Origin of the sequence: Pseudomonas sp. LH21 (genome assembly GCF_036549575.1) — a bacterium.
Taxonomy (GTDB): Bacteria; Pseudomonadota; Gammaproteobacteria; order Pseudomonadales; family Pseudomonadaceae; genus Aquipseudomonas; species Aquipseudomonas peradeniyensis.
The window spans coordinates 4921782-4979452 of sequence record NZ_CP144367.1; the positions used below are offsets into that span (position 1 = coordinate 4921782).

General features: G+C 65.2%; 42 protein-coding genes (2 of these 42 cut by a window edge). 9 read left to right on the top strand and 33 right to left on the bottom strand.

Translation table 11 applies throughout. The annotated features are described in order from the left end of the window. Positions 1-1134, bottom strand: the 5' portion of a protein-coding gene (locus VUG52_RS22450; protein ID WP_050703827.1) for a methionine gamma-lyase. It extends 63 nt beyond the left edge of the window; only the first 1134 of its 1197 coding nucleotides appear in the window; the start codon lies at positions 1132-1134; the stop codon falls past the left edge of the window. 127 nt (positions 1135-1261) lie between these two features. Here VUG52_RS22450 and VUG52_RS22455 point away from each other — a divergent pair, with 127 nt between their 5' ends. Then, positions 1262-1741: an Lrp/AsnC family transcriptional regulator gene (locus VUG52_RS22455; RefSeq protein WP_028689769.1), complete on the top strand. Its 480-nt coding sequence runs from the start codon at positions 1262-1264 to the stop codon at positions 1739-1741. Between the two features lie 171 nt (positions 1742-1912). Here VUG52_RS22455 and cysN read toward each other — a convergent pair whose 3' ends face one another. From cysN to VUG52_RS22470, 3 genes are all read right to left on the bottom strand, one after another. Next, positions 1913-3814 (bottom strand): sulfate adenylyltransferase subunit CysN, encoded by a 1902-nt coding sequence (cysN, locus tag VUG52_RS22460; RefSeq protein ID WP_198745889.1) that lies wholly within the window; start codon positions 3812-3814, stop codon positions 1913-1915. 16 nt (positions 3815-3830) lie between these two features. Next, a complete protein-coding gene (gene cysD / locus VUG52_RS22465) occupies positions 3831-4748 on the bottom strand; it encodes a sulfate adenylyltransferase subunit CysD (RefSeq protein ID WP_011535568.1) in 918 nt (305 codons plus the stop codon). A 281-nt stretch (positions 4749-5029) separates the two neighbouring features. Next, positions 5030-5788, bottom strand: coding sequence for a Nif3-like dinuclear metal center hexameric protein (locus VUG52_RS22470; protein WP_028689771.1), 759 nt, complete (start codon positions 5786-5788; stop codon positions 5030-5032). Between the two features lie 268 nt (positions 5789-6056). Between VUG52_RS22470 and algW the strand changes: the two genes are divergently transcribed. Beyond that, positions 6057-7217 carry a Do family serine endopeptidase AlgW gene (gene algW / locus VUG52_RS22475; RefSeq protein ID WP_050703825.1) on the top strand — a complete coding sequence of 387 codons (1161 nt, stop codon included), beginning with the start codon at positions 6057-6059 and terminating at the stop codon, positions 7215-7217. A gap of 123 nt (positions 7218-7340) precedes the next feature. Here the strand turns inward: algW and VUG52_RS22480 are convergent, their stop codons facing one another. From VUG52_RS22480 to VUG52_RS22495, 4 genes are all read right to left on the bottom strand, one after another. Further along, positions 7341-8105: an amino acid ABC transporter ATP-binding protein gene (locus VUG52_RS22480; protein ID WP_050703824.1), complete on the bottom strand. Its 765-nt coding sequence runs from the start codon at positions 8103-8105 to the stop codon at positions 7341-7343. A gap of 10 nt (positions 8106-8115) precedes the next feature. Continuing rightward, a complete protein-coding gene (locus VUG52_RS22485) occupies positions 8116-9213 on the bottom strand; it encodes an amino acid ABC transporter permease (RefSeq protein WP_050703823.1) in 1098 nt (365 codons plus the stop codon). A 10-nt stretch (positions 9214-9223) separates the two neighbouring features. Further along, positions 9224-10402 carry an amino acid ABC transporter permease gene (locus tag VUG52_RS22490; protein ID WP_050703822.1) on the bottom strand — a complete coding sequence of 393 codons (1179 nt, stop codon included), beginning with the start codon at positions 10400-10402 and terminating at the stop codon, positions 9224-9226. Positions 10403-10469: 67 nt separating this feature from the next. Next, positions 10470-11498, bottom strand: a complete 1029-nt coding sequence (locus tag VUG52_RS22495) for an amino acid ABC transporter substrate-binding protein (protein WP_023629381.1) — start codon at positions 11496-11498, stop codon at positions 10470-10472. Between the two features lie 335 nt (positions 11499-11833). Between VUG52_RS22495 and VUG52_RS22500 the strand changes: the two genes are divergently transcribed. Then, on the top strand, positions 11834-12490 hold the full coding sequence (locus tag VUG52_RS22500) for an alpha/beta hydrolase (protein WP_331832099.1): 657 nt from the start codon (positions 11834-11836) through the stop codon (positions 12488-12490). Positions 12491-12582: 92 nt separating this feature from the next. Then, entirely contained in the window at positions 12583-14061 is a 1479-nt protein-coding gene (gene rhlB, locus VUG52_RS22505) for an ATP-dependent RNA helicase RhlB (protein WP_331832100.1), read from the top strand. 154 nt (positions 14062-14215) lie between these two features. Here the strand turns inward: rhlB and moaE are convergent, their stop codons facing one another. The 8 genes from moaE to VUG52_RS22545 form a co-directional block, all read right to left on the bottom strand. Further along, positions 14216-14668: a molybdopterin synthase catalytic subunit MoaE gene (gene moaE, locus VUG52_RS22510; RefSeq protein ID WP_050703819.1), complete on the bottom strand. Its 453-nt coding sequence runs from the start codon at positions 14666-14668 to the stop codon at positions 14216-14218. A gap of 2 nt (positions 14669-14670) precedes the next feature. After that, on the bottom strand, positions 14671-14916 hold the full coding sequence (gene moaD, locus VUG52_RS22515) for a molybdopterin converting factor subunit 1 (RefSeq protein ID WP_050703818.1): 246 nt from the start codon (positions 14914-14916) through the stop codon (positions 14671-14673). Then, complete coding sequence (gene moaC, locus VUG52_RS22520) at positions 14916-15386, bottom strand: cyclic pyranopterin monophosphate synthase MoaC (RefSeq protein ID WP_046857035.1); 471 nt, start codon at positions 15384-15386, stop codon at positions 14916-14918. Before moaC ends, moaD begins: the two co-directional genes overlap by 1 nt. Positions 15387-15507: 121 nt before the next feature. After that, on the bottom strand, positions 15508-16902 hold the full coding sequence (locus tag VUG52_RS22525) for a PhoH family protein (protein WP_011535580.1): 1395 nt from the start codon (positions 16900-16902) through the stop codon (positions 15508-15510). Positions 16903-17196: 294 nt separating this feature from the next. Beyond that, a complete protein-coding gene (gene phnE, locus VUG52_RS22530) occupies positions 17197-17964 on the bottom strand; it encodes a phosphonate ABC transporter, permease protein PhnE (protein WP_220689939.1) in 768 nt (255 codons plus the stop codon). Continuing rightward, positions 17961-18788 (bottom strand): PhnE/PtxC family ABC transporter permease, encoded by an 828-nt coding sequence (locus tag VUG52_RS22535; RefSeq protein ID WP_050703816.1) that lies wholly within the window; start codon positions 18786-18788, stop codon positions 17961-17963. Before VUG52_RS22535 ends, phnE begins: the two co-directional genes overlap by 4 nt. Further along, entirely contained in the window at positions 18782-19576 is a 795-nt protein-coding gene (locus VUG52_RS22540; RefSeq protein ID WP_331832102.1) for a phosphonate ABC transporter ATP-binding protein, read from the bottom strand. Before VUG52_RS22540 ends, VUG52_RS22535 begins: the two co-directional genes overlap by 7 nt. After that, positions 19573-20427, bottom strand: coding sequence for a putative selenate ABC transporter substrate-binding protein (locus VUG52_RS22545; protein ID WP_050703810.1), 855 nt, complete (start codon positions 20425-20427; stop codon positions 19573-19575). Before VUG52_RS22545 ends, VUG52_RS22540 begins: the two co-directional genes overlap by 4 nt. 163 nt (positions 20428-20590) lie before the next feature. Between VUG52_RS22545 and selD the strand changes: the two genes are divergently transcribed. Then, on the top strand, positions 20591-21625 hold the full coding sequence (gene selD, locus VUG52_RS22550) for a selenide, water dikinase SelD (protein ID WP_050703809.1): 1035 nt from the start codon (positions 20591-20593) through the stop codon (positions 21623-21625). Next, positions 21625-22737 carry a tRNA 2-selenouridine(34) synthase MnmH gene (gene mnmH, locus VUG52_RS22555; protein ID WP_050703808.1) on the top strand — a complete coding sequence of 371 codons (1113 nt, stop codon included), beginning with the start codon at positions 21625-21627 and terminating at the stop codon, positions 22735-22737. The genes selD and mnmH overlap by 1 nt, the downstream gene beginning before the upstream one ends. A gap of 202 nt (positions 22738-22939) precedes the next feature. Here mnmH and VUG52_RS22560 read toward each other — a convergent pair whose 3' ends face one another. Together VUG52_RS22560 and VUG52_RS22565 are read right to left on the bottom strand one after the other, a co-directional pair. Next, positions 22940-23326, bottom strand: a complete 387-nt coding sequence (locus tag VUG52_RS22560) for a lysozyme inhibitor LprI family protein (protein WP_062575096.1) — start codon at positions 23324-23326, stop codon at positions 22940-22942. Between the two features lie 34 nt (positions 23327-23360). Then, entirely contained in the window at positions 23361-24281 is a 921-nt protein-coding gene (locus VUG52_RS22565) for a LysR family transcriptional regulator (protein WP_331832103.1), read from the bottom strand. Between the two features lie 91 nt (positions 24282-24372). Between VUG52_RS22565 and VUG52_RS22570 the strand changes: the two genes are divergently transcribed. Beyond that, positions 24373-24840: a DMT family transporter gene (locus VUG52_RS22570; protein ID WP_262951568.1), complete on the top strand. Its 468-nt coding sequence runs from the start codon at positions 24373-24375 to the stop codon at positions 24838-24840. A 79-nt stretch (positions 24841-24919) separates the two neighbouring features. Here VUG52_RS22570 and VUG52_RS22575 read toward each other — a convergent pair whose 3' ends face one another. From VUG52_RS22575 to hmpA, 14 genes are all read right to left on the bottom strand, one after another. Continuing rightward, positions 24920-25459 carry a hypothetical protein gene (locus tag VUG52_RS22575; RefSeq protein WP_050703804.1) on the bottom strand — a complete coding sequence of 180 codons (540 nt, stop codon included), beginning with the start codon at positions 25457-25459 and terminating at the stop codon, positions 24920-24922. A 51-nt stretch (positions 25460-25510) separates the two neighbouring features. Further along, positions 25511-26074 (bottom strand): GNAT family N-acetyltransferase, encoded by a 564-nt coding sequence (locus tag VUG52_RS22580; RefSeq protein WP_050703803.1) that lies wholly within the window; start codon positions 26072-26074, stop codon positions 25511-25513. Between the two features lie 174 nt (positions 26075-26248). Beyond that, a complete protein-coding gene (locus VUG52_RS22585; RefSeq protein WP_050703802.1) occupies positions 26249-26500 on the bottom strand; it encodes a DUF3077 domain-containing protein in 252 nt (83 codons plus the stop codon). Further along, positions 26497-26742 carry a hypothetical protein gene (locus tag VUG52_RS22590; RefSeq protein WP_050703801.1) on the bottom strand — a complete coding sequence of 82 codons (246 nt, stop codon included), beginning with the start codon at positions 26740-26742 and terminating at the stop codon, positions 26497-26499. The genes VUG52_RS22585 and VUG52_RS22590 overlap by 4 nt, the downstream gene beginning before the upstream one ends. Positions 26743-27644: 902 nt before the next feature. After that, entirely contained in the window at positions 27645-42929 is a 15285-nt protein-coding gene (locus VUG52_RS22595) for an autotransporter-associated beta strand repeat-containing protein (protein WP_331832104.1), read from the bottom strand. Positions 42930-43306: 377 nt separating this feature from the next. Then, positions 43307-43690 (bottom strand): YkgJ family cysteine cluster protein, encoded by a 384-nt coding sequence (locus VUG52_RS22600; protein ID WP_050703800.1) that lies wholly within the window; start codon positions 43688-43690, stop codon positions 43307-43309. Between the two features lie 284 nt (positions 43691-43974). Next, a complete protein-coding gene (alaC, locus tag VUG52_RS22605; RefSeq protein ID WP_050703799.1) occupies positions 43975-45183 on the bottom strand; it encodes an alanine transaminase in 1209 nt (402 codons plus the stop codon). Between the two features lie 317 nt (positions 45184-45500). Then, on the bottom strand, positions 45501-46388 hold the full coding sequence (gene cyoE, locus VUG52_RS22610) for a heme o synthase (protein WP_028689798.1): 888 nt from the start codon (positions 46386-46388) through the stop codon (positions 45501-45503). 11 nt (positions 46389-46399) lie between these two features. Continuing rightward, a complete protein-coding gene (gene cyoD / locus VUG52_RS22615; protein ID WP_023629876.1) occupies positions 46400-46732 on the bottom strand; it encodes a cytochrome o ubiquinol oxidase subunit IV in 333 nt (110 codons plus the stop codon). After that, entirely contained in the window at positions 46732-47355 is a 624-nt protein-coding gene (locus tag VUG52_RS22620; RefSeq protein ID WP_023629875.1) for a cytochrome o ubiquinol oxidase subunit III, read from the bottom strand. Before VUG52_RS22620 ends, cyoD begins: the two co-directional genes overlap by 1 nt. A 3-nt stretch (positions 47356-47358) precedes the next feature. Then, positions 47359-49377, bottom strand: coding sequence for a cytochrome o ubiquinol oxidase subunit I (cyoB, locus tag VUG52_RS22625; protein ID WP_050703798.1), 2019 nt, complete (start codon positions 49375-49377; stop codon positions 47359-47361). Positions 49378-49380: 3 nt separating this feature from the next. Further along, a complete protein-coding gene (cyoA, locus tag VUG52_RS22630; RefSeq protein WP_028689802.1) occupies positions 49381-50325 on the bottom strand; it encodes a ubiquinol oxidase subunit II in 945 nt (314 codons plus the stop codon). A gap of 559 nt (positions 50326-50884) precedes the next feature. After that, positions 50885-51391 (bottom strand): disulfide bond formation protein B, encoded by a 507-nt coding sequence (locus VUG52_RS22635; RefSeq protein WP_050703797.1) that lies wholly within the window; start codon positions 51389-51391, stop codon positions 50885-50887. A 516-nt stretch (positions 51392-51907) separates the two neighbouring features. Next, positions 51908-53086: an NO-inducible flavohemoprotein gene (hmpA, locus tag VUG52_RS22640; protein ID WP_050703796.1), complete on the bottom strand. Its 1179-nt coding sequence runs from the start codon at positions 53084-53086 to the stop codon at positions 51908-51910. A gap of 154 nt (positions 53087-53240) precedes the next feature. Between hmpA and norR the strand changes: the two genes are divergently transcribed. Continuing rightward, positions 53241-54791 carry a nitric oxide reductase transcriptional regulator NorR gene (gene norR / locus VUG52_RS22645; protein ID WP_050703795.1) on the top strand — a complete coding sequence of 517 codons (1551 nt, stop codon included), beginning with the start codon at positions 53241-53243 and terminating at the stop codon, positions 54789-54791. A 240-nt stretch (positions 54792-55031) separates the two neighbouring features. Then, positions 55032-55931: a chemotaxis protein gene (locus tag VUG52_RS22650; protein WP_050703794.1), complete on the top strand. Its 900-nt coding sequence runs from the start codon at positions 55032-55034 to the stop codon at positions 55929-55931. A 381-nt stretch (positions 55932-56312) separates the two neighbouring features. Here VUG52_RS22650 and VUG52_RS22655 read toward each other — a convergent pair whose 3' ends face one another. Beyond that, on the bottom strand, positions 56313-57671 hold the 3' portion of the coding sequence (locus tag VUG52_RS22655; RefSeq protein WP_082337631.1) for an anti-phage dCTP deaminase. It continues 369 nt past the right edge of the window; the window shows 1359 of its 1728 coding nt (coding positions 370-1728); its start codon lies beyond the right edge, outside the window — the gene reads right to left on this strand; its stop codon occupies positions 56313-56315.

Here is a 57671-nt window from a genome sequence, read left to right on the forward strand (position 1 = left end):
CACCGACAGGCGCACCAGCCCTTCCGAGATGCCATGCTCGGCACGCTCCTGCTGGGTATAGCTGGAGTGGGTCATGCTCGCCGGGTGCTGGGCCAGCGACTCGGCATCGCCCAGGCTCACCGCGCGGCTGAACAGCTGCAGGGCGTTCATGAAGCGACGGCCGGCCTCGATCCCGCCCTTGAGTTCGAAGGCGATCATGCCGCCCGGCAGGCGCATCTGCCGCTGGGCCAACGCGTACTGCGGGAAGGACGGCAGGCCCGGGTAGTGCAGCAGCTCGACCTGTGATTGTTCGGCGAGGAACTCGGCCACCTGCTGGGCATTGGCGCAGTGACGGTCCATGCGCAGGGCCAGGGTCTTGATGCCGCGCATCAGCAGCGCCGCGTCATGGGGCGACAGCACCGCGCCGGTCATGTCCTTGAGCCCTTCCAGGCGGATGCGGTCAATCAGCGCCTTGCGCCCGACCACCAGACCGGCGGTGATGTCGCCATGCCCGGACAGGTACTTGGTGGCCGAATGCACCACCAGGTCCACGCCCAACTCCAGCGGGCGTTGCAGGTAGGGCGTGCAGTAGGTGTTGTCGACCACGATGCTCAAATCATGGCCACGGGCGGCATCGACCACCGCGGCGATATCCACCAGCTGCATGTTGGGGTTGGCGGGGGTTTCGAAATAGATCATCCGCGTCTTCGGCGTGATCGCGGCCTGCAGTGCCGGGATGTCGTTGAGGTCGACATGGCGGATCTTCACGCCGAACTCGCCGATGCCGTGGTGCAGGTAGGCGAAGGTGCAGCCGTACAGGGTGCTGCCGACGATCAGCTCGTCACCGGGGCGTAGCAGGGTCCATAGCGTGGCGGTGATGGCACCCATGCCGGAGGCCAGCGCCAACCCGGCCTCGCCCCCTTCCAGGGACGCCATGCGCTGCTCGAGCAGGGCCAGGGTCGGATTGGAAATGCGGCTATAGAAATGCCCCGGTTCCTCGCCCGCGAAGCAAGCGGCGCCGTACTCGACGGTGGGGAAGGCATAAGTGGCGGTCTGGTAAACCGGCGGCACCAGGGCGCCGCCGTGGGACAGCGGGTCATAGCCATGGTGGATGGCCCGCGTGGAGAAACCGGTGTTCTTGTTGGAGTCGCGCATGGCAACAGCCTCTTGTGGTTTGTTATAAGCTTATGCCACCAAGCTGCCGCGCTTTTTCCAAATTTGCCCACGCAATTGCGCAAGTTTTGAAAGAAAAACAACAAAAACAGAACCAGGAGGGCAAGACATGCCTTCAGCTCTCGACCGTACCGACCGCGCCCTGCTCGCCGCCCTGCAGGACAACGCCCGCCTGACCGTCTCCGAACTCGCCGACCAGGTCGCCTTGACCACCTCGCCCTGCTGGCGGCGGGTCAAGCTGCTGGAGGACAACGGCTACATCACCGGCTACCAGGCCATTCTTTCACCCAAGTCGCTGGGCTTCGGGGTGACCGCGTTCGTCAGCATCATGATGGACTCGCACACCAAGGAGATGGCCCTGGCGTTCGAGCAGCGGCTGATGGAGATTCCCGAGATCGTCGCCTGCCACAACATCTCCGGGCGCTATGACTTTTTGCTGGAGATCCTGGCGCGGGACCTGGAGTCGTTCGGCGAGTTCACCCGGGAGGTGCTGCAACGGTTGCCGGGGGTGAAGGAGATCTATTCGAGCTTTTCGTACAAGGCGGTGAAGGAGCGGCGGGTGATTCCGGTTTCGGAGAAACATATCTAGCAAGCCGGGGGCGCGCTGCGCCCCATTCGCGGCACAAGGCCGCTCCTACAGGGGACCGCGCAGTTCTGTAGGAGCGGCCTTGTGCCGCGAAAGGGCTGCACAGCAGCCCCAGCTCTCCCGATCCAAACAAAAAACCCCGCCGAAGCGGGGTTTCTCAGATCACGCGGTTACTCAGATCGCGCCGCGCTGACGCAGCACATCCAGCACCAACTTGACACCCTCATCGACGCTGACCGACTGGGTGTCGATCACCAGGTCCGCATCCAACGGCACATCGAACGGGAAGCTCTCGCCCGGAATGTTGTCGCCACCGGCCGCGTACAGCCCCTGTGGATCACGCTCACGGCACACCAGCGGCGACGCCTGCACATAGACGGTGACCAGACGCTCCTTGCCGATCAGCGCCTTGGCCTGCTCGCGGCCTTCGGCATCCGGGGCAACGAACGCTGCCAGGGTCAGCAGGCCGGCCTCGTTGAACTGGCGCGCCACATGGGCGGCGCGGCGCCAGTTCTCGGTGCGGCCGGCGCGGTCCTGCGGCAGGCCCTTGTTCAGGTCGTGGCGCAGGTTCTGGCCATCGAGCACATAGACCGCACGCCCCATGTCGAACAGCTTGCGCTCCACGGCGTAGGCCAGGGTGCTCTTGCCAGCGCCGGACAGGCCGCTGAACAGCACGGTGGCCGGCTGCTGGCCGAAGCGCAGGGCACGCTCCTCGGTGGACACATGGGCCAGCTTGCCGTGCTGACCGGTGCTGCCGTGCGGCAGTACCGGCGGGGCGATGATCATGCCGGCGCCGACGGTGCCGTTGGTCAGGCGGTCGATGACGATGAACGCGCCGGTGGTGCGGTTGCTCTCATAGCCGTCCAGGGCGATGGCGCTGTCCAGCGCGACCTTGACCCGGCCGATCTCGTTGAGCTGCAGTGCGCTGGCGGCGCCTTGCTCCAGGGTGTTCACATCGACCTTGTGGGTGATGCTGGCAATCGAGCCCGGCACGTAGCTGGTGGCGCGCTTGATGTCGTATTTCTTGCCCGGGAGCATCGGCTCCTCGGCCATCCACACCAGCATGGCGTCGAACTGGTCGGTGACCGACGGTACGTTGTCGGCATGCACCAGCAAGTCGCCACGGGAGATGTCGATCTCGTCTTCCATGGTCAGGGTCACGGCCTGGCCGGGGCCGGCGTTCTCCAACTCGCCTTCATAGGTGACGATGGACTTGACCCGGCTGCTCTTGCCCGACGGCAGCACGACGATCTCGTCACCCTTGTGCACCACGCCACCGGCGATGGTGCCGGCGAAGCCGCGGAAGTTCAGGTTCGGACGGTTGACGTACTGTACCGGGAAGCGCAGGTCGGTGACGTTGCGGTCGGCGGCGATCTCGACGGTTTCGAGGATCTCCATCAGCGCAGGGCCCGTGTACCACGGCGAACGCTCGCTGCGGTTGACCACGTTGTCGCCCTTGAGCGCCGACATGGGCACGAAGTGCAGGCTCGATGGCTTGAGGTTGATGCCCTCGGCGAACTTCAGGTAGTCGGCCTTGATCGACTCGAAGACCTGCTCGTCGAAGCCTTTGAGGTCCATCTTGTTGACCGCGACGACGATGTGCTTGATGCCCAGCAACGAGGCGATATAGCTGTGCCGGCGGGTCTGGGTCTGCACGCCGTAGCGGGCATCGACCAGGATGATCGCCAGGTCGCACGTGGACGCGCCGGTGGCCATGTTGCGGGTGTACTGCTCGTGGCCCGGGGTGTCGGCGATGATGAACTTGCGCTTGGCGGTGGAGAAGTAGCGGTAGGCGACATCGATGGTGATGCCCTGCTCGCGCTCGGCCTGCAGGCCATCCACCAGCAGCGCCAGGTCGACGTCCTCGCCGGTGGTGCCGGACTTTTTCGAGTCGCGGGTGATGGCCTCGAGGTGGTCCTCGTAGATCATCTTCGAGTCGTGCAGCAGGCGCCCGATCAGGGTGCTCTTGCCGTCGTCCACGTTGCCGCAGGTGAGGAAGCGCAGCAGCTCTTTACGCTCGTGCTGGGCCAGGTAGGCGAGGATGTCCTCGCTGATCAAATCGGATTGGTGCGACATGGAGGAAACCCTGAAATTAGAAGTAGCCTTGGCGTTTTTTGTCTTCCATGGAACCGGCGCCATCGTGGTCGATGACGCGGCCCTGGCGCTCGGACGTTCGGGTCAGGAGCATTTCCTGGATGATGTCCGTCAGGGTCTCGGCTTCAGACTCGACCGCGCCCGTCAGCGGGTAGCAGCCCAGGGTACGGAAACGCACTTTCTTCTTGACGATGCGCGCCTTTTCCTCGTCGCTCAGGTGCTCGAGGATGCGCTCGTCGTCGATCATGATCAGGGTGCCGTTCTTCTCGATCACTTCGCGCTCGGCGGCGAAGTACAGCGGCACGATCGGAATGCCTTCGAGGTAGATGTACTGCCAGATGTCCAGCTCGGTCCAGTTCGACAGCGGGAACACGCGGATCGACTCGCCCTTGTTGACCTTGCCGTTGTAGATGTTCCACAGCTCCGGGCGCTGGTTCTTCGGGTCCCAGCGGTGCTTGCTGTCACGGAACGAGTAGACGCGCTCCTTGGCCCGCGACTTCTCTTCGTCGCGGCGCGCGCCACCGAAGGCGGCGTCGAAGCCATGCTTGTCCAGCGCCTGCTTCAGGCCCTGGGTCTTCATGATGTCGGTGTGCTTGGAGCTGCCATGGGTGAACGGGTTGATGCCCTGCGCCACACCCTCGGGGTTGACGTGGGTGATCAGCTCCAGGCCCATCTCTTCGACCATCTTGTCGCGGAAGCGGTACATCTCCTGGAACTTCCACTGGGTGTCGACGTGCATCACCGGGAACGGCAGCTTGCCCGGGAAGAACGCCTTGCGCGCCAGGTGCAGCATGACCGCGGAATCCTTGCCGATCGAGTACAGCATCACCGGGTTGTCGAACTCGGCGGCCACCTCGCGGATGATGTGGATGCTCTCCGCCTCCAGCTGTTTCAAGTGCGTCAGATTGTCGACCATGGCTACTCACGAAAAACGATCTTATGGACGGCCTGCGGGCCGTGTTCGAGCGAGCCACTTTATCACAGCACCTGATTCTATTTAGGAGGCTGCCTAGATCGAAACAATCTAACGATATGACTGGGGGTTTGGGCCCTGCAGGAGCGGCCTTGTGCCGCGAAAGGGCTGCAAAGCAGCCCCGGCGATTTATGCATAAACGCTGAAATCCTGGGGCTGCTTCGCAGCCCTTTCGCGGCGCAAGGCCGCTCCTACAGGAAGCCGTATCCGCCGTCCGCGGTGGATCAGATCGGATTCGGACAATCGATGAACAGGTGCTCGACCGCGAACCGCCGCGCCAGGTAGTCCCCCAGCGCCTGCACGCCATAGCGCTCGGTGGCGTGGTGCCCGGCGGCGATGAAGCTCACGCCGTTCTCGCGGGCACTGTGGAAGGTCTGCTCGGAGGCCTCGCCACTGATGAACAGGTCGACCCCGGCGGCGATGGCGGTGTCGATGTAACCCTGCCCGCCCCCGGTGCACCAGCCGACCCGGCGGATCATCTGCTCACCCTCGACGACCAACGGCTCGCGCCCCAGCGCCTCGCGTACCCGACGGGCGAAGTCCCGCGCCGACACCGGTTCCGCCAGCGAACCGACCAGGCCGACCACCTTGGGATTGTTCGGGTCCAGCGGGCCTTCGACCGTGATATCCAACTGGCGCGCCAGCTGCACGTTGTTGCCCACTTCCGGGTGCACGTCCAGCGGCAGGTGGAAGGCCAGCAGGCTGATGTCGTGCTTGAGCAGGGTCTTCAGGCGCCGCTGCTTGATCCCGGTGATGCACGGGTTTTCGCCCTTCCAGAAGTAGCCATGGTGCACCAGCACCAGGTCGGCCTCGGCCTCGACCGCCGCGTCCAGCAGCGCCTGGCTGGCGGTCACGCCGCTGACGATACGGCTGACCTGGGGGCGGCCCTCGACCTGCAGGCCGTTGGGGCAGTAGTCCTGGATCTTCGCGCTGCCCAGGTAGCGCTCGGCTTCCTCGACCAGGGTATTGAGGGCGACGGCCATGAAAAATCTCCTCGAATTCGGCGTTGCGACAGGGCGCGAGGCCCTATAATGGCCGCCATTATGGGCCGTCGCCGGTTTCGGGGGAACCGCTGTCAGGTACTCCCCTTCGCGGGGCAAGCCCGCTCCCACGCCGTGCGCGAAAGGCGTGGGAGCGGGCTTGCCCCGCGATACACCAACCGTCGCCGTCCGGATTTTTCACGTGTATGATCGCGCGCGCTCGCCCCGGGCCGAACTGACATGGCCCCCGCCCTACTCCCAGGATTCATTCATGTTCAAGGCTCTGCGTTACTTCGGCTGGCCCCTGCTCACCGGCGTGCTGATCGCCATCCTGATCATCCAGCGCTTCCCGCAATGGGTCGGCCTGCCCAGCCAGGACGTCAACCTGCAGCAGGCCCCGCAAACCACGAAGATCATGCAGGGCCCGGTGTCCTACGCCGATGCAGTGACCCTGGCCGCGCCCGCGGTGGTCAACCTGTACACTACCAAGGTGGTGAACAAGAGCGCCCACCCGCTGTTCGAAGACCCGCAGTTCCGCCGCTTCTTCGGCGACAACCTGCCCAAGCAGCGGCGCTGGGAGTCGAGCCTGGGCTCGGCGGTGATCATGAGCCCGGAAGGCTATCTGCTGACCAACAACCACGTCACCAGCGGCGCCGATCAGATCGTCGTGGCCCTCAAGGACGGCCGCGAGACCCTCGCCCGGGTGATCGGCAGCGACCCGGAAACCGACCTGGCGGTGCTCAAGATCGACCTGAAGAACCTGCCGGCGATCACCATCGGTCGCTCCGACAGCATTCATATCGGCGACGTCACCCTGGCCATCGGCAACCCGTTCGGCGTCGGCCAGACCGTGACCATGGGCATCATCAGCGCCACCGGCCGCAACCAGCTGGGCCTGAACAACTACGAAGACTTCATCCAGACTGACGCGGCAATCAACCCGGGCAACTCCGGCGGCGCGCTGGTGGATGCCAACGGCAACCTGGTGGGCATCAACACGGCTATCTTCTCCAAGTCCGGCGGCTCCCAGGGCATCGGCTTCGCCATCCCGGTCAAGCTGGCGCTGGAGGTGATGAAGTCGATCGTCGAGCACGGCCAGGTGATCCGTGGCTGGCTGGGCATCGAGGTACAGCCGCTGAGCCAGGAACTGGCCGAATCGTTCGGCATGCAAGGCCGCCCGGGGATCGTCGTGGCGGGCATCTTCCGCGATGGCCCGGCGGCGCGCGCGGGGCTGCAGCTGGGTGACGTGATCCTGAGCATCAACGGCGAGCCAGCCGGTGACGGGCGCAAATCGATGAATCAGGTGGCGCGGATCAAGCCCAACGAGAAGATCACCATCGAGGTGGTGCGCAATGGGCAGCAGCTGAAGCTGGTGGCCGAGGTGGGGCTGCGACCGCCGCCGGCGCCGGTGGCCACCAAAGAAGAGAAGTGATATTGCTTGATTGGGGCTGCTTTGCAGCCCTTTCGCGGCACAAGGCCGCTCCTACAAGGATCGCGTTGTTCCTGTAGGAGCGGCCTTGTGCCGCGAAAGGGCCGCAAAGCGGCCCCGACTGCATCAATGCAGGATCTGGCTCAGGAACAGCTTGGTCCGATCACTGCGCGGCCGGTCGAAGAAATCATCCGGCGCGGCCTGCTCGACGATCTCCCCCTTGTCCATGAAGATCACCCGGTTCGCCACGGTGCGGGCAAAGCCCATCTCGTGGGTCACGCAGAGCATGGTCATGCCGTCCTCGGCCAGGCTGACCATGGTGTCGAGCACCTCCTTGACCATCTCCGGGTCCAGCGCCGAAGTCGGCTCGTCGAACAGCATGATCTTCGGCTTCATGCACAGCGCCCGGGCAATCGCCACCCGCTGCTGCTGACCACCGGACAACTGCCCCGGGTACTTGTGCGCCTGCTCCGGAATGCGCACGCGCTCGAGGAAGTGCATGGCGATTTCCTCGGCCTTGCGCCGCGGCAGCTTGCGCACCCACATCGGCGCCAGGGTGCAGTTCTCCAGGATGGTCAGGTGCGGGAACAGGTTGAAGTGCTGGAACACCATGCCCACCTCGCGGCGGATCGCCTCGATCTGCTTGAGGTCGTTGGTCAGCTCCACGCCGTCGACGACGATGCGACCCTGCTGGTGTTCCTCCAGCCGGTTGAGGCAGCGGATGGTGGTCGACTTGCCCGAGCCGGACGGCCCGCACAGGACGATGCGCTCGCCCTGGCGCACGTTCAGGTTGATGTCCTTGAGCACATGGAACTGGCCGTACCACTTGTTCACGCCCTGCATCTGGATGATGCCTTCGGGGCCGGCAGGCTGCTTGATCGCTTCACTCATTTCGAAACTCCTAACGCTTGTGGCCAGTGTCCAGCTTGCGCTCCAGGTGCATGGAGTAGCGGGACATACCGAAACAGAAAATCCAGAACACCAGGGCGGCGAACACGTAGCCCTCGGTGGCCATGCCCAGCCAGGCCGGGTCGGCCGCTGCCTGCTTGACGCTGTTGAGCAGGTCGAACAGGCCGATGATGATCACCAGGCTGGTGTCCTTGAACAGGGCGATGAAGGTGTTGACGATGCCGGGGATCACCAGCTTGAGCGCCTGGGGCAGGATCACCAGGCCCATCGCCCGCCAGTAGCCCAGGCCCATGGCCGCGGCGGCTTCGTACTGGCCCTTGGGGATGGCCTGCAGGCCGCCACGCACCACCTCGGCGATGTACGCCGACTGGAACAGGATCACGCCGATCATCGCCCGCAGCAGCTTGTCGAAGCTCATGCCCTCGGGCAGGAACAGCGGCAGCATCACCGACGACATGAACAGCACGGTGATCAGCGGCACGCCGCGCCAGAACTCGATAAAGGTCACGCAGACCACCTTCACCGCCGGCATGTTCGAGCGACGTCCCAGCGCCAGCAGGATGCCCAGCGGCAAGGCGCCGACGATACCGACCGTGGCGATCACCAGGGTCAGCATCAGGCCGCCCCACTGGCTGGTGGGCACCGTGTCCAGGCCCAGCGCGCCGCCATGCAGCAGGATGTAGGCGAGGATCGGGTACAGCACCAGGAAGCCCAGGCCGTACACGGCCTTGCGCGGGAAGCGCTTGATGAACAAGGGCGCTGCGCCGAGCACGGCGAGCCACACGGTCAGGTCGACACGCCAGCGCAGTTCCGCCGGGTAGTAGCCGTACATGAACTGGCCGAAGCGCTGCTGGATGAACACCCAGCAGGCGCCCTCCTTGGTGCAGTCGGCGCGGGTGGTGCCGACCCAGTTGGCGTCGATGAACGCCCACTGCACCAGCGGCGGTACGATCAGCCAGACCAGGTACAGGGCGAACAATGTCAGCAGGGTGTTGAGCCAGCTGGAGAACAGGTTGGCCCGCATCCAGGCGAGCACGCCAACGGTCTTCACCGGTGGCGGCATGTCGGGTTTGAAAACATGGGCTGTCACGGATGTACCCTCACCGTTCGATCAGCGCAATGCGCTTGTTGTACCAGTTCATCAGCAGCGAAATGCTGATGCTGATGGCGAGATAGACGCTCATGGTGATGGCGATCACCTCGATGGCCTGGCCGGTCTGGTTGAGCACGGTACCGGCGAACAGCGAGACCATCTCCGGGTAGCCGATACCGGCGGCCAGCGACGAGTTCTTCGCCAGGTTCAGGTACTGGCTGGTCAGCGGCGGAATGATCACCCGCAACGCCTGGGGAATGATCACCTTGCGCAGCGTCGGGCCTTCGCGCAGGCCCAGCGAACGGGCCGCCTCGGTCTGGCCATGGCTGACCGAACGGATGCCGGAGCGCACGATCTCGGCGATGAACGCCGCGGTGTAGATGGTCAGCGCCAGGGTCAGCGCCAGCAGCTCGGGGATCAGCACCCAGCCACCGACGAAGTTGAAGCCCTTGAGCTGCGGCACTTCCCAGTGCACCGGGCTGCCGAACAGCAGCGCGCAGACGCCGGGGATGCCGATGAACAGCAGCAGGCCGACCCAGAACTTGTGGAACGGCTCGCCGGTTTCGTCGAAACGCTTGTTGGCGAAACGCACCATCACCGCGATGGAGACGATCGCCAGCGCCAGCGCGATGACGAACGGCCAGAAGCCCTCGGCCATCGAGGCGCCGGGCATGTTCAGGCCGCGGTTGCTGATGAAGAAGGTATCGTCGATGTTGATGCTGCCCCGTGGCCCCGGCAGGGTCAGGAACACGGCGAAGTACCAGAACAGGATCTGCAGCAGCGGCGGAATGTTGCGGAAGGTCTCCACGTACACCGTTGCCAGCTTGTTGATCATCCAGTTCGGCGACAGCCGCGCCACGCCGATGATGAAGCCCAGCAGCGTCGCCAGGATGATGCCGATGAAGGTCACCAGCAGGGTGTTGAGCAGGCCGATGACGAACACCCGGGCGTAGCTGTCCGATTCCACGTAGGGGATCAGGTGCTGGGCGATGCCGAAGCCGGCGCTGCGCTCGAGGAAATCGAAGCCCGAGGTGATGCCCCGGTGCTGCAAGTTGGTCTGCGTATTGTGGAACAGGTACCAGCCCAGGCCCACCACGAAGACCACCGTGAGGATCTGGAACAGCCACGCGCGCACACGTGGATCACTAAGGGAAAACCCTTTCCGTGCGCCGATTTGATTTTGCATGAAGTGCCCCGAAAAGAAGGGATTCGAACGACCCGCGGCGGCAGGATGCCGCCGCGGGGTGCAACCATCAGCGCACCGGTGGCGCGTACTGGATGCCGCCGTTGTTCCACAGGGCGTTCATGCCACGGTCGATCTTCAGGTCGGTGCTCTGGCCCAGGTTCTTCTCGAACACTTCGCCATAGTTGCCGACTTGCTTGACGATCTGCACTACCCAGTCCTTGGGCAGCTTGAGGTCCTTGCCATACTCGCCATCGGCGCCCAGCAGGCGGGCGACGTCAGGGTTCTTGGTGGACTTGGCCTCGGCCTCGACGTTCTTCGAGGTGACGCCGGCCTCTTCGGCATTGAGCATGGCGAACAGGGTCCACTTGACGATGCTGAACCACTCCTCGTCGCCCTTGCGCACTACCGGGCCCAGTGGTTCCTTGGAGATGGTCTCCGGCAGCACGACGTACTCGGTCGGCGCGGCCAGCTTGGAACGCTGGGCGAACAGCTGCGACTTGTCCGAGGTCAGCACGTCGCAACGGCCGGACTCCAGCGACTTGGCGCTTTCGTCGGAAGTGTCGAAGGTGATCGGGGTGTACTTCAGGCCATTGGCGCGGAAGTAGTCGGAAACGTTCAGCTCGGTGGTGGTACCAGCCTGGATGCAGATGGTCGCGCCGTCGAGTTCCTTGGCGCTGGAGACGCCGAGTTTCTTGTTGGCGAGGAAGCCGACGCCGTCGTAGTAGGTGACGCCGGCGAACACCAGGCCCATCCCGGCATCGCGCGAGCTGGTCCAGGTGGTGTTGCGCGACAGCACGTCGACTTCGCCGGACTGCAGCGCGGTGAAGCGCTCCTTGGCGTTGAGCTGGCTGAACTTGACCTTGGTCGCGTCGCCGAAGACCGCGGCGGCCACGGCGCGGCACACATCGGCGTCGATGCCGACGATCTTGCCTTGCGCGTCCGGCACGGAGAAGCCTGGAAGACCATCGCTCACGCCACACTGGACGAAGCCCTTCTTCTTCACCGCGTCGAGGGTGGCGCCGGCCTGGGCGAAGCTGGTGGCGCCCAGCGCGGCGGCGGCGGTCAGGACTGCCAGGGTGGTTTTCAACATCTTCATCAACAACCTCCAAATCGCTCTTGTTGTATGAGCCGGAATTGCACCGCACCCTTATGAGGCGCATCCGACCCCTTGTTGGCTTGTTTTTGGGTCAATTGGCGCAATGGGCTGTTCTGTGACAGCCTTCTATCCACACGAGGGGTGTTACCGTCAGCGGCTCACCCCTACGCATAACCGATACATAGCAAAGGCCGTACCACAGTCGAAGGCTTAAGCGATTAAGCGGGCGTCAAGTACGAAAAGTTGTAGAGTTGCGACATTCTTTTCTGGCATTAACCGTCATCGCCTTCTTTTTACGCACTCAATCCGTACGCACGCACTCTTTCGGAGCAGTCATGACCCAGCCGTTGATCCTCGAACCCCAGAAACCCGCCGACGCCTGTGTGATCTGGTTGCACGGCCTGGGGGCCGACCGTTACGACTTCCTACCGGTGGCCGAATTCCTCCAGGAACGCCTGCTGAGCACCCGCTTCATCATGCCCCAGGCCCCCACCCGCCCGGTGACCATCAACGGTGGCTACCAGATGCCCAGCTGGTACGACATCAAGGCCATGACCCCGGCGCGGGCCATCGACGAAGCACAGTTGGAAGAGTCCGCCGAACAGGTCATCGCGCTGATCAAGGACGAGCAGGCCAAGGGCATCAGCCTGTCGCGCATCTTCCTGGCCGGTTTCTCCCAGGGCGGCGCGGTGGTGCTGCACACCGCCTATATAAAGTGGCAGGAAGCCCTGGGCGGGGTGATCGCCCTGTCCACCTACGCACCGACCTTCACCGACGGCCAGCAGCTGAGCGCCTGTCAGCAGCGCACCCCGGCGCTGTGCCTGCACGGCGTGCACGACCCGGTGGTGATCCCGTCGATGGGCCGCACCGCGTTCGAGTACCTCAACACCTGGGGCGTCGCCGCCCGCTGGTACGAGTACCCGATGGAGCACGAAGTGGTGGTCGAGGAACTCAACGACATCCATGAATGGCTGGGCCGCCAGCTGCAGTAACCCTGTAGCCCGTCATGCATTGCACTACGCCGCGCCCGATTCTTGCATTACACTGCCCGGCGTACATTCCTTAACCAGTTGACGAGACGACCGTGCTCAAGGCACTCAAGAAAATATTCGCCAAGGGAGACGCCGCGCCGCAGGCCGCCGAGCCCGTCGCCGTGACCCCGCCCGCACCGGCCGCGCAACCGGCTGTCGAGAAGGCGCCAGCGCACCAGCACGCCAAGCCCAGGCCCGCTGCGAAATCACAGGCCGAACCCCAACCCGCCGAGCAGCCGCGCGCCGAGCAGCCCGCCCGGGACAAGCCGCGCCGCGAACGCAAGCCCAAGCCCAAGCCCAAGCCCCAGGCCAGCCTGTGGAAGCCCGAGGACTTCGTGGTCGAGCCGCAGGAAGGCAAGACCCGCTTCCACGACTTCAAGCTCTCCAACGAGCTGATGCACGCCATCCACGACCTCGGCTTCCCCTACTGCACGCCGATCCAGGCCCAGGTCCTGGGCCACACCCTGCGTGGCCAGGACGCCATCGGCCGGGCCCAGACCGGCACCGGCAAGACCGCCGCGTTCCTGATCTCGATCATCTCGCAGCTGCAGCAGGTGCCGCCGCCCAAGGAACGCTACATGGGCGAGCCGCGGGCACTGATCATCGCCCCGACCCGCGAGCTGGTGGTGCAGATCGCCAAGGATGCCCAGGCCCTGACCAAGTACAGCGGCCTGAACGTGATGAGCTTCGTCGGCGGCATGGACTTCGACAAGCAGCTGAAATCGCTGGAAGCCCGCCACTGCGACATCCTGGTGGCCACCCCCGGCCGCCTGCTGGACTTCAACCAGCGCGGCGAGGTGCACCTGGACATGGTCGAGGTGCTGGTGCTGGACGAGGCCGACCGCATGCTCGACATGGGCTTCATCCCCCAGGTCCGCCAGATCATCCGCCAGACCCCGCCCAAGAGCGAGCGCCAGACCCTGCTGTTCTCGGCCACCTTCACCGATGACGTGATGAACCTGGCCAAGCAGTGGACCACCGACCCGGCCATCGTCGAGATCGAGCCGGAGAACGTGGCCAGCGAAACCGTCGAGCAGCACGTCTACGCCGTGGCCGGCAGCGACAAGTACAAGCTGCTGTACAACCTGGTCACGCAGAACAAGTGGGAACGGGTGATGGTGTTCGCCAACCGCAAGGACGAGGTGCGGCGCATCGAGGAGAAACTGGTGCGCGACGGCATCAACGCCGCCCAGCTGTCGGGCGACGTGCCGCAGCACAAGCGCATCCGCACCCTGGAGAATTTCCGCGAGGGGCGCATCAGCGTGCTGGTGGCCACCGACGTGGCCGGGCGCGGCATCCATATCGACGGCATCAGCCACGTGATCAACTTCACCCTGCCGGAAGATCCGGACGACTACGTGCACCGCATCGGCCGTACCGGTCGCGCGGGCAGCAGTGGTGTGTCGATCAGCTTTGCCGGCGAGGACGATTCGTACCAGCTGCCGGCGATCGAGGAGCTGCTGGGGCGCAAGATCAAGTGCGAAATGCCGCCGGACGAGCTGCTGAAGCCGGTGCCGCGCAAGCATCATTGATCTTCAAGGCCGCTTACCTCCCTGTAGGAGCGGCCTTGTGCCGCGAAAGGGCCGCGCAGCGGCCCCAGCAATATCTGCATCAATGCTGAAACCCTGGGGCCGCTTTGCGACCCTTTCGCGGCACAAGGCCGCTCCTACAGAAAGCGGCCTTTCCCTAGGACTCCCAGCGCCCCGCCGCATCCTGATCGCTCTGCTTCCCTTCCACCCAGCGCGGCCCATCCTGAGTGCTTTCCTTCTTCCAGAACGGCGCCCGGGTCTTCAGGTAATCCATGATGAAGTTGCAGGCATCGAACGCCGCCTGGCGGTGCGCGCTGGCCACGCCGACGAAGACGATCGGCTCGCCCGGCTCCAGGGCGCCGATGCGGTGCAGCACCTCGACCTTGAGCAACGGCCAGCGCTGCTCGGCCTCGACCACGATCTTGGCCAGGGCCTTCTCGGTCATCCCCGGGTAGTGCTCGAGGAACATCCCGGCCACGTCCAGGCCATCGTTGAAGTCGCGCACGTAGCCGACGAAACCGACCACCGCGCCCACGCCGACATTGGCGGCGTGCATGGCGTTGACCTCGACGCCCGGGTCGAAGGCCGCCTGCTGAACACGTACGGCCACGATCAACCTCCAGTCACGGGTGGGAAGAACGCGATCTCGTCACCCTCTTCCACTGGCTCATCGAGCCGGCACAGCTCTTCGTTGCGGGCGCACATCAGGTTCTGCTCGGCCAGCACCGCGTAGTGCCCGCCCTTGCCCACCAGGGCCTGGCGCACGTCGGCCAGCACCTTGAAGTCGCCTTCCAGACGCTCGGTATCGACGCCCAGCAACTCACGGTAGCGGGCGAAATACATGACCTTGACCTTCATCACCCCTCCACCTTGTAGTGGCCACTCTTGCCGCCGGTCTTCTCCAGCAGGCGCACCTGCTCGATGACCATGCCCTTGTCCACCGCCTTGCACATGTCGTAGATGGTCAGCGCGGCGACGCTGGCGGCGGTCAGGGCTTCCATCTCGACGCCGGTCTGCCCGGCCAGCTTGCAGCGGGCGACGATATGCACCACGTCCTCGCCTTCGGCGGCCAGCTCGACCTTGACGCCGGTGAGCATCAGCGGATGGCACAGCGGGATCAGGTCGCTGGTCTTCTTCGCCGCCTGGATGCCGGCGATGCGCGCCACGGCGAACACGTCGCCCTTGGGGTGTTGGCCATCGACGATCATGCGCAGGGTGTCCGGCAACATGCGCACCCGTGCCTCGGCAATCGCCTCGCGCGCGGTCACGGCCTTTTCAGTGACGTCGACCATGTTGGCGCGCCCCTGGGAATCAAGATGAGTCAGCACTGCTCTGCTCCTGGGTAGGGAGTACAGAGTGTAAACCTGCAGGTCAGCTTTGAGCAGAGGGCAGATCAGCGCATCGCGGGGCAAGCCCGCTCCCACGACGAATCGTGGGAGCGGGCTTGGATTACAGGTGCGACTCGGCGTACTCGGCCAGCACCGAGCGCGGCACGCCCTGCAGGGTGATGTGAACGCCGTGGGGGAAGTCCTTGAAGCGTTCGGTCAGGTAGGTCAGCCCAGAGCTGGTGGCCGACAGGTACGGCGTGTCGATCTGCGCCAGGTTGCCCAGGCAGACCACCTTGGACCCGTTCCCCGCGCGGGTGATGATGGTCTTGATCTGGTGCGGCGTGAGGTTCTGGCACTCGTCGATGAGGATCAGGCTCTGCTGGAAGCTGCGGCCACGGATGTAGTTCAGCGACTTGAACTGCAACGGCACCCGCTCGAGGATGTACTCGACGCTGCCGTGGGTGCTCTCGTCGTCCATGTGCAGTGCTTCGAGGTTGTCGGTGATGGCGCCCAGCCAGGGCTCCATCTTCTCCGCCTCGGTGCCCGGCAGGAAGCCGATCTCCTGGTCCAGCCCCTGCACGCTGCGGGTGGCGATGATGCGCCGGTAGCGCTTGCTGACCATGGTCTGCTCGATGGCCGCGGCCAGCGCCAGGATGGTCTTGCCGGAGCCGGCGGCGCCGGTCAGGTTGACCAGGTGGATATCCGGGTCGAGCAGGGCGAACAGCGCCAGGCTCTGGTGGATGTCCCGTGGCTTGAGGCCCCAGGCTTCCTGGTGCAGCAGCGGCTCCTGGTGCAGGTCGAGCAGTAGCAGCTCGTCGTTGCGAATGCCCTTGATCCAGCCGACGAATCCTTGTTCGTCGATGATGAACTCGTTGATGTGCACCGCCGGCAGGTTGTCGATCAACTGCACCCGGTGCCAGGTACGGCCGCGCTCCTGGCGGGTGTCGACCTTGCTCACGCGGTCCCAGAACGACCCTGTGACCGAGTGGTAGCCCTTGGACAGCAAGGACACGTCGTCGACCAGCTGGTCGGTGCTGTAGTCCTCGGCGGCGATCCCGCAAGCACGCGCCTTCAGGCGCATGTTGATGTCCTTGGTCACCAGCACCACGTCGAGGTCCTTGCGCTTGGCGCGCAGGTCCAGCAACTGGTTGATGATGATGTTGTCGGCGAGGTTCTCGGGGAGCAGGCGGTTCGGCTCGTTGCGCGTGCTCATGAGGATGGACAGGAAACCCTTGGGCCCACTCTTGCCACGCTGGATCGGCACGCCCTGCTCGACATCGCTGGGCGAGGCGTCGCCCAAGGTCTGGTCGATCAGGCGGATGGCCTGGCGACATTCGGCGGCGATGGTGTGTTTGCCAGTCTTGAGCTTGTCGAGTTCCTCCAGCACCGTCATCGGTATGGCGACGTGGTGCTCCTCGAAGTTGAGCAGGGCGTTGGGGTCGTGAATCAGGACGTTGGTATCGAGCACATACAGGATTGGCTGGTTGGAGGAAGGGTTGCGTCCTTGGTCATCCATACTCGTTCACCTTATGTGAAAGCCACACGGCGCGAACGGCTGCGCCGCAGAGTGACTGCCGTTCTTCCCGTATCCGCGTCGTTACGGGCGGGAAGCTCACCTGGCAAGGAGGGCGTGGATGACGCCACCTGTGCTGCAGGGTTCGGCTGTCTGGTTCCTTGATACCGCAAAAACCATGACCGAAAAAAGTCTTTTTACGCTCTAGTGAAGTTTATTTTTCGGATTGACGAACAGGGCTTGGCGCGAGGCCTGAGCGGGACTACAGTCAGAGATCAGGTAGCGCATCAAGCCCGTTCAGGCGCGAACGAAACGCTGGCGCAGCACATCGCTCAGGGCGTCCACCAGCAACACCAGCAGCAGCATGGCAATGATCACCGTGCTGGCCTGGGCCTCCTGGAACAGGCTCAGGGTCGCATAGAGCATCTGTCCCAGCCCACCCGCCCCCACGAAGCCCAGCACGCTGGCCATGCGGATATTGTTCTCCCAGCGATACAGGCTGTACGCCAGCAGTTGTGGCCACAGGTTGGGCAGCGTGCCGAAACAGAACGCCGCCACCTGGCTGCCGCCCTGCAGGCGGATCGCCGCCGCAGGCTCCGGCGGTGCATTCTCCAGCGCCTCGGCGAACAGCCGCCCCAGTACCCCGGCAGTGTGCAGCGCCAGCGCCAGGGTGCCGGCATTCGGCCCAAGGCCCGCCGCCAGCACGGTCAGCGCCGCCCAGACCAGCTCCGGAATCGCCCGCAGCGCATTGAGCAGCAGGCGCGCAGCGCCCTGCAGCGGCCAACCGAAGCGCCCGGCGGCCGGCAGCGCCAGCAACAGGCCGAGCAACATCGCCAGGAGCGTACCCATCCCGGACATCGCCAGCGTTTCCAGGGCGCCCTGCCCCACCGCCAGCAGGTGCGCCACGGACAGGTCCGGGTGCAGGAAACGCGCCGCGTATTCGCCCATCTGCGCCGGCCCGCCGCTGCCGACAACCGCTGCCAGGTCCAGCTCCAGGTAGGCGAACGACGCCAGCACCGCCGCCAGGATCGCGACGATCACCAGCCCATTGATCACCCGCCTCATGCGAGCCTCCCACGCAGGAAGCGGCTGAGCAGGTCGGCCAGCACCACCAGCAACAGGAAGGTCAGCAGCATGCTCGCCACCTCGGCACCGGCGAACATGCGCATCGACAAGTCGATCTGCTGGCCCAGGCCGCCGGCGCCGACGAAGCCCATCACCACCGAGGCGCGCACCGCGCATTCCCAGCGGTACACCGTGTAGGACACCACTTCGCTCGCGGCCTCGGGCAGGGTGCCGTAGAGAAACGCCGACAACCGGCTGCTGCCGGCCTGGAGCAAGGCATGGGCCGGGCGCTGGTCCACCGACTCGAAGATCTCCGCGTAGACCTTGCCGAGCATGCCGCTGTAGGTGATGGCAATGGCCAGCACCCCGGCGGTCGGGCCCAGGCCCACGGCGCGGACGAACAGCAGGGCCCAGACGATCTCGGGCACGCTGCGCAGGAAGATCAGCACGCTGCGCACCGGCAGGCGCGCAGCGCGTGACCACGGTTCCAAACGTCCACCATTGGAAGCCGCCCGCAACGACAGCGCCCGGCTGGCCAGCAGGCTGGCCGGTACCGCCAGCAGCAGCGCCAGGGTCATGCCCGCCGTGGCCACGGCCAGGGTCTGCACGGTGGCGGTGAACAGCAGGTCGAGAAACCCGGCGTCATGGGCCGGGGGCCAGAACGCGCTGACGAAACTGGCCATCTGCTGACGGTTCTCGGCCTGCAACAGCACGCCGGGGTCGAGCTCGCTCAAGCGCAGGCCCGGCCACAGCAACGCCAGGCACAGCAGGGTCAGCAGCAAGCGAGGGATGGCAGCGGGATCGCGTTGGTCAGTGCTCAGCATCGCGGGATCTGCACCTGCAGGCTCGCCGTCGCAGCGACAGGCGAGGCCAGTTGCTCGTTGGCGTACAAGGCATCGAGCATCGCTTCGCTGACCGCTGCTGCCGGACAATCGAACGCCACCTGCCCGGCACGAATACCGATGATGCGCGGAAAATGCGCCAGGGCGAGCTCCACCGCGTGCAGGCTGGAGACCAGGGTCACGCCATGGGCCTGGGCATGGCGGTTGAGCAGCGCCAGGCTGTGGTCGGCCAGCACCGGGTCCATGGCCGAGACCGGTTCGTCGGTCAGCAGCACTTCAGGTCGCTGGTACAAGGCGCGGGCGATGCCGACCCGCTGCAACTGGCCACCGGACAGCTGCCCGCACTGGGCGAACAGCTTGTCGGCCATGCCCAGCTCGGCCAGCGCCGCGCGGGCACCGGGCACATCGCCGGGGTGGATCAGGTTGAGCAGCCCGCGCAATGTGCCCCACTGCCCCAGGCGCCCCGCCAGCACGGCGGTGACCACCCGCTGGCGCGGCGGCAGGGGCGGCGCCTGGTGCACCAGGCCAACCCGTGCGCGCAAGCGCTGGCGGGCCCGGGCAGACAATGCCCAGGGCTGCTCGCCCAACAACTCCAGGCACCCGCCACTGGGCGGCACGGCGGTGCCCATCAGGTGCAGCAGGCTGGACTTGCCGGCCCCGGACGGGCCGATGATCGCCACCCGCTCGCCCTGGCCAATCTGCAGGTCCACCGCGCTCAATGCCTGGACCTGACCATGACGCACACTGGCGCCCTGAACACGGATACTCACTTGAGCAGACCGGCCTCACGCGCGGCTTGCTCGGTGCCCGCGTAGTTCTCGGGCTTGGTCTCGATGAAGCGGCTGGCGGCCTGCAGGTCGAGGATCGCCTTGTCCGCAGGCTTGGCCGGGTCCAGGGCGAGGAAGGCCTGCTTGATCTTTTCTTTCAGTGCCGGGTCCATGTTGCCGCGCACGGTCCAGTTGTAGTCGAAGTACTCCGGCGTGGTGGCGAACACCTTCACCTTGCTGGTATCGACCTTGCCCGCCGCGACCAGCTTGTCCCAGACGCTGGCGTTGAGCACGCCGGCATCGGCCTTGCCGGCCTGGACCCAGGCGGCGGTGGCATCGTGGGCGCCGGAATAGGCGACGCGGCTGAAGTACTCCTCGGGCTTGATGTTGTCGTTCTTGAGCATGAAGTAACGCGGCATCAGGCTGCCCGAGGTGGACGAAATCGAACCGAAGGCGAAGGTCTTGCCCTTCAGGTCTTTGAGGCTCTTCACGTCCGGGTTGGCGGTGATGAACTTGCTGGTGAACTTGGCATCCTGCTCACGCTGCACCAGCGGCGTGGCCTTGGGGTCCTTCAGGTGCACCTGGACGAAGGTGAAGCCCCCCAGCCAGGCCAGGTCCAGGCGATCGCTGGCCAGCGACTCGACCACCGCCGGGTAGTCGGCCACCGGCACGAACTGCACCTTCATGCCCAGTTGCTGCTCGAGGTACTCGCCCAGCGGCTTGAACTTGCGCAGCAGTTCGGTCGGCGCCTCGTCGGGGATGGCGCTGACGCGCAGCACATCGGCGGCCTGGGCGACCACCGCGCAGCAGGACAGCGCGAGGCCGGCAAACAGTGCCAGGGGGCGTTTGAGCATGGGGATTCTCCGGTTCGATAGCGAGGCATGAGTCGATGGCGCATCGCAGGTCTGCGTGGCAGCGAGCTTGCCCCGCGATGCTGATAAACGGGGGAAGTATAAGAGGCGCAGGCACAAAGGCCAGCTTTGCTACAATCGCGCATCACGAAAAGTCGAGGTGCACATGAGCGAGCCGATTCGTCTGACACAGTACAGCCACGGCGCTGGCTGTGGCTGCAAGATTTCTCCCAAGGTCCTGGATGTGATCCTCGCCGAAAGCGGCACCCAGGCCCTCGACCCGAAACTCTGGGTCGGCAACGCCTCGCGCGACGACGCCGCCGTCTACGCCCTGGATGACGAGCGCGGCGTGGTCTCGACTACCGACTTCTTCATGCCCATCGTCGACGACCCGTACGACTTCGGCCGCATCGCCGCCACCAACGCCATCAGCGACATCTACGCCATGGGCGGCGACCCGCTGATGGCCATCGCCATCCTCGGCTGGCCGGTCAACGTGCTGCCGCCGGAGGTCGCCCGCGAGGTGATCCGCGGTGGCCGCGCCGTGTGCGCCGAAGCCGGCATCCCGCTGGCCGGCGGCCACTCCATCGACGCCCCCGAGCCGATCTTCGGCCTGGCCGTGACCGGCGTGGTGAGCAAGCGCCACCTCAAGCGCAACGACACCGCCAGCGTCGGCTGCCGCCTGTACCTGACCAAGCCGCTGGGCATCGGCATTCTCACCACCGCCGAGAAGAAGGCCAAGCTGCGCGAGCAGGACCAGGGCCTGGCCCGTGACTGGATGTGCACCCTCAACACCCCGGGCAGCCGCTTCGGCAAGCTCGACGGCGTACAGGCGATGACCGACGTCACCGGTTTCGGCCTGCTCGGCCACCTGGTCGAAGTCGCCGAGGGCAGCGGCCTCACCGCCCGCCTGCAGTTCGCTGCCGTGCCACGCCTGCCCAGCGTCGAACACTACCTGGCCGAGGGCTGCATCCCCGGCGGCACCCTGCGCAACTTCGACAGCTACGGCCACAAGATCGGCGCGCTGAGCGACGAGCACAAGCACCTGCTGTGCGATCCGCAGACCAGCGGCGGCCTGCTGGTGGCGGTTACCCCGCAGGGCGAGGCCGAATTCCTCGCCGTGGCCCGGGAGCTCGGGCTCGAGCTGGCGCCGATCGGCGAGCTGGTCGAGCGACAGAGCCACGCGGTCGAGGTGATCTGATGCGCTCCGACTGCACCGAGCTGAAACAGCTGTTCCTCGACGACGTGCCGATGATGGACATGCGCGCGCCGATCGAATTCACCAAGGGCGCCTTCCCAGGCGCGGTCAACCTGCCGCTGATGAACGACCAGGAGCGGCAGAAGGTCGGCACCTGCTACAAGCAGCAGGGCCAGGCCGCCGCCATCGCCCTGGGCCACCAGTTGGTCAACGGCGCGCTCAAGCAGCAGCGCCTGGAAGCCTGGGCCGCGTTCACCCAGGCCCATCCCGAGGGCTATCTCTACTGCTTCCGTGGCGGCCTGCGCTCGCAGATCGTCCAGGGCTGGCTCAAGGACGCCGGCATCCAGTATCCGAAGGTGGTGGGCGGCTACAAGGCCATGCGCACCCTGCTGATGGATACCACGCTGCAGGCGGTGCAGCAGTGCGAGTTCGTTCTGGTAGGCGGACTGACCGGCACCGGCAAGACCGATGTGCTGCACCAGCTGGACAACGTGCTCGACCTCGAAGGCCACGCCAACCACCGCGGCTCCAGCTTCGGCAAGCGCGCCACGGCGCAGCCGGCGCAGATCGATTTCGAGAATGCGCTGGCCATCGACATTCTCAAGAAACGCGAGCGTGGCATCGGCCAGTTCGTGCTCGAGGACGAAGGCCGCGTGGTCGGCAGCTGCGCGGTGCCGCTGGAGCTGTACCAGGGCATGCAGCGCTATCCACTGGTGTGGCTGGAGGACAGCTTCGCGCATCGCGTGGAACGCATCCTGCGCGACTATGTGATCAACCTGTGCGCCGAGTACATCGCCGTGCACGGCGAAGAGGCCGGCGGCCCGCTGTTCGCCGAGCGCATGCGCCAGAGCATGGCCAATATCTACAAGCGCCTGGGCGGCGAGCGCTTCCAGCGACTGTCTGCGTTGCTCGACCAGGCGCTGGAGGAGCAGTTGCGCAGTGGCGACGTGAGCCTGCACCGAGGGTGGATCGAGGGGCTGCTCAAGGAATACTACGACCCGATGTACGCCTACCAGCGGGCGGCCAAGGCACAGCGGATCGAGTTCGCCGGAGATGGCGTGGAGGTGCGCGAGTACCTGAAGGCACGGGCACTGCGCGCGCACCGCAGCGCCTGAAGCTCGGGCAAGACCGCTCCAATGGAACTACAAATGACTTACTGATTTAGCAGGGACCTGTGGGAGCGGCTTTAGCCGCGAACACCGGCGAAGCCGGTGCCATGCACCGCGTTGCTTGCTTCGCGGCTAAAGCCGCTCCCACAGGGTACGCGCTGGCTGGGTAATCATAGTTCCCTGCGCAACAGGGCAAGCAAACCCACAGTTACTGCCCCGGGCTGAGCACCCGCTCCAGCTCCGCCGCGCGGTCCTTGCTCATGTCCATCTCGCACATCGCGCCTTCGATGCGGTAGATGCTGCCGTTGCTCAACTTGCCATGGAAGGCGCAGTTGCCGTCGCGGTACTTCATCCAGGTACGCTGGACTTCGCGCAGGTCCTTCTGCTGCTGGCTGTCGAGCTTGGCCATCAGTTGCTTGTAGACGCGGTTCAGCCGGTCATCCTGCAGCTGGGTCTCGGCCTGGATGCAGGCGCCCATGGCCAGGGTGCTGGAGGCCTTGTCCATGCACTGGGTGTAGGTGGGCGAATAGTCTTCGGCTTGGGCAGCGGTCGCGATCAGCAGGGCGGCAACGCCGGGCAGGTAACGCTTGAACATGGGCATTCCTTCTCGCTTAGGGTCGTGGCACAGCCTAGCAGCCTGCCCCGCTTTCGTTCACGCACAGCGCCTGGATTCGCGCCCGCAGCCAGCGGTGCCCGGCATCGCCGTCGCGCCGTGAATGCCAGGCCTGGGCGAAGGCGAACGGCGAGATCGCCAGGGGCGGCGCGAACTGGCGCAGCACCGGGTCCACCCGGGCACCGGCAAGGCTGCGGCGGGCTACGGTGAGCACCAGGTCGGTCCCGGCAATGAGGCTTTGGGCCACGCCCCAATGCGGCAAAGTCAGGGCAATGCGCCGGCGTACACCCAAGCTGGCCAGGGCCTGGTCGATCTCGTTGTCGATGCCGGGGCGTACCGCCACCAGCACATGGGGCCGCGCCAGCCACGCTTCGAGCGCCAGGCCGCCACGGGACGGCAGGCTGGCGCGGTCGGCCAGGCAGACGAAGGATTCCTCGAACAGCACCTGCTGGGCCATTTCCGTCGGCAGCTCCGGGAACACGCCCAGCGCCAGGTCCGCCTCGCCGTCGATCAACTGGCCGAGCATCGCCTCGCGGCTACCCTGGGACACCACCAGGTCAATGCCCGGTGCTTCGCGCCGCAGCAGGCGCATCAGCGCTGGCAGCACCACACGGGCGCCGTAGTCGGACATGGCCAGGCGAAAGGTGCGCCGTGCCCGCGCCGGCTCGAAACCCGGCGTGCCGAGCAATCCGTCGAGTTGCTGCAACGCCTCCTGCAACGGCGCCTGCAGGGCCTCGGCGCGGGCCGTCAATTGCAGGCGGCCACCGCGTCGCACCAGCAGAGGGTCGGCGAAGAGCTCGCGCAACTGTGCCAGGGCATGGCTGACCGCCGGCTGGCTGCGATGCAGGCGCAAGGCCGCGCGGGAGACATGTTGCTCGCTGAGCAGGGCATGCAGGGTCAGCAACAGGTTGAGGTCGATGCGGCGCAGATCATCCATGGTACGAATACAACCTGTGCGAAGTTCGAATTTCCATCATTGAAATGCATGATCGAGACTAAGGCCAGTGTTCTGATCAGGAGTAGACACCATGCCCGCCAGCCTCTTCGCCGCCCTCCCCTTGCTCATCGCCCTGCTCGCCGGGGCCGCCGTGCCGTTCCAGGCCGGCAGCAACGCCGCGCTCGGGCGCCTGCTCGGCCATCCGCTGTGGGCCGTCGGGGTGTCGTTGCTGGTCAGCCTGCTGATGCTGGTGCCGGCCCTGCTGCTGATGCGCGCGCCGCTGCCGCAGCTGCAGCAACTGGCCCACGCGCCCTGGTGGGCCTGGTTCGGTGGGGTCGCCGGGGTGCTGTACATCACCGCCGCGCTGGTGCTGACGCCACGCCTGGGGGCGGCGGGGTTTATCGTCTGCGTGGTGGCCGGGCAGGTGCTGTCGTCGCTGCTGATCGACCAGTTTGGCTTGATGGGGTTGCCGGAGCGGCCGGTGAACCTGTTGCGGCTCGCGGGGGTGGGGATGATCGTGATCGGGATGATCGTGGTGCAGTGGGGCACGGCGCGTTGAGCGCCTGACATAGCAGCCCTATCGCGGGGCAAGCCCGCTCCCACGCAGTCATTGCGCTGCCCTGTAGGGGCAATTGCCATCACAAGGTGCGCGGCTGCTCCGGCGGCACGATCACCTTGTGTGGCTCGAAACGCAGCGACGGCATCTGCGTAGCGGCATACAGCGCCACGCTCAGGGCAGCGATCAGGGCCACATCGAGCCAGCCCCAGCCCGGCACATCTGCCGCCGAGCGCGCCTTCCAGCACCACCACAGCTGCCCCAGGCAGAACATCAGGATCGCCAGCAGCCACAGGTAGAAGCCCGCGCCAAAGCCGGTCACATCCTGGAAGGCGTAGCTCTGGTTGTCCGGCAAGCGGGTGATGGCGAAACTGCTGGCCGCCAGGTACAGCGCCACCATGCCGCATACCAGCGCCATGCGGCGGAACCGTCGATGGCCGAGGATAGCCAGCGCCAGCAGCGGGTTGGCGAACCACTGGTACAAACCGAAGGCGATGCCCCAGGGGCCGTAGAGCAGCATCTGCAGCGCCGGCATATGCCGGCCCGCCCCCATCAGGGCGCCATCGAAGGCCAGGCTCAACAGGTACAGCAACAAGCTGAAGGTCAGATAGAAGGCTGGCAAACACAGACTCCGTCGATCATCGGCAAAACCCGACCATAGCGTACCTGTGCCTCAGGCGACAGGCGGTTCGAGCAGCAGCCCATACAGGCCCGAGTCGGAGAGCTCTCCGGCCACGCACCAACGGGCGCGCAAGGTGCCTTCCAGGACGAACCCCTGGCGTTCCAGGGTACGCGCCGAGCCCTGGTTGCGCGGGTCGATCTCCGCCTCCAGGCGACGCAGGTGCAGGGTGTGGGCGAGGTAGTCGATGAAGCAGGTCAGCGCCTCGTCCATATAGCCCCGGCCCTGGGCGGATTTGGCCAGGCAGTAGCCGATCTCGCCACGGCGCGAGCCCTCCTCGAGGTTGAACAGCTGGACCATGCCGATCAGCTCGCCGTTGTCGCGGCGGTACATGCCCAGCTTGAGCAACTGGCCGGCGGCAAAGGCCTCGCGGTCGGCGGCCAGGGCGCTTTCGGCCTCGGCCAGGGTCTGCCAGGGGGCGTGGTACCAGTAACGCATCACTTCCGGGTCGGCCATGATGGTCAGCCACTGCTGCGCGTCGCCGTGGCGCATGGGGCGCAGCTGCAGGCGTGGGCTTTCAAGGCACAGGTCGCTGGGGAAACTGCGGGGGTCGGGCACGCCGGGACTCCTGTCCGGTGGTGGGGAGATGACAGTCTAACGACAGTGGCCCGGTCTGGCATCCCTGGGGCCGCTTTGCGGCCCGTTCGCGGCACAAGGCCGCTCCTACAGGGGATCGCGTTTTCTTGTAGGAGCGGCCTTGTGCCGCGAACGGGCTGCGCAGCAGCCCCCCATTCACCGCGCGCGATTCAGCCCCAATTCCATGTCATCGATCAGCCCCTTGGCCAGCCCGCTGAGGATCCGAGCGGCACTGGCGGCCATGAGGTCCCCTTCCATCTCAGCCTCGGTGGTGAAGTGCGCCACACAGCCGAGCAGCACCGACAGGTCGCTGAAGGCGTGATCGAACGGGATACCGGGCTGGATGCAGAAGATCTCGAGGCAGGTGGTCTTGCCCTGGGTCGGGCCGGGCTTGAAGTCGTCGCTCATACCGGCGCCCCCTTGGCCCGGGCGTGGCGGACCAGCGAGATGACCAGTTGGCCGAGGATCTCGACGCTGTCCATCATCACGTCGAGGCGCTCGTCGCGCTGGCAGACGGTGTAGGCGTGGACGGTGTCGCTGAGGGTGTGCATCAGCTTGTTGGCGTGGGCCATGGCTTCCTCGGGGTCGAGGTCGCTGATGATGGTGACGAAGGGGATTGGGTAGGGTGGGTCAGGTACTAGTTTTTTCATGGTTACTCCTCGAAATTGAATTTCAGGAACAACCACCTCGATCCTTCTCACAGATTAGGGTGGCAGTCGTACGCATGGTGAGAAGCCCGTGTGTAACCATGAATCCACGGTCAGGCCAAAGCCTGCACGCGCACGACCGCCATTGACGGAATCGACATGGTTCACACAACGGGCTTCTCACACCCGGTCGCCAAATGTGACGACCCAGTGACGGTACCCCTGATGCATTTCCCGGCCAATTCAGAGCCTTCCGGCAGCCGCGTAGGATAGGTCCGAAGCGCTGTCTGGCTGAAGGATTTGGTTTCAAGTTCGGAAATGTCTTACGGGGTTTGGGGCGAGGGTTTTGATCGCGTCATGGCCACCAGGTGCTTGGCGATGGCCTTGCAGCGCCTGCAAGATCGAGCGCCGCCCGCGCGGCGCATCGCGGGACAAGCCCGCTCCCACATCTTTTGCAACGTGCCGAACCTGTCAGGCCATGGTTGCCCGCCTTGGTGCATGCCTCAAGTCGTGCGGGGCGGCAGTGGTGCCCACGCTGAAATTGCGTCGGAGCAACAAGGCTGACCAGGTAATGGCACAGGATTGACTGGCCCGAAACAGATGTGGGAGCGGGCTTGTCCCGCGATGCGCCGCGCGGGCGGCGCTCGATCTTGTAGGCGCTGCAAGGATTGCGACGAACACCTGGTGGCCCTGATGCGGTCAACAGCCCTCGCGCCCGAGCGTTCCAGCGTTCCATCGTGGGAGCGGGCTTGCCCCGCGATCACCGGCGAAGCCGGTGCCAAACACCGCATCGCGGGGCAAGCCCGCTCCCACGCTGCCCCAGTCAAATCAAAGAATTATGTTCTGTTCCATGAGAGCGGCCTTGTGCCGCGAAAGGGCTGCAAAGCAGCCCCAGCGATTCTACCTCAGAACCCCATGCTGAAGCTCACCACCACACCATGGTCGCGGTTCTCGCTCGACAGCTGCCCGGAGTACCCGACCCCCAGCTTACCGCTCGCGCCCACCGACAGGTCCACCCCGGCCTCGACCACCGCCGCGTCCTTGGCAATCGGCACGCCCTCGGTGCTGAACCCTGCGCCACCGTCGATGAAGCGCAGATCGGCATCGGGCTTGTCGTCACCGAACGCATGCCGCCAACCCACCGACAGCCGCGGCGTGACGCTGCTGCCATTGTCGAGCAGGATGCGCTTGCCGGCCCGCACGCCCAGGGTGGAGAAGGTCACGTCCTGGTCGACCTTGCCCTCCAGCCGCCCTGCCCCGCCCTTCTCGTGGGCGGTGTCGCTGTCGTAGTTGACGTAGGCCAACCCGGCGAACGGCTCCAGGGCGATACCGCCAGCATCGATGGCGTAGCCCACCTCGCCGAATACCTGGGCGCTGCGCGCCTTGTACTTGGCCTTGAGGCGGTCGTCGTAGCTGCCGACGGTGACATCGCGCTTGGTGTCGATGTCGTGCCAGCTGTAGGCCACACCCAGGCGGGCGGCGAAGGCGTCCAGCTGGTAGCCGAGGTAGGTGGTCAGGTGGTAGCTGTCCACCGTGGCGTCGGAGCGGCGACGGTGCGCGTCGATGCTCGAGCGGGTGTAGCCGGCGGCGGCGCCGACTTTCCACTGATCATCCAGGGCACGGTCGACGCCGAGCATGAAGCCCGACAGGTCACGGTCGACGCTGGCATGGCTGCTGCTGCCGTCGTAGGTACCCCAGCCGCCGATGGCGCGGATCCAGCCCACGGCCTGGCCCTGGCAGCCTTCGCTGGTCAGCTGCTGGTTGGCGGTCGGCGCCAGGGTGCGACGCGGGTCGTCCTGGTTGCTGCAGTCGGCCTGGCGCAGGCGGTCATTGACCGCTTCGCGGACGTAACGCGAGTCCTCGATCAGCACGGTCGCGGTGCTGGCGTGGATCTCGCCGGACAGGCTGTCGAACGCCGCCTGGGCGCCCTGGCGGTCCAGCGGCAGCAGGTTGTTGACCAGCTCGGCCGGCGCCCCGGCACTGCTCAGGGCCAGGGCCACGCCACGCTGGTTGCCGGTGGCGGCGACATCGGCGAAGGAGTTGCCGTTGCGGCTGACCGACAGGGTCACCTGGTTGGCGCCATAGTCCAGCGAGCTGTTGAGGAACGCCGAGTTGGCCAGGTTGGTGGTGGCGAAGGTACCGGTGATGCCGCCCGCGGCGCTGACCACGGTGTACTGGCCGTTGCCGCTGGCGAGGTTGGCCACCATCAGGCTGCCGCCGAGGTTGGCCGTGCCGCCCACGTTCAGGTAGTTCACTGGCGAGGTGGCGAGGTCGATCACCAGGGTGCCGGTGGCGCCATTGGTGAAGTTGCCCGACACGTTCAGGTTGCCGGCCGGCCCCGGCAGCACGGTGCCGTTGTTGATCAGCCCGGCGACAGTGCCGTTGCCGGTCAGCGCGGCGCCGTTGGCCACCGTGACCTGGGCGGCGAGGTTGCTGCCCGGGTTGCCGGCATCGCCCACCTGGAGCACGCCCTGGTTGACGTTGAAGGCACCGCTGAACGGCTGGTTGCCGGTCAGCAACAAGGTGCCGCCGCCCTGCTTGGTGGTGGTGCCGGTACCGCTGAGGGTGCCGTTGAAGGTGCCATTGCTGCCCTGGGCGAACACCAGGTTGGCGTTGTTGAGGATGTTGCCCTGCAGGCTGGTGGTGTTGCCGACCAGGGTACCGCCGCTGACGGTGGTGCCGCCGCTGTAGGTGTTGGCGCCGGCGAGGATCAGGGTGCCGGCATCGAGTTTCTCGATACCGCCAGTGCCGACCAGCGGTGCGCTGACGGTGGCCGTGGCACCGGCGTTGACCCGCACCGCTGCCAGGCTGCCGTCGGCATCGTTGACCGGGGTCAGGCTGCCGCCAGAGCCCGGGACGACCTGGTAGCCATCACTGAGGAACTGCAGGCCCTCGAACGACTGGTTGCCAACCACGGTAACGGTGCCGGACGTGCCGCCAAAGACCGCGTAGCCGCCGCTCCAGCCTTCGCTGCTGGTGCCGCCGGCATTGGTCCAGCCAGTGTTCGAGCCCCAGGTGCCGCTGCCGCCGCCGACGCTGCCGTCGGGGTTGGTCTTGCCGCCGTTCCAGAACTGCAGCTCCTCGCCGTAGTTCTGCACCACCAGGTTGATCTGGTTGGCGATGGCGGTCTGCAGGCTGAGGTCGCCCAGAACCACGCTACCCGGGATGGCGCCGAACACCAGGCCGTTGTCGGTGAGCGTGCCGCCGTAGCTGAACAGCTGGTAGACACCGGTGCCGAAACCGCCGGCATCGGTGATGTTCAGCGTGCCGTCGAGCACCAGGTTGCCGTTGACCCTGACCACGGTGGTGGAGGCGGCCGGAGCGCCGAGGTTGAAGTCCAGGGCGCTGCCCGACGCCAGGTCGAGGCTGCCGACGGTGAGCGGCGTGGCGCTTTGGCCGGCGGCCAAGGTGGCGCCGTTGGCGATCTGCACGGCACCGCCGTAGGTGCCGCTACCGCCCAGGCGGGCGCCGGTGGCGACCTGCACGCTGGTGCTGTCGAGGCGACCGTTGACCAGCAAGGTGCCGGCGTTGACGCTGGTGGCGCCGGTGAAGGTATTGACCCCGGTCAGCAGCAGTTCGCCGGTGCCGTTCTTGGCCAGGGTGCCGTTGCCGCTGAGGTTGCCGGTGTAGCTGCCGTTGGCGTTCTGCTCGAAGGTCAGGGCGCCGTTGTTGAGGATCGCGCCCTGCAGGCTGGTGCTGTTGCCCACCACGCCGCCGGCGTTGATCTGGGTGCCGCCGCTGTAGGTGTTGGCCCCGTTCAGGGTCAGCAGGCCGGCGCCGTTCTTGATCAACCCACCCGTGCCGCTGACCACGCCATTGAGCGTCAGGGCGTTGCTGCCGGCAATGGTCAGGGCGCCGTTGAGCACGGTTGTGTTGGCCAGGGTGACGGCGGTGTTGCTGTCCAGCGTGGTGCCGCCCGCGGCCGTCAGGGTGCCGCTGCCCAGCGCGCTATTGTTGCCAAGCACCAGGGTGCCACCGTTGAGAGCGGTGCCGCCGCTGTAGCCGTTGGCGGCGTTGAGCACCAGGGTGCCGCCGTCCTGCTTGGCGACGCTGCCGGTGCCGTTGAGGGCGACGTTGAGGGTGGCGGTGGCGCCGTTGTCGACCCGCAGGTTGGTGGTGCCGTTGCCCAGCAGTTCACCGGCGGTACCGGCGTTGAGCACATAGCCGTCGGTGACGAACTGCAGGCCGGTGATGCTGTGGCTGCCGTTGACGGTGACGGTGCCGGGTGCGCCCTGGAACACCGCGAAGGTGTCGTTCCAGGTGCTGTTCAACACGCCATTGACGTCGGTCCAGTTGGTGTTGGTGGCATCCCAGGTGCCGCTGCCGCCGTCGATCTGGCCGTTGGCGACGCTCTGGCTGCCGTCCCAGAACAGTACGTTGCTGGCACCGCCGACCACCAGGTTGACCTGGTTGGCCACGGCGGTCTGCACGGTCAGGTCGGTGATCGGCACCGGCGTGGTGCCGAAGCTCATGCCGTTGTTGGTGAGGCTGCCGCCGTAGGCGAACAACCGGTAGACCCCGGCGCCGAAGCCGCCGATGTCGGTGACGTTGAGGGTACCGCCCAGGGTCAGGTTGTTGGCCACGTTGACCAGCGGGCTGCCGCCACCCGACGGCGTGCCCAGCGAGGCGTTGAAGTTGGCGCCGCTGTCGAACACCAGGTTACCGGCGTTCAGCGTACTGCCGCTGGTCGCCGCGAGGTTACCGCCGTTGGCCACCGTCACCGCGCCGCCGAGGCTGCCGGCACCGCTGAGGCTGGCGCCGCTGGCCACGTTGACCGCGCCGCTGGCCAGGGAGCCATTCACCTGCAGCCCTCCTGCCTGGACGTTGGTGGTGCCGGAGTGGCTGTTGGTACTGCTCAACGCCAGGGTGCCGTTGCCAAGCTTGTTCAAGGTACCAGTGCCGCTGATATTGCCGTCGAACACCCCGCCCTCCACTGCCAGGCTGTTGCCGGCGGCGATCTGGATCGCGCCGGTGCCGCCGATGTCGCCGAGGCTGGTGTTGCCGTCGAGGTTGAGGCTGGCGCCAGTGCTGACGTTCAGCTGGCTCTGGGTACCGAGGGCAGTGGTGCCGATGGTGCTCAGGCTGCCGGAGAGGATGTTGAGGATGCCGCTGAAGGTGTTGTTGCCCGACAAGGTCAGGTCGGCCAGGCCGCTCTTGTTCAGCTCGCCCGCGCCGCTGAGCACGCCGGCCAGGTGCAGGTCGTTAGTGCCCAGCACGTTGAGCACACCGCTGACATTGACCGGGTTGGCCAAGGTCACGGCACTGGTGCTGTCGAGGTTGGCGTTACCGGTGACTTCCAGGCCACCGGTGCCCAGCGCCGCGTTGTTGCCGACCACCAACGTGCCGGCCTGCAGGTCGGTGCCGCCGCTGTAGGTGTTGGCGCCCATCAGCGCGAAGCGGGCCAGGCCGGCCTTGAGCAGGCGGCCGGTGCCGCCGACAGTGCCGCCCAGGGTCAGGTCGTTGCTGCCCAGCACGGTGAGGTCGCCCATGGTGGTGACGTTGTTGGCCAGGGTGACCGCCTGGCTGCTGTCCAGGCTGGTGCCGGGCGCGGTGGTCAGGTTGCCTGTGCCGAGCGCGGTGTTGGAGCCCAGCACCAGGGTGCCGCCATTGAGCGCGGTATTGCCGGCATAGGTGTTGTTGCCGCCCAGTGCCAGCCGCGCGCTGCCGGCCTTGACCAGGCCACCGGCGCCGCCGATGTTGCCGTTGAGGGCCAGGTCATTGCTACCGCCGATGTTCAGCGGGCCGGCCAGGGTGATGGCATTGCCCAGCGCGACCGAAGCGTTGCTGTCGAGGGTAGTGCCCGCCGTGGTGTCCAGCGCGCCGCTGCCCAGGGCCGCGTTGTTGCCGACGATCAAGGTACCGCCGCTGAGCAGGGTGCCACCGCTGTAGCTGTTGCTGCCGTTGAGGATCAGGGTGCCGCTGTCGAGTTTGTTGAGCTTGCCGACGCCGGTCAGGCCGACATCGAGGGTCGCCGTGGCCCCGGGATCGACCCGCACGCTGGTGTCGCCGCCGCTGCCGTTGATCAGGTCGAGCACACCGCCGGTACCTGCCAGCAGGCGGTAGCCATTGGTGACGAACTGCAGGCCATTGACGGTCTGGCTGCCGTCGACGGTGACGTCGCCCGCAGTGCCCTGGAACACCGCGAAGGTGCTGCCCCAGGTGGTATTGAGCACGCCGTTGAGGTCGGTCCAGTTGGTGTTGCCGGCGTTCCACACGCCGGTGCCGCCATCGACCTGGCCGTTGGGCACGCTCTGGCTGCCGTCCCAGAACTGGATGTTCAGGCCGGCGGCGCTGACCAGCAGGTTGACCTGGTTGGCCAGGGCAGTCTGCAGGGTCACGTCGCCCAGGCCCACGCCCAGCGGCAGGCTGCCGAAGTCCAGGCCGTTGTCGGTCAGGGAGCCGGTGTAGTCGAAGATGCGGTATACACCGTTGCCGAAGCCGCCGATGCTGCCGACATTGAGCGTGCCGTCGAGGGTCAGGTTGCCGCCGACGTTGAACAGCGCGGTACCGCCGGTGGACGGTGACGCCAGGCCGACATCGACGATCGAGCCGCTGTTGAGCACCAGGCTGCCGAGGCCCAGGGTGGCGCCGCTCTGCCCGGCCAGGTGGCCGCCGTTGTTGATCACCACCGTGGCGTTGGCGGTGCCGCTACCCGCCAAGGTGGCGCCACTGGCGACGGTCAGCAGGTTGCTGCCCAGGGTGCCATCCACTTTCAAGGTACCGGCGTTGACCTGGGTGTTGTCGGCCAGGTTGCCGGTGCCGGTCAGGGTCAGGGTGCCGCTGCCGACCTTGGTCAGGCCGCCCAGGCCGTTGAGACCACCGGCGAAGGTGCTGCTGAGGTTGTTGCCGCCCAGGCTGAGAACGCTGCCGATGCCGACATCGACCTGGCCGCTGCCGGTGAGGCTGCCGAGGCTGGCGTTGCCATTGAGGTTGAGCTGGCCGCTGGCGCCGACGTTGAGGGTGTCGACGTTGGCCAGCACACCGCTGCCGAGGGTAGTGATGGAGCCAGCCTGGATGTCGACGTTGCCGGTGAAGGTCTTGACACCGACCAGGGTCAGGTCGTCGACGCCGGTCTTGACCAGGTTGCCGCTGCCGCCGAGGTCGCCGCTGAGGATCAGCGCGTTGGCGGCTTCAACGGTCAGGTTGGCACCGTTGCTCAGGGCAATGGTGTTGCCCAGGGCCATGGGCGCGCTGTTGGCCAGGGTGGCGTCGGCGGTAACCGACAGGGTGCCGGTGCCCAGCGCGCCGCTGTTGCCTACGGTCAGACGCCCGGCATTGAGCTGGGTGCCGCCCTGGAAGCCGTTGTTGCCATTGAGGGTCAGGTTGCCGCTGCCGTTCTTGGTCAGGCCGGCGGTACCGTTGATCACACCATTGAGGGTCAGGTCGTTGCCGCCATCGACGGTCAGGCCGGCGTTGAGGGTGACGTTGTTGGCCAGGGTGGTGCTGGCGCCGCTGCTCAGGGTCGAGGCCCCGGCAACGGTCAGGGCGCCCTGCCCCAGCGCGTTGTCGTTGCCGACCACCAGCCGGCCGGCATTCAGGGTGGTGCCGCCCAGGTAGTTGTTGGCGCCGTTGAGGGTCAGGGTGCTGGCGCCGGCCTTGTTCAGGCCGCCGACGCCATCCACCACGCCGTTGAGGGTCAGGTCGGCACTGCCCGGCACGTTAAGCGTGCCGCCCAGGTGCACGGCGTTGGCCAGGGTGACGCCCGCGCCGCTGGCATCGAGGCTGGTGTTGGCGCCGGTACTGAGGGCGCCGGTGCCCAGCGCGGTATTGCTGCCGACCACCAGGGTGCCGGCGTTGAGGGTGGTGCCGCCGCTGTAGGTGTTGTTGCCGTTGAGGGTCAGGGTGGCGGCGCCGTTCTTGACTAGGCCGTTGCTGCCGGAGACCACGCCGTCGAGGGTCAGCGCCTGGCTGCCGCCAAGGGTCAGGTTGCCACCGGCGAGGTTGACGGCGTTCACCAGCGCCAGCGCCTGGCTGGCATCGAGGCTGGCGGCGCCGTTGACGGTCAGGGCACCGCTGCCCAGGGCGCCGGCATTGCCCAGCAGCAGGCTGCCGGCCTGCAGCGAAGTGCCGCCGGCGTAGGTGTTGCTGCCATTGAGCACCAGTTGCCCGGCACCCAGTTTGTTCACTGCCCCGGCACCGCTGATGACACCGTCGAGGGTCAGGGCCTGGGTGTTGTTGACGCCGAGGGTGGTACCGGCGCCGAGGCCGATGGCGTTGGCCACCTGCAGCACACCGATCGTGGCCAGGGCGCTGTTGCCGGTCACCGCCAGGTTGCCCGTGCCCAGGGCGGTGTTGTTGCCCAGGGTCAGGGTGCCGCCGCCCAGGGTGGTGGTGCCCTGGTAGGTGTTGGCCGCGCCAAGGATCAGGTTGCCGCTGCCGGTCTTGGTCAGGCCGCCGGTGCCGCTGATCACGCCATTGAGGGCCAGGTTGTTGTTGCCGGTCAGGCTCAGGGTGTTGTTGAGCGTCACCTGGTTGGCCAGGGTCAGGGCGCCGGTGGTGGCCAGGTTGCTGGCGCCGCCGACGGTCAGGGTGCCGGTGCCCAGCGCCTGGTTGTTGCCCAGGGTCAGCGTGCCGGCATTGAGGGTCACGCCGCCGGTCAGGGTGTTGGCACCACTGAGGGTAAGGTTGCTGGCACCGTTCTTGGTCAGGCTGCCGGCCCCCGTGACCAGGCCGCCCAGGCCCAGGTCGTTGCTGCCGGTGATGGTGAGGTTGCCCCCCAGGTTGACGGTGTTGCCAATGTTCAGAGCGGTGTTGCTGTCCAGCGTGGTACCGGCCGCCGCGTTGAGCTGGCCGAGGCCAAGGGCGCTTGCGCTGCCGAGCACCAGGGTGCCGGCATTGAGGTTGGTGTTGCCCAGGTTGCCATTGGTGCCGTTCAGGGTCAGGGTGCCGCTGCCGGTCTTGGTCAGGCCGCCGACGCCGTTGACGTTGCCGCCCAGGGTCAGGTTCTGTGCCCCGGCAATGGTCAGGTTGCCGGCCAGGTTGAGCTGGTTGGCCAGGGTGACGTTGGCATTGCTGCTCAGGGTGGTGCCGCCGACTGCGTTCAGCGCACCGGTGCCCAGCGCGGTGTTGCTGCCTACCACGAGGGTGCCGCCGTTCAGGCTGGTGCCGCCCTGCTGGCTGTTGCTGCCGTTGAGGGTGAGCGTGCCGGAACCTGTCTTGACCAAGCCCCCGGTGCCACTGAGCGCTCCGTTGAGGGTGAGGTCGTTTGTTCCCGGTAGGGTGAGGTTGGCGTTCAGGGCGACGGTATTGCCCAGTGCCAAGTTACCGGTGGTGTCCAGGCTGGCGGCGCCGGTGACGCTCAGGCCGCCCGTGCCCAGCGCCTGGGCGTTGCCGAGAGTCAGGGTGCCGGCACCCAGGCTGGTGCCGCCACTGTAGGTGTTGGCGTTACCCAGGGTCAGGTTGGCGCCGCCAGCCTTGACCAGGCTGCCAAGGCCGGAGACTACGTTGGACAGCCCCAGGTCGGCGGAACCGGCGACGGTCAGGGCGCCGCTGAGATTGAAGGCGTTGCCAAGGGCCACGGCGGTGTTGCTGTCCAGGGTGGTGCCGTTGGCGGTGCTGACAGCGCCGCTACCAAAAGCGGTGTTGTTGCCGACCACGACCGTGCCGCCGTTGAACAGGGTGCCGCCGGTGTAGCTGTTGGCGCCATTGAGCACCAGGGTACCGCTGTCGAGCTTGGCCAGCTGGCCGCTGCCCGAGAGGCCGACGTTGAGGGTCGCGGTGACGCCGGGGTCGACCCGCACGGCGAAGGCGCCGTTGCTGCCGTTGACCAGGTCCAGCCCACCGGCGCCGATCAGGCGGTAGCCGTTGGTGACGAATTGCAGCCCGGTGGCGGCCTGGGTGCCGACCACCGTGACATCCCCCGCGGTGCCCTGGAACACCGCGAAGTCGCTGGCCCAACTGCCGTTGAGCACGCCGTTGACATCGGTCCAGTTGGTGTTGCTGCCATTCCAGGTACCGGTGCCGCCGTCGATCACGCCATTGGGCACGTTCTGCCCGCCATCCCAGAACTGCACGGTGCCGGAGGCGCCGCCGACCAGCAGGTTGACCTGGCTGCCAATGGAAGTCTGCACCTGCAGGTCGCCGGGCAACATGGCGCCCGGCACGTTGCCGACCAGCAGGCCGTTGTCGACCAGCGCGCCGGTGTAGTCGAACAGCCGGTAGATACCGGTGCCGAAGCCGCCGACGTCGGTGACGTTGAGGGTACCGTCCAGGGTCAGGTTGCCGTTGACGTTGACCAGCGCCGTACCGCCGGTGGCCGGCGAGCCCAGGCCGAAGTCGAGGATCGAGCCACTGTGCAGGGTAAGCGCGCCGGTGCCGAGGGTCGCGCCGCTGTTGGCCAGCAGGTGCGCGCCGTTGGCGATGTCGACCGCCCCCAGCAGGCTGCCGGTGCCGCCGAGGCTGGCGCCGCTGTTGATCTGCACGCTGGAGCTTGCCAGCGAGCCGGTGACATTGAGCTGGCCGGCATTGACCGTGGTGTTGCCGCCGAGCGTGCTGACCCCGGACAGCTCGAAGCTGCCGGTGCCGGTCTTGACCAGCCCGCCACTGCCGGCCAGGGCACCGCTGAACACACTGTTGAGGTTGTTGCCGCCCAGGGTCAGGTCGCCGCCGCCGGCAATATTCACCGTACCGGCGCCGCTCAGGCCACCGATGGTGGCGCTGGCGCCGAGGTTGAGACTGGTGCCAGCGCCGACGCTGACTGCCGAGGTATTGCCCAGGGCCGTGGTGCCGACCGTGGTGATGCTGCCGCCGAGCAGGTCGATGGCACCGCTGAAGGTGTTGTTGCCGGTCAGCGTCAGGTCGGACACACCGTTCTTGATCAGGCCGCCGGTACCGGCGAGCACGCCGCCCAGTGTCAGGTTACTGCTGCCGCCGAGGGTCAGGTTGGCGCCGAGGTTGACGTCGTTGCCCAGGGTCATCGCCACGCTGTTGGCCAGGGTCGCGGCGCCCCCGACGTTCAGCGCACCGGTTCCCAGCGCGGCGGCATTGGCCAGGGTCAGGGTGCCGGCGTTGAGGTTGAGGCCACCGCTGAAGGTGTTGGCGCCCGACAGGGTCAGGTTGGTGCTGCCGTTCTTGGTCAGCGCGCCAGTGCCGCTGATCACGCCACCGAGGGTGGTGGTATTGCTGCCCGGCAAGGTCAGGGTGGCACCGGCTCCGAGGTTGATGGCGTTGCCCAGGTTGAGCGCGCCGCTGCCGTCGAGGCTGGCATTGCCGCCCACGCTCAGGGCGCCGCTGCCGATGGCGTTGTTGTTGCCCAGGGTCAGCAGCCCGGCATTGAGGGTGGTGCCGCCGCTGTAGGTGTTGTTGCCGTTGAGGGTCAGTCCGGCGCTGCCATTCTTGACCAGCGCGCCGCTGCCGCTGATCAGGCCACCGAGGGTGGTGGCGTTGCTGCCCAGCACGGTCAGGGTGTTGCCGCCCAGGCTGATGCCGTTGGTCACCGCCACGGCGGTGCTGGCGTCGAGGTTGGCGTTGCCGCCCAGGGTCAGGGCGCCGATCCCCAGCGCGGTGTTGCTGCCGAGGGTGAGCGTGCCGGCATTGAGCTGGGTGCCGTTGGTGTAGAGGTTGTTGCCGCTCAGGGTCAGGTTGGCGTTGCCGTTCTTGACCAGCGAACCGATGCCGCTGACCACGCCGCTCAGGCCCAGGTCGGCACTGCCGTCGATGGTCAGGGGGCCGGCGATGGTGACGTCGTTGGCCAGGCTGACGGCTGTGCTGGCATCCAGGTGGGTGCCGGCCAGGGTGTTGAGGGTGCCGGTGCCCAGCGCGGTATTGCTGCCGAGCACCAGGGTACCGGCGTTCAGACGGGTGATGCCGCTGTTGCTGTTGTTGCCGGTCAGGGTCAGGCTGGTGGCACCGTTCTTGGTGATGCCGCCGGCGCCGGCGATGGTGCCGCTCAGGGTCAGGTCGTTGCTGCCGGGCAGGATGAAGTTGCCGGCCAGGTTCAGCGCGTTGCCGATGTTCAGGCCTGCGACGCTGGTGTCCAGGGTGGTGTTGTTGGCGGCATTCAGCGCGCCAGTGCCCAGGGCGGTGTTGCTGCCGAGTACCAGGGTGCCGGCGTTGAGCGCGGTGGCGCCGCTGTGGGTGTTGTTGCCGCTCAGGGTCAGGGTGGCGCTGCCGCTCTTGACCAGGCCGCCGGTGCCACTGAGGTTGCCGGCCAGGGTGAGGTTGCTGGTGGTTGGCAGCGACAGGTCGGCGGCGAGGTTGATGGCGTTGTTCAGGGTCATGGCCGTGGCGTTGGCCAGGGTGGCGGCGCCGCCGACGTTCAACGCACCGGTTCCCAGCGCGGCGGCGCTGGCCAGGGTCAAGGTGCCGGCATTGAGGTTGAGGCCACCGCTGAAGGTGTTGGCGCCTGACAGGGTCAGGTTGGTGCTGCCGTTCTTGGTCAGCGTGCCAGTACCGCTGATCACGCCGCCGAGGGTGGCGGCATTGCTGCCTGCCAGGGTCAGGGTATTGCCGGCGAGGTTGATGGCATTGCCCAGGTTGAGGGTGCCGCTGCTGTCGAGGCTGGCGTTGCCACCCAGGGTCAAGGCGCCGGTGCCCAGGGCATTGTTGTTGCCCAGGGTCAGCAACCCACCGTTGAGGGTGGTACCGCCGCTGTAGGTGTTGTTGCCGTTGAGGGTCAGGGCGGCGCTGCCGCTCTTGACCAGCGCGCCGGTACCGCTGATCTGCCCGGTCAGGGTGGTGGCGTTGCTGCCCAGCACGGTCAGGGTGTTGGCGCCGAGGCTGATGGTGTTGGTGGCGGCCACCGCAGTGCTGGTGTCGAGGTTCGCGTTGCCTCCCAGGGTCAGGCCACCGATGCCCAATGCGGTGTTGCTGCCCAGGATCAGCGTGCCGGCGTTGAGCTGGGTGCCGTTGGTGAAGACGTTGTTGCCGCTCAGGGTCAGGCTGGCGTTGCCGTTCTTGACCAGCGAGCCGATGCCGCTGAGCACGCCGCTCAGGCCCAGGTTGGCGGTGCCGTCGATGGTCAGGGGGCCGGCGATGATGGCGTCGTTGGCCAGGCTCACGGCCGTGCTGGCGTCCAGGTGGGTGCCGGCGGCGGTGTTGAGGGTACCGGTGCCCAGCGCGGTGTTGTTGCCGACCACCAGGGTACCGGCGTTGAGGAAGGTGGAGCCGCTGTTGGTGTTGGCACCGGTCAGGGTCAAGGTGGTGTTGCCGCCCTTGGTGATGCCGCCAACGCCAGCGATTATGCCGCTCAGGGTCAGGTCGTTGCTGCCGGGCAGGTTCAGGTTGCCGGCCAGGTTGAGAGCGTTACCGATGTTCAGCCCGGCGATACTGGTGTCGAGGGTGGTGTTGGCCGCGGCATTGAGCGCGCCGGTGCCCAGCGCGGTGTTGCTGCCCAGCACCAGGGTGCCGGCGTTCAGCGCCGTGGTGCCGTTCTGGGTGTTGTTGCCGCTCAGGGTCAGGCTGGCGCTGCCGTTCTTGATCAGTCCGCCGGTGCCACTGAGGTTGCCGGCCAGCGTGAGGTTGTTGGCGCCGGCCAGGGTCAGGTTGGCGCCAAGGTTGATGCCATTGTTCAGGGTCATCGCCGCCGTGTTGGCCAGGGTCGAGGCCCCGCCGACGGTCAAGTCGCCCGTGCCCAGGGCTGCGGCGCTGGCCAGGGTCAGGGTGCCGGCATTGAGGGTCAGCCCGCCGCTGAAGGTGTTGGCGCCACCCAGGGTCAGGTTGCTGCTGCCATTCTTGACCAACGCCCCGGTGCCGCTGATCACGCCGCCCAGGGTGGTGGCGCTGGTGCCCGGCAGGGTCAGGGTGTTACCGCCCAGGTTGATGGCGTTGCCCAGGTTGACCGCCACGCCCGCATCGAGGCTGGCATTGCCGCCCAGGGACAGCGCGCCGGTGCCCAGGGCATTGTTGTTGCCCACGGTCAGCACGCCGCCATTGAGGGTGGTGCCGCCGCTGAAGGTGTTGCTGCCGTTGAGGGTCAGGCCGGCGCTGCCGTTCTTGACCAGCGCGCCGGTGCCGCTGATGACACCACCCAGGGTGGTGGCACTGGTGCCCAGCAGGTTGAGGGTATTGGCGCCGAGGTTGACCGCGTTGCCCAGGTTGACTGCGGTGCCGGCGTCGAGGCTGACGTTGCCGCCCAGGGTCAGCGCACCGCTGCCCAGCGCATTGCTGTGGCCGACGGTGAGCTTGCCGGTGTTGAGCGTCAGGCCGCCGCTGAAGGTGTTGTTGCCATTGAGGGTCAGGTCGCCGGCACCATTCTTGACCAGCGCGCCGGTACCGCTGATGACACCGCCCAGGGTGGTGGCGCTGGTGCCCAGCAGGTCAAGGGTGTTGGCCCCCAGGTTGATCGCATTGCCCAGGCTGACCGCGCTGCTGGCGTCCAGGCTGGCATTGCCGCCCAGGGTCAGGCCGCTGGTGCCCAGCGCGGCGCTGTTGCCGACGGTGAGCTTGCCACCGCCCAGGGTGGTGGTGCCGCTGTAAGTGTTGACGCCGTTGAGAGTGAGGTCGGCGGTGCCGTTCTTGGTCAGGTTGCCGCTGCCGCCAATCACGCCGTTGAGCGTCAGTGCGTTGGTGCCCGGCAAGGTCAGGGTACTGCTGCCCAGGTTGATGGCATTGGCGAGGGTCATGGTCGCCGTGGTGTCCAGGGTGCCGTTGCCGCTCAGTGCCAACGTGCCGCTGCCCAGGGCGCTGGCGTTGCCGAGGGTGAGGGTGCCGCTACCCAGGGTCGTGCCGCCGCTGTAGGTGTTGACGCCGTTCAGCGTCAAGCCACCGCTGCCGCTCTTGACCAGCGAGCCGGTGCCGCTGAGCACACCGCCGAGGGTCAGGGCGTTGCTGCCAGGCAGGGTCAGCGCCGCGTTCAATGCCACGTTGCTGTTCAGCACCAGCGGCACGCTGCCCTGCAGGCTGCTGGCGCCGCTGACGGTGAGGCCGCCACTGCCCAGCGCAGCGGCGCTGGCCAGGTTGAGACCGCCGGCGGCCAGGGTGGTGCCGCCGCTGTAGGTGTTGGTGGCGCCGAGGGTGAGCAGCCCCGTACCGGTCTTGGTCAGGCCGCCGACACCCGAGACCACGCCATTGAGGGCCATGTCGGTGGCGCCGCCGACGTTCAGGCCGGCGTTGAGGGTGAAGTTGTTGGCCAGGCTCAGGCCACCGACGGTGCCCGCCAGCCCGCCGCCGTTGACAGTGATGGCGCCACTGCCGAAGGCACTGGCGTTGTCGAAGTTGAGCTGACCACCATTGAGGGTGGTCTGGGTGGTGCCGTTGAGCACCTGGCCGATCAGGCTCCAGGTGCCGGCGTCGACAATCAGGCGGCTGAAGTTGATGTAGTTGGTGGCGTTGATCGTACCGCTGCCACTGGTCCCACTGCCGCCGCCAATGGCGTTTTGCAGTGCCAGGGTGTTGGTGCCACCGGCACCACCGTCGATCTTGCCGGCCGCCGCGAAGGCAAGGTTCGGGTTGCTGGTGACCAGCAAGGCCACGCCGACGCCAAGCCCTGCCCCCACGCTGGAGCCGGTGATGGCGTTGAAGCGGTTGGTGCTGTTGACACCCATCGACAGGCTGCCGGTCAGGGTCCCGGCGTTGGTGAAGGTGTTGCCTGTCGCGGAAGCCTCGAACGCGGCACGGCCGAGGATGGTGCCGGTGTTGGTGAAGTTCACCGTGCTGCCACCGGTCACGGCGATGACCGGCGTGTCCTCGCTCACCAGCGTGAGGCTGGCCAAGGCCGAGGAACCGATGCTGCCGGCGTTGCTGATGGTGGTGGTGCCGGCGGCGCCGTTGCGCGCATCCAGCGCCATGCCGGTGAGGTTCAGCAGGTTGGCGCCGAGCAAGGCGCCGGTGCCCTTGATCACGCCCGTGGCGTTGTTGTTGATGTTGAGGGTGCTGCCGGTACCGGTGTTGCCGATCAGCACGGCGGAGGACTGGATGCTCAGCAGCCCGAGCAACGTCGGGTCGATGGTGCCGGAGTTGTTCAGGGTGTTGTTGTTGCCGGCCAGCGACAGCGAGGTGCCGCCCACGCCCAGCAAGGTGCCCAGGCTCGCGCCCGGGTTGACGTTGACAGTGAGGCCACTGCCGCCATTGGTATAGCTGGGCGCCAGCGGGTTGGCCGCGCCGCTGCAGGTGATCGTGGAACCGGCCGCGCTGCAGACGGCCAGCGCCTGTTCGCTGGACAGACCAAATGCCATCGCACCGACAGCCAGGCTGACAGCCAGCGACAGTTGCGAGAAACGGGCGGGTGAACGGGGGGCGGCACGTCTGTCCACGGAGAGCTCCTTCGTGGATCAGGCGATTCAGTCCTTGAATGCGTGCACAGCGGGCAGGAAAGAGCAGTGGAACACGCGACGGCCGAAACGCCTGATCTATGGCTACGAATTTCCTTTGAGGGAATGTGTAGCCGCTCAGGCGCGGGCGGTACGGCGCAGGGGACGGTCAAATGGTGTTAATACTTTGTCTAGGCGGCACGTGTTTCGCGGGTTTCAGCCGCTTGGCCATTGGATCCAACCGACGAACGGTCATAGCGAATGGCCAGAATGTGAAACGGTTTGTGGAAGCGTGCTTGCCCCGCGATGACGCCGGCACCGCAATCGCGGGGCAAGCGCGTTCCCACGCAGTCCGCAGTCAGCAAGGCCAAGCAATCCCTTCAGGCGACCTCCGCCCCCTCATCCGGCCAATGCGGCTCGTTGGCGCCGGGTGGTGTCAGCGGTGGCAGGCCATAGGCCGCCCGGGCGTCGTCACAGCTGGGGTTGTGCACGCCGTTTTCCCACGAAGCATCGAACTCGCGGCAGGGGCTGGAGCGGTTCTCGTAGATGGAGCACGCCACTTGCGTGCCGATCTCGCCACCCAGGCTGACGCAGCGGCAAGGCTTGGCGTCGGTGCCGATCATGGCGACCCGGGTCGGGTTGATCTGCACCACCAGGTCGTCGGGCACCACGCCACCGGCGGACTGGCATTCACCCCAGAAGAAAGACACACGAAAGTAGCCGCAGCAGGCGCCGCAGGTCAGGCAAGGGTTCTGATCGGACATGATGGCCAGGGAAGGAGGTTGTTGTTATCGGGGCGAGCGCCCGCGGCGCTATTTGTAATCCAGGCGCGATCGGCTGAGAAGAGGGGGGAAGCAAAAAAAGATCGCCGCTGATCGGCGTTCCGAGGTAAGCGGCATGCACAGGTCTGTGTAGGAGCGGCCTCGTGCCGCGAAAGGGCTGCAAAGCAGCCCCAGGTTCCTGGCAATGCTGCATACATCCTGGGGCCGCTTCGCGGCCCTTTCGCGGCACAAGGCCGCTCCTACACCCGCGATAGCGCCCTGGCGGCTTACTTGCTGGTCAGCCCATCGGCCCGGAACATCTGGCGAATGCCGCGAATGGCCTGGCGAATCCGGTCCTGGTTCTCGATCAGGGCAAAGCGCACATGATCGTCGCCGTAGTCACCGAAGCCGATTCCCGGCGACACGCAGACCTTGGCCTCGGCCAGCAGCTTCTTGGCAAACTCCAACGAGCCCAGGTGCGCATAGGCCTCGGGAATCTTGGCCCAGACATACATCGAGGCCTTGGGGTTCTCCACCATCCAGCCCAGCTCGTGCAGGCCCTTGACCAGCAGGTTGCGACGCTGGCGGTACTGCTCGGCGATATCGCGCACGCACTGCTGGTCGCCTTCCAGGGCGGCGATGGCGGCCACCTGCAGCGGGGTGAAGGTGCCGTAGTCGTGGTAGCTCTTGATCCGCGCCAGGGCGCTGACCAGCTCGGGGTTGCCGACCATGAAGCCGATCCGCCAGCCGGCCATGTTGTAGCTCTTGGACAGGGTGAAGAACTCCACCGCGATGTCCTTGGCGCCCGGCACCTGCATGATCGACGGCGCCTTCCAGCCGTCGTAGACGATGTCGGCGTAGGCCAGGTCGTGCACCACCAGCACATCGTACTGCTTGGCCAGGGCCACCACGCGCTCGAAGAAGTCCAGCTCGACGCACTGGGCGGTGGGGTTGGACGGAAAGCCGAGGATCATCATCTTCGGCTTGGGGATCGACTCGCGGATCGCCCGCTCCAGCTCGTTGAAGAAGTCCACCCCCGGCACCAGCGGCACGGAGCGCACCTGGGCACCAGCAATCACCGCGCCGTAGATGTGGATCGGGTAGCTGGGGTTGGGCACCAGCACCGTATCGCCATGGTCGAGGGTACCGAGCATCAGGTGCGCCAGGCCCTCTTTCGAGCCGATGGTGACGATGGCCTCGCTTTCCGGGTCGATGGCGACGTCGTAGCGTTCCTTGTACCAGTTGGAGATGGCGCGGCGCAGGCGTGGGATGCCACGGGAGGTGGAATAGCCGTGGGTGTCCTCGCGCTGGGCGACCTGCACCAGCTTCTCGACGATATGCGGCGGGGTGGCGCCATCGGGGTTGCCCATGCTCAGGTCGATGATGTCCTCGCCACGGCGGCGGGCGGCCATCTTGAGCTCGGCGGTGATGTTGAAGACGTACGGGGGGAGACGATCGATGCGCGCGAAGCGGCGCGGCGAACCTGGGTTGGCCATGTGTTCCTCGAGAGACGTAAGCGCCCGGAACCGTCCGAGCGACGCTGGCCGCTGCGGCGACCTGCTTCAGAAGATAATGCCGAAACAATATTTCTGCAAAGGATAATTTCCTGCTTTGCCTAATATTTTCAGATGTATTTTTTGAAAATCAAAGATTTACGTTTTCAGGACCGGCCTCTTCGCGGGTAAACCCGCTCCCACAGGGATCGCGCTAACCCTGTGGGAGCGGGTTTACCCGCGAAAAAACCGCCACAGGAAAAACAGGCATAAAAAACCCCGGCACATGGCCGGGGTTCTTGGTGTTACAGGCTGCAGTATCAGCGCGCGTAGGTCATCAGCACATCGGCCGCAGTCTGGCTGTCCACGCCCATCATCACGCTCAGGGCGGTGACGGTGAGGATGGAGAAGCCGAACACCTTGCGGGCCCACTTGCTGTCGTCCTCGGCCTTGTAGCCACCCCAGGCCATGTACAGCCAGTACAGGCCCATGGCGGCCGCCACGGCGAGGTAACCCAGGCCGGCGTAGCCGCCGAGGGTCAGCATCAGGGTGGCGAGCACGAAGGCCAGCACGTACAGCACGATCTGCTTCTTCGCCGCGAGGATACCGCGTGCCACCGGCAGGACCGGAATGTTGGCGGCGCTGTAGTCCTTGAAGCGGAAGATGGCGATGGCGAAGCTGTGCGGCATCTGCCACAGGCTGAACATCACCAGCAGGGTCACCGCGGCCAGGTCGAAGCTGTTGCTCACGGCGCAGTAGCCGATCACCGGAGGCATGGCACCGGACAGGCTGCCGACCAGGGTGCCGTGCACCGATTTGCGCTTCAGCCACAGGCTGTAGAAACCGACGTAGACGACGAAACCGACCAGGGCGCAGAACGCCGCCAGCGGGTTGGCTTGCACATACAGCAGGCTGAAACCCGCCACCCCGAGCAGGGTGGCGTAGATCAGCGCCAGGGGCAGCGACATGCCGCCCTGGACCATGACGCGGTTCTTGGTACGTTCCATCTTGTGGTCGATGTCACGGTCGATGCAGTTGTTGAACACGCATCCAGACGCGACCACCAGGGAAGTACCGATCACCACCGCCAGGAACAGGGCGAAATCCACATGCCCCTTAGCGGCAAGGAAGAAACCGCCTGCCACGGAAAGCACGTTACCGAAAATGATCCCCGGTTTGGTGATTTGGATAAAGTGCTTCACGGACATGCAGTCTTACCTCACTTGGCCAACATTTCGAAGTGGATGCTGAACATGATCCACAGCGACAGGCCGACCAGCAGTGCAATTACCAGGACGGTGAACAGGAACGTCGACACGTTGGAACGCTGCTCTTTCGAGCGGTCCATGTGCAGGAAGTACACAAGGTGTACAACCACCTGGATGACGGCCATGGCCACCACGATCAGGACGGTCAGGTTCTTCGGCAGGCTCGGGTACATCACCAGGCCGAACGGGATCGCGGTCAGGATGATCGACAGTACGAAGCCGATCATGTACGACTTCACGCTACCGTGATTACCTTCGTGATGAGTGTCGTGTGCGCTAGCCATTACAGAACTCCCAGCAGGTAGACGACGGTGAATACGCAGATCCAGACCACGTCCAGGAAGTGCCAGAACAGGCTCAGGCAGCTCATGCGGGTCTTGGCGGTCGGCGTGATGCCGTGCTTGTTGATCTGGTACATCATGATTGCCATCCAGATCAGGCCGGCAGTCACGTGCAGGCCGTGGGTACCGACCAGCGCGAAGAACGCCGACAGGAAGCCACTGCGCTGCGGGCCGTAGCCCTCGGCGATCAGGTGATGGAACTCATAGATTTCCATCGCGATGAAGCCGGCACCGAACAGGAAGGTCACGGCCAACCAGCCCAGCACGCCCGCCTTGTTGCCGGCGAACATCTTCAGCATGGCGAAGCCGAAGGTGATCGAGGACAGCAGCAGGAACGCGGTTTCAACCAGCACGAAGTCGAGCTGGAAGATGTCGTGACCCGACGGGCCGCCGGCGAAACCGCCGGACAGCACCGCGTAGGTGGCGAAGAGCGACGCAAACAGGATGCAGTCGGTCATCAGGTAGAGCCAGAAACCGAGTACGGTCATCTGGCCCGAGTCGTGGTGGTGGTCGTCGTGCGCATGGTCATGACCATGCGCGCCACCGTGGATTACTTGACTGGACATTGATTACACCCGTTCAAACGATTCGACACGTGCGCCGGCAGGCAGAGCACCTGCTTTGGCCAGCGCTTTCATGCGCTCGCCTTCGATGCGCGCCACTTCTTCGGCCGGAACCATGTAGCCCTGGTCGTCACGCGCGGCGTGGCGAACGAAGACAGCGATGGTTGCAACCAGGCTCGCGCCCACCAGCCACCAGATGTGCCAGATGAAGGCGAAACCGAACACGGTCAGCAGCAGACCCATGAACAGACCGGTGGAGGTGTTGCTCGGCATGTGGATCGCTTCGTACTTGGCAGGGGCCTTGTACGCAGCGCCGGCTTGCTTGGCTTCGTGCCAGGCGTCCAGGCCAACATGCTCAGGCATGTGCGCGAAGTTGTAGAACGGAGGTGGCGACGAAGTCGACCATTCCAGGGTACGGCCGCCCCATGGGTCGCCGGTGACGTCCATGTTGTCCTTGCGGTCGCGAACCGAGACGTAGATCTGGATCAGCTGGCAAGCGATACCGAACAGGATCAGCACGGCGCCGACCACGGCTACGTACAGGTAGGGTTCCCACAGCGGGTTGTCGGAGTGGTTCAGACGACGGGTCATGCCCATGAAGCCCAGGGCGTACAGCGGCATGAACGCTACGTAGAAGCCGGAGATCCAGAACCAGAAGGCAGCCTTGCCCCACTTCTCGTTCAGGGTGAAACCGAAGGCTTTCGGGAACCAGAAGGCGAAGCCGGCGATGTAGCCGAATACCGCGCCACCGATGATCACGTTGTGGAAGTGGGCGATCACGAACAAGCTGTTGTGCAGAACGAAGTCGGCACCTGGAACAGCCAGCAGAACGCCGGTCATGCCACCGATGGAGAAGGTGACCATGAAGCCCAGGGTCCACATGATCGGCGCGGTGAAGCGCAGACGGCCCTGGTAGATGGTGAACAGCCAGTTGAACAGCTTCACACCGGTCGGAATGGAGATCAGCATCGTCGCCAGGCCGAAGAAGGTGTTGACGCTGGCGCCGGCACCCATGGTGAAGAAGTGGTGCAGCCAGACCGCAAAGCCCAGGATGGCGATCGCGCCCGAGGCGTAGATCATCGAGTGGTGACCGAACAGGCGCTTGCCTGCGAAGGTCGAGGTGACTTCCGAGAACACGCCGAAGGCCGGCAGGATCAGGATGTAGACCTCAGGGTGACCCCATGCCCAGAACAGGTTGACGTACATCATCGGGTTCCCACCAAGCTCGTTGGTGAAGATGTGGAAGTCCAGATAACGGTCAACGGTCAGCAGGGCGAGTGCGGCGGTCAGGATCGGGAAGGAAGCGACGATCAGCACGTTGGCCCAGGTGCAGGTCCAGGTGAAGATCGGCATGTCCATCAGCTTCATGCCAGGGGCGCGCATCTTCATCACGGTGACGAGGAAGTTCACGCCTGTCAGTGTCGTACCCAAGCCTGAGAGCTGTAGCGCCCAGATGTAGTAGTCGACACCCACCCCAGGGCTGTACTGGATACCCGCAAGCGGCGGATAGGCAACCCAGCCGGTCTTGGCGAATTCACCAACGCCCAGCGAGATGTTGACCAGCAGCACGCCTGCCAGCAGCAGGTAGAAGCTCAGGGAGTTCAGGAACGGGAAGGCAACGTCACGCGCACCGATCTGCAGAGGAACAGCGAGGTTCATCAGGCCGGTGAAGAACGGCATCGCCATGAAGATGATCATGATCACACCGTGGGCGGTGAAGATCTGGTCATAGTGTTCAGGCGGCAGGTAGCCTTCGGAGCCACCGGTGGCGGCAGCCAGCTGGGTACGCATCATGATGGCGTCGGCGAAGCCGCGCAGCAGCATGACCATAGCGACGATGATGTACATCACGCCGATCTTCTTGTGGTCGACCGTGGTCAGCCACTCGGTCCACAAGTAGGTCCACTTGCGGAAATAGGTGATGGCACCAACGACAGCGATACCACCGAGCGCGATCATGGCAAGCGTCACCATGACTATCGGCTCGTGATACGGTATCGCCTCCAGAGTTAATTTACCGAACATCTCTTACTCCTCTGCACCGGCAGCTGGTTGCATACTCGATTCCACACCCTTGGTGGTGGCCAGGTCTTTGCTGCCTGCTTCTTCGTGGTTCGGACGACCGCGGTTCATGCCTTCGTACTTGTCGACGATGCGCTGGAACTGGTCAGCCGGAGCCTCGCTGTACAGCGCGACTGGGTTGTTTTCGCTAGCTTTGGCCAAGGCGTCATATTCGGCCTGGTCCAGTTTCTTCGGCGATGCCTTCACTTCAGCGACCCATGCATCGAAGTCAGCTTGCGAAGTGGCGACAGCCTTGAATTTCATACCGGTGAAGCCGGCGCCGCTGTAGTTGGCGGAGATACCGTCAAACACACCGTTCTCGTTGGCGATCAGGTGCAGTTTGGTGGTCATGCCGGCCATGGCGTAGATCTGGCCGCCCAGACCCGGGATGAAGAAGGAGTTCATCACGGCATCGGAGGTGACACGGAAGTTGACCGGGGTGTTGGCCGGGAAGACGATCTTGTTGACCGTGGCGATGCCCTGCTCCGGGTAGATGAACAGCCACTTCCAGTCCAGCGCGACCACGTCGATCTGCACCGGCTTCACATCGGAATCCAGTGGACGGTACGGGTCCAGCTTGTGGGTGGAGTGGTAGGTGAAGTAACCCAGGGCGATGATGATCAGGATCGGGATGATCCACACCGCGGCCTCGATCTTGGTCGAGTGCGACCAGTCGGGGGTGTAGGTGGCGGCCTTGTTGGAAGCACGGTACTTCCAGGCGAACGCCAGGGTCATGATGATCACGGGCACGACCACCAGCAGCATCAGGCCGGTGGCGATCAGGATCAGGTTCTTCTGCTCAATGCCGACCTGGCCCTTCGGGTCGAGCAGGGTCCAGTTGCACCCACTGAGTAAAAGCATGCCTAAAAAGGGCAATATGCCAAACAGTCTGGGGTAACGCTTTTTACTCATCTCACGACCTCTAGATCAGCTTGCTTCAATGCAATTTGTGTTTTGGTAGCCAACACTTCGTCCTGCCAAGTGCGGCAATTGGCGCCCGTACTCGCCCCTGCCAGGGATCCGACTGCAGGATCTAGGCGTCAAGCGGGTGTGCGGTGCTTATGGTTTCGTAGGCAACAGGCCTGTACTTCAGACCAAGTCCATTTGGTGCGGAAAACGCGGAGGGGGGTCCGCCCGGTATCGCCGTTGGGCGAAACTTGACGAAGTCAGCAAATGGAAAGCGCTGCGGCTTCCATCAATCCTGCGACTTGCAAGCAGTGCCGAACGGAAATTGGGGGCGATTGTAGATAGGTCGTTCAACGATGACTATGACTTATTGAGCAACAGTCTTTTACAGAATGCGTAACAATGCTGGTCAAAAAATCAACTTCGCGACAGTTTGTCGCACCCCTTCCAGTAGCCCTGAAACCCTTGCCGCGCAAGGGCTGGTGGCTGACCTGGATCAATCGTGCGGTGCGCACTGCGGCTTATCTCGCCGCGCAATAGACCCAGGTCAATTCGGGACTTTGGTCTAACCGCGACGGCGGTTTCGGTAGATCCCCAGGGGCACCAGCACCGCCGTCAGGACGAACGCCACCAGCGCCCATTGCGCCAGCGACAGGCCGAGGATCGGCGGGTACGGGGTGGAGCAGAAACCGTCGACCTGGAACGCCAGCGGCCACAGCTTGGCCAGCGGCAGGTCATCGACGATGGGCTGCAGGGTGTCGATGCCGCAGCTGACCATCGGGTTGGCGAGTATATACACATGGTTGCCCGCCGCAACGATCCCGCCGATGGCGCTGAGCACCACCAGCGCCTCGAAGAAGGTCAGGCTGCGGCGCCCGGGCATGGCCGCGGCGATGAAGGCGAAGATCGCGATGAACAGCAGGGCATAGCGCTGCAGGATGCACAGCGGGCACGGCGCCTCGCCCAGCACCACCTGCATGTACAGGGCGCCACCGATCAGCGCCAGGCAGATCACGCCGAGGAGCACCAGAAAGCGCCGTTCCCGATTCAGGCGCGATGAGAGTTCGTTCATTGCCGATTCCTTCGATGGAGAGTGGCAGCGCGGGCTGCCCGAGGGGCGCCCAGTCTACACGCTGGAGATGACCTTTGAATGCATCGAGGAGGGGCGTGCGCGGCTATCCATTGATGACCTAGGACCGAGCGGGTCGGTTTCGGTTCACTGGCCGACATGAAAAATGCGCCAGCCCGAGCGCCGGACAGAGGCAGGCCCCTCGACACCCGGGAGTGAAGGATACAGTGATTAAAGGAGGATTAAAGATGAACGCGGGTGTAGAGGCGTTCATCTCTTTCTATATAGAGAAGGGATAGGCCCAATCGCTGCGGTTCGGCGCTCGGCCACGCCGATAGCGCCGAATGTCATCGTCCGTTTCGTTCTCGATTACCCACGGCCGGGAGCATCCGGGTGCCGTCGGCGCGACAGAACGCCGAACCGCAGCGATTGGGATGAATCGCGGGGCAAGCCCGCTCCCACGCCAGCACCACCTGGTTCAACGTGGGAGCAGGCTTGCCCCGCGATGGGCTCAGCGTTTCACTCCAACGCCGCCGCCGGCCCGAAGAACTCGTAACGGCTCTGCCCTTCCGGCACACCCAGGCCCTTGAGCTGGCGCTTGATCGCGGCCATGAAGCCCTTCGGCCCGAGGAAGTAGGCATCGATGTCACGCTCACGCGGCAGCCACTCGCCCAGCAGCGCCTGGTCCAGCAGGCCCACGGCGTCGGCGGCCTGGCTGCCATCGTCCTCGGCGTAGCAATAGAAGCGCTTGAGCTGCGGATGACGCGCCGCCAGGCCGTCGATCCAGTCGCGGAACGCATGCACCGCGCCATTGCGCGCACAGTGGATGAAGTGCACCGGACGCTCGGTCTTGAGCGCCGCCTCGAGCATCGCCAGGGTCGGGGTAATGCCCACGCCGCCACTGATCAGCACCAGCGGCTTGTCGCTGGCGGCCAGGGTGAAGTCACCGGACGGCGGGAACAGTTGCAGGGTGTCGCCGACCATCAACCCGTCATGCAGGTAGTTCGAGACCTTGCCGCCCGCTTCGCGCTTGACGCTGATGCGGTACTGCTCGCCGTCGCACAGGGCCGACAGCGAGTAGTTGCGGCGCTGCTCCTGGCCATCGATGAACAGCTGCAGGCCGATGTACTGGCCCGGCTCGGCCTTGAGCACCGGCTGGCCATCGACCGGGGCGAAGTAGAACGAAACGATCTCGCTGCTTTCCTGCTCGCGGCGCGCCAGGCGAAACTCGCGGGTACCGCGCCAGCCGCCGGCAGCCTGCTCCTTCTCTTTATAGAGGTTTTCTTCCGCGCCAATCAGGATGTCGGCCAGTTGGCCATAGGCGGCCGCCCAGGCGGCGATCACTTCAGGGGTGGCGATGTCCTTGCCCAGCACTTCCTCGATGGCGCGCAGCAGGCAGCTGCCGACGATCGGATAGTGTTCAGGGAGAATCTGCAGGGCCACATGCTTGTTGATGATCTGCCCGACCAGGCCGCCCAGCTGCTCGAGCCGGTCGATATGGCGGGCGTACATCAGCACGCCGTTGGCCAGGGCGCGCGGCTGGTCGCCGCTGGCCTGGTGGGCCTGGTTGAACAGCGGACGCACCTCGGGGTACTCGCTGAGCATCAGTTTGTAGAAGTGGGTGGTCAGGGCCTCGCCACCGCTTTCCAGCAGAGGGACAGTGGCCTTGATGATTGCACGTTGTTCGGCATTGAGCATTGCGACAACTCCTGAGCCTTTGGCTTCGAATGGTTGCGTAAGGCTTTTCAGCAATCGTGCCAACTTTAAACGCCAATGAAATCAAGGTCTTGAGCACATGAGTGTCATAAAGACACACTCAGGCGTATAGTCATTACGACCAACAGGAGTCCATATGACTGCAAAGCCCCTGCTCACCGCCCTCCTCCCCCTGGTCAGCGACCTCTCCTGCGACCTGCCCGACCAGGAGCGCTACCGCCGCCTGCTCGGCGCCATGCGCGGCCTGCTGCCCTGCGATGCCGCGGCGCTGCTGCGCCTGGACGGCGAGTGGCTGGTGCCGCTGGCAGTGGACGGCCTGTCGCCGGACACCCTGGGGCGGCGCTTCAAGGTCAGCGAACACCCGCGCTTCCAGATACTCCTCAGTCGCCCGGAACCGACCCGCTTCGCCAGCGACAGCCAACTACCCGACCCTTATGACGGCCTGGTCAATGCCGAGCATGTCGACCTCGAAGTCCACGACTGCATGGGCTGCCCGTTGATGGTCGACGAGCGCCCCTGGGGCCTGCTGACCCTCGACGCCCTCACCCCCGGCCAGTTCCAGAGCCTGGAGCTCGACGCCCTGCAGGCCTTCGCCAGCCTGGCCGCCGCCACGGTGACCGTGGCCGAGCGCATCGAGCACCTGGCCCTGCGCGCCGAGGACGAACACCAGCGCGCCGAGGTGTACCGCCAGGCCAGCGGCCAGGACCGCGAACTGATCGGCCAGAGCAAGGCGCACAAGCGCCTGGTCGAGGAGATTCGCCTGGTCGGCGGCAGCGACCTGACCGTGCTGATCACCGGCGAGACCGGCGTCGGCAAGGAGCTGGTGGCCCAGGCCCTGCACCGCGCCAGCCAGCGCGCCGACAAACCGCTGGTCAGCCTCAACTGCGCCGCCCTGCCCGACACCCTGGTGGAAAGCGAACTGTTCGGCCATGTGCGCGGTGCCTTCACCGGTGCCCACGGCGAACGCCGGGGCAAGTTCGAGCTGGCCAACGGCGGCACGCTGTTCCTCGACGAGGTCGGCGAGCTGCCCCTGGCAGTGCAGGCCAAATTGCTGCGGGTGCTGCAGAGCGGGCAGCTGCAGCGACTGGGCTCGGATCGCGAGCACCGGGTGGATGTGCGCCTGATCGCCGCGACCAACCGCGACCTGGCCGAGGAAGTGCGCAGTGGCCACTTCCGCGCCGACTTCTATCACCGCCTGAGCGTGTATCCACTGCAAGTCCCACCGCTGCGCGAGCGGGGTCGCGATGTGCTGCTGCTGGCCGGCTACTTCCTCGAGCAGAACCGCTCGCGCCTGGGGCTGGGCAGCCTGCGCTTGTCCACCGACGCCCAGGCCGCGCTGCTGGCCTATGGCTGGCCGGGCAACGTGCGCGAACTGGAGCACCTGATCGGCCGTTCGGCGCTCAAGGCGCTGGGGCAACACGGGCAGCGGCCGAAGATTCTCACCTTGGAAGCGGCCGACCTCGACCTGCGCAATTTGGCGCCGGCCCTACAGGTAGAAACCGAGGTGCCGTCGGTCGATGCGCCGTTGCCCGAGGGCGGGTTGCGCGAGGCGGTGGATGACTATCAGCGGCAGATCGTCGAAGCCTGCCTGAATCGTCACGGGGACAACTGGGCCGCCGCGGCGCGGGAGCTGGGGCTGGACCGGGCCAACCTGAGCCGGTTGGCCAAGCGACTGGGACTGCGCTAGCGTCAGGCCATGTGCAGCCCCTGTAGGAGCGGCCTTGTGCCGCGAAAGGGCTGCGCAGCGGCCCCAGATTCCAAGCCACCATCAAAATTGCTGGGGGCTGCTGCGCAGCCCTTTCGCGGCACAAGGCCGCTCCTACAGTTACAGCTTTGCGATGCACCGCAAATAGCAAACTAAGCTAAAGCCTGACGCCAAAAAGCCGATAACCCGGCATCCTCCCCCATTTCGAACCGAAGGTTGCCCATGGCCACGCAAAAAGCCCGCGCGGACTCGTTGTCCCTGCTGCTGTTCACCCTGCGCAGCGGCAAGCTGATGGCAATCAACCTGCTCAAGGTCAGCGAGATCATCCCCTGCCCGCCGCTGACCAAGCTGCCGGAGGCGCACCCGCACGTCAAAGGCGTCGCCACCCTGCGCGGCAACTCGCTGTCGGTGATCGACCTGTCCCGCGCCATCGGCGAAATGCCCCTGGCCGACCCGGACGGCGGCTGCCTGATCGTCACCGAGATCAGCCGCTCGCGCCAGGGCCTGCACGTGCAGGCGGTGAGTCGCATCGTCCATTGCCTGAGCACCGACATCAAGCCGCCGCCCTACGGCTCGGGCAACCGCTCGTTCATCACCGGCGTGACCCGGGTCGACAACACCCTGGTGCAGGTGCTGGATATCGAGAAGGTCATCCACGGCATCGCTCCGCCACAGCACGAGCCGCACCCGGGCGAAGTCAGCGAGGAAGACGCCAGCCTGCTGGCCGCCGCCAACATCCTGGTGGTGGACGACAGCCAGGTCGCGCTGCAGCAGTCGGTGCACACCCTGCGCAACCTCGGCATCGAATGCCATACCGCGCGCAGTGCCAAGGATGCGATCAACGTTTTACTGGAGCTGCAAGGCACCGACAGGGAGATCAACATCATCGTCTCCGACATCGAGATGTCCGAGATGGATGGCTTCGCCTTCACCCGTACCTTGCGTGAAACGCCCGATTTCCAGCACTTGTACATCCTGCTGCACACCTCGCTGGACAGTGCGATGAGCGGCGACAAGGCCAAGCTGGCGGGGGCCAATGCGATCCTGACCAAGTTCTCCTCGCCGGAGCTGACCAACTGCCTGGTGACGGCGGCGCGGGCGGTGGTGTTCGAGGAGCGCTGAAAGCCAGAGCGTGAAGAGCCATGCTAGTGTCCTGTCTCGGAAATACGTTCTCTTTTGGCGAGTGGCTTGGGTGTTCGGCCAAGGCGCCGCGACGAGTCATAGCAAGGCTATGGCGAGGAGTGGCAACGCCGGCCGGGCGCCCAAGACGCCGCCAAAAGTGAACAGCTTATTTCCGAGACAGGACACTCGTGCATGGCTCTGAGGTTTCAGCGGCTATTCGTCGACTGAGGGCGGGTCTGCGAAGCCTCCTTGAAAACAACTGGCTCTCGGTTCGGAGCCTTCACAGCCTCTCGCTTCCAGACCGGCCATTGCTGGACCTTCTCGCGGCACTCATCGAGATAACGAAGAAATTCCTCTTTACTTCCGCTCATCGGAATCACCCTACAAGTACGTTGACAAAGTATACCCGGCCATATATTCGCGATCGATATATGAGCAAGGCTGCATCTGGGTTCGCAATTTAGCATTTGCTGCCGTCCAGTCAACCGCTTGCCCATCCTCGGTCTTACGTATGACAGCGTAGCCACTACCCAGATTCATGGAAAACAGATCAAAGAAACTTCTTGGTCCAACGCCGATGAAGGCATCAAAAAATACCCCTTTACGCGAACGCTCCAGGGAAATCGAGTCCGAATGAAATTTCTGCGCTTTACTCTTTGGATAGGGCTCGACATACACCACACGATCAACACCCGCCGCGATGATGTGCTTCGCGCAGTTATGGCAAGGGTAGGTGGTGCAATACAACGTGCTATCGACCGCACTTACCCCCACCCGTGAAGATGACAACAGCGCTTCCATTTCCGCATGGACAACCCGGCCATACTCGGTGATATCTTTTATTCCGCTGTCTTTTATCAAGGGCGCCACTTCATCCCGACAATGCTCGGGCAGTGAGCGAATAATATTTTCTATTATTTCCTTTTTTTGTATAGCATTGGAATCCTCGCCTCGCTTGTAGTCCCTTCCATCCTCCTCATCCACAATTTCATGAGCATCATTCTTGCTCGGCCAGTACAGACCGCCTCCTGCCTTGGGTACATCGTTAGCCCCTGTTGCGATGATGCAATCGTGCTTGGTCAGTACAGCACCGACCTGACGCGACAGATCAGCGGACCTCAGTGACGCAGAAAAAGCCATGAACATCGCATACTCATCGAAGGTGGGGGTAACGTAGGGTTTTCCGAACAACAGATCCAGAATCCGCCAGACCTGATTCTTGAGGGCATCAAGATTGCCGTCATAGCTGACAAAGAAGTCAGACAAATGATAGGTGTCGCGGGTGTGCTGCCCGTGGGCCTCCTTTTCGTTTTCATCTCGTGAAATCAGATCCGCCGCCTGCTCCTCGGTCAATCGTAAGTCATCGAGAAGATAGCGACTTCTACGTTCATGGTCCGCATGCACCCCGATCAGGAAGAAGCCCCCGGCATAGATCTTACGTAATCGCTGCACCTCAAACGGTGTTTTCAGAGAGTTGATCAGATAGGCATTTCGACCAGGCTCCGCCTGACTCTCCTGAGCTCTCAATTGGCTGATGGCGACAGCAGCGCCCAACGCCAGTATCGAATTATCTCCAGACGCCTCCCTTAACCGATTACCTTCACACATGTACCTGTCGATACGCTCAGCGCGATCCTGGGTATCCGGAACGTTCCCGATCTTTGCAATAACATCAGTGGATATACGAATGACGTGTGAGGTATAGCGAAACGCCTTGAGCCGTTCTTCGACTATTTGGCA

Coding starts and splice junctions, on each gene's coding strand:
- VUG52_RS22455 (WP_028689769.1), top strand. CDS start 1,262: ATGCCTTCAGCTCTCGACCGTACCGACCGCGCCCTGCTCGCCGCCCTG.
- cysN (WP_198745889.1), bottom strand. CDS start 3,814: ATGTCGCACCAATCCGATTTGATCAGCGAGGACATCCTCGCCTACCTG.
- cysD (WP_011535568.1), bottom strand. CDS start 4,748: ATGGTCGACAATCTGACGCACTTGAAACAGCTGGAGGCGGAGAGCATC.
- VUG52_RS22470 (WP_028689771.1), bottom strand. CDS start 5,788: ATGGCCGTCGCCCTCAATACCCTGGTCGAGGAAGCCGAGCGCTACCTG.
- algW (WP_050703825.1), top strand. CDS start 6,057: ATGTTCAAGGCTCTGCGTTACTTCGGCTGGCCCCTGCTCACCGGCGTG.
- VUG52_RS22480 (WP_050703824.1), bottom strand. CDS start 8,105: ATGAGTGAAGCGATCAAGCAGCCTGCCGGCCCCGAAGGCATCATCCAG.
- VUG52_RS22490 (WP_050703822.1), bottom strand. CDS start 10,402: ATGCAAAATCAAATCGGCGCACGGAAAGGGTTTTCCCTTAGTGATCCA.
- VUG52_RS22495 (WP_023629381.1), bottom strand. CDS start 11,498: ATGAAGATGTTGAAAACCACCCTGGCAGTCCTGACCGCCGCCGCCGCG.
- VUG52_RS22500 (WP_331832099.1), top strand. CDS start 11,834: ATGACCCAGCCGTTGATCCTCGAACCCCAGAAACCCGCCGACGCCTGT.
- moaD (WP_050703818.1), bottom strand. CDS start 14,916: ATGAAGGTCAAGGTCATGTATTTCGCCCGCTACCGTGAGTTGCTGGGC.
- VUG52_RS22525 (WP_011535580.1), bottom strand. CDS start 16,902: ATGGATGACCAAGGACGCAACCCTTCCTCCAACCAGCCAATCCTGTAT.
- phnE (WP_220689939.1), bottom strand. CDS start 17,964: ATGAGGCGGGTGATCAATGGGCTGGTGATCGTCGCGATCCTGGCGGCG.
- VUG52_RS22535 (WP_050703816.1), bottom strand. CDS start 18,788: ATGCTGAGCACTGACCAACGCGATCCCGCTGCCATCCCTCGCTTGCTG.
- VUG52_RS22545 (WP_050703810.1), bottom strand. CDS start 20,427: ATGCTCAAACGCCCCCTGGCACTGTTTGCCGGCCTCGCGCTGTCCTGC.
- selD (WP_050703809.1), top strand. CDS start 20,591: ATGAGCGAGCCGATTCGTCTGACACAGTACAGCCACGGCGCTGGCTGT.
- mnmH (WP_050703808.1), top strand. CDS start 21,625: ATGCGCTCCGACTGCACCGAGCTGAAACAGCTGTTCCTCGACGACGTG.
- VUG52_RS22560 (WP_062575096.1), bottom strand. CDS start 23,326: ATGTTCAAGCGTTACCTGCCCGGCGTTGCCGCCCTGCTGATCGCGACC.
- VUG52_RS22565 (WP_331832103.1), bottom strand. CDS start 24,281: ATGGATGATCTGCGCCGCATCGACCTCAACCTGTTGCTGACCCTGCAT.
- VUG52_RS22570 (WP_262951568.1), top strand. CDS start 24,373: ATGCCCGCCAGCCTCTTCGCCGCCCTCCCCTTGCTCATCGCCCTGCTC.
- VUG52_RS22585 (WP_050703802.1), bottom strand. CDS start 26,500: ATGAGCGACGACTTCAAGCCCGGCCCGACCCAGGGCAAGACCACCTGC.
- VUG52_RS22590 (WP_050703801.1), bottom strand. CDS start 26,742: ATGAAAAAACTAGTACCTGACCCACCCTACCCAATCCCCTTCGTCACC.
- VUG52_RS22600 (WP_050703800.1), bottom strand. CDS start 43,690: ATGTCCGATCAGAACCCTTGCCTGACCTGCGGCGCCTGCTGCGGCTAC.
- alaC (WP_050703799.1), bottom strand. CDS start 45,183: ATGGCCAACCCAGGTTCGCCGCGCCGCTTCGCGCGCATCGATCGTCTC.
- cyoE (WP_028689798.1), bottom strand. CDS start 46,388: ATGTCCGTGAAGCACTTTATCCAAATCACCAAACCGGGGATCATTTTC.
- cyoD (WP_023629876.1), bottom strand. CDS start 46,732: ATGGCTAGCGCACACGACACTCATCACGAAGGTAATCACGGTAGCGTG.
- VUG52_RS22620 (WP_023629875.1), bottom strand. CDS start 47,355: ATGTCCAGTCAAGTAATCCACGGTGGCGCGCATGGTCATGACCATGCG.
- cyoB (WP_050703798.1), bottom strand. CDS start 49,377: ATGTTCGGTAAATTAACTCTGGAGGCGATACCGTATCACGAGCCGATA.
- cyoA (WP_028689802.1), bottom strand. CDS start 50,325: ATGAGTAAAAAGCGTTACCCCAGACTGTTTGGCATATTGCCCTTTTTA.
- VUG52_RS22635 (WP_050703797.1), bottom strand. CDS start 51,391: ATGAACGAACTCTCATCGCGCCTGAATCGGGAACGGCGCTTTCTGGTG.
- hmpA (WP_050703796.1), bottom strand. CDS start 53,086: ATGCTCAATGCCGAACAACGTGCAATCATCAAGGCCACTGTCCCTCTG.
- norR (WP_050703795.1), top strand. CDS start 53,241: ATGACTGCAAAGCCCCTGCTCACCGCCCTCCTCCCCCTGGTCAGCGAC.
- VUG52_RS22650 (WP_050703794.1), top strand. CDS start 55,032: ATGGCCACGCAAAAAGCCCGCGCGGACTCGTTGTCCCTGCTGCTGTTC.